This is a genomic window from Streptococcus sp. A23 (genome assembly GCF_043674155.1).
Classification (GTDB): domain Bacteria; phylum Bacillota; class Bacilli; order Lactobacillales; family Streptococcaceae; genus Streptococcus; species Streptococcus suis_V.
In genome coordinates, this window is sequence record NZ_JBIMJP010000002.1 from 115,343 (window position 1) to 168,199 (window position 52,857).

49 protein-coding genes and 1 pseudogene (1 of these 50 running past the window's edge) are annotated in these 52,857 nt (G+C 43.6%); 39 read left to right on the forward strand and 11 right to left on the reverse strand.

The features are described 5' to 3' along the window. Positions 1–940: the 3' portion of a C69 family dipeptidase gene (locus tag ACHBIE_RS02110; protein ID WP_105122812.1), read on the forward strand. Its footprint begins 677 nt before the window's first position; the window shows 940 of its 1,617 coding nt (coding positions 678–1,617); the start codon falls outside the window, past its left edge; its stop codon occupies positions 938–940. Positions 941–1,017: 77 nt separating this feature from the next. Here the strand turns inward: ACHBIE_RS02110 and ACHBIE_RS02115 are convergent, their stop codons facing one another. Genes ACHBIE_RS02115 through ACHBIE_RS02125 form a run of 3 tightly spaced genes read right to left on the reverse strand, consistent with a single transcriptional unit; the run spans position 1,018 to position 2,724 of the window. Further along, complete coding sequence (locus ACHBIE_RS02115; RefSeq protein WP_105122813.1) at positions 1,018–1,488, reverse strand: arginine repressor; 471 nt, start codon at positions 1,486–1,488, stop codon at positions 1,018–1,020. Between the two features lie 27 nt (positions 1,489–1,515). Beyond that, the gene (queA, locus tag ACHBIE_RS02120) at positions 1,516–2,544 is read right to left on the reverse strand and encodes a tRNA preQ1(34) S-adenosylmethionine ribosyltransferase-isomerase QueA (RefSeq protein ID WP_105122814.1); all 1,029 of its coding nucleotides are present in this window, start codon (positions 2,542–2,544) and stop codon (positions 1,516–1,518) included. Positions 2,545–2,553: 9 nt separating this feature from the next. Then, positions 2,554–2,724 carry a hypothetical protein gene (locus ACHBIE_RS02125; protein ID WP_162840655.1) on the reverse strand — a complete coding sequence of 57 codons (171 nt, stop codon included), beginning with the start codon at positions 2,722–2,724 and terminating at the stop codon, positions 2,554–2,556. Between the two features lie 131 nt (positions 2,725–2,855). Here ACHBIE_RS02125 and ACHBIE_RS02130 point away from each other — a divergent pair, with 131 nt between their 5' ends. After that, positions 2,856–3,560: a glucosamine-6-phosphate deaminase gene (locus ACHBIE_RS02130; protein WP_105122815.1), complete on the forward strand. Its 705-nt coding sequence runs from the start codon at positions 2,856–2,858 to the stop codon at positions 3,558–3,560. 37 nt (positions 3,561–3,597) lie between these two features. On the opposite strand, the gene ACHBIE_RS02135 is transcribed toward ACHBIE_RS02130, so the two are convergent. The 3 genes from ACHBIE_RS02135 to ACHBIE_RS02145 form a co-directional block, all read right to left on the reverse strand. Beyond that, positions 3,598–4,551, reverse strand: coding sequence for a low temperature requirement protein A (locus ACHBIE_RS02135; protein ID WP_238140731.1), 954 nt, complete (start codon positions 4,549–4,551; stop codon positions 3,598–3,600). 5 nt (positions 4,552–4,556) lie between these two features. Then, a complete protein-coding gene (locus ACHBIE_RS02140; RefSeq protein ID WP_238140732.1) occupies positions 4,557–4,703 on the reverse strand; it encodes a hypothetical protein in 147 nt (48 codons plus the stop codon). A 72-nt stretch (positions 4,704–4,775) separates the two neighbouring features. After that, positions 4,776–5,732, reverse strand: a complete 957-nt coding sequence (locus tag ACHBIE_RS02145) for a glutathione S-transferase family protein (RefSeq protein WP_105122816.1) — start codon at positions 5,730–5,732, stop codon at positions 4,776–4,778. 138 nt (positions 5,733–5,870) lie between these two features. Between ACHBIE_RS02145 and ACHBIE_RS02150 the strand changes: the two genes are divergently transcribed. Together ACHBIE_RS02150 and ACHBIE_RS02155 are read left to right on the forward strand one after the other, a co-directional pair. Then, on the forward strand, positions 5,871–6,587 hold the full coding sequence (locus ACHBIE_RS02150; protein WP_105122817.1) for a pseudouridine synthase: 717 nt from the start codon (positions 5,871–5,873) through the stop codon (positions 6,585–6,587). Positions 6,588–6,597: 10 nt separating this feature from the next. Further along, positions 6,598–7,083 carry a glutathione peroxidase gene (locus ACHBIE_RS02155; protein WP_105122818.1) on the forward strand — a complete coding sequence of 162 codons (486 nt, stop codon included), beginning with the start codon at positions 6,598–6,600 and terminating at the stop codon, positions 7,081–7,083. 22 nt (positions 7,084–7,105) lie between these two features. On the opposite strand, the gene ACHBIE_RS02160 is transcribed toward ACHBIE_RS02155, so the two are convergent. The 3 genes from ACHBIE_RS02160 to ACHBIE_RS02170 all read right to left on the reverse strand — a co-directional run bounded on the left by ACHBIE_RS02160 (position 7,106) and on the right by ACHBIE_RS02170 (position 9,149). Then, on the reverse strand, positions 7,106–8,551 hold the full coding sequence (locus ACHBIE_RS02160) for a UDP-N-acetylmuramoyl-L-alanyl-D-glutamate--L-lysine ligase (RefSeq protein ID WP_394732605.1): 1,446 nt from the start codon (positions 8,549–8,551) through the stop codon (positions 7,106–7,108). Positions 8,552–8,632: 81 nt separating this feature from the next. Further along, on the reverse strand, positions 8,633–8,884 hold the full coding sequence (locus ACHBIE_RS02165) for a hypothetical protein (protein WP_105122820.1): 252 nt from the start codon (positions 8,882–8,884) through the stop codon (positions 8,633–8,635). Between the two features lies 1 nt (position 8,885). Next, positions 8,886–9,149: a hypothetical protein gene (locus ACHBIE_RS02170; RefSeq protein WP_105122821.1), complete on the reverse strand. Its 264-nt coding sequence runs from the start codon at positions 9,147–9,149 to the stop codon at positions 8,886–8,888. A gap of 206 nt (positions 9,150–9,355) precedes the next feature. Here ACHBIE_RS02170 and ACHBIE_RS02175 point away from each other — a divergent pair, with 206 nt between their 5' ends. The 4 genes and pseudogenes from ACHBIE_RS02175 to ACHBIE_RS02190 all read left to right on the forward strand — a co-directional run. After that, positions 9,356–10,456, forward strand: a complete 1,101-nt coding sequence (locus ACHBIE_RS02175; RefSeq protein WP_105122822.1) for a cystathionine gamma-synthase — start codon at positions 9,356–9,358, stop codon at positions 10,454–10,456. Continuing rightward, on the forward strand, positions 10,449–11,612 hold the full coding sequence (locus ACHBIE_RS02180) for a MalY/PatB family protein (RefSeq protein WP_394732606.1): 1,164 nt from the start codon (positions 10,449–10,451) through the stop codon (positions 11,610–11,612). The genes ACHBIE_RS02175 and ACHBIE_RS02180 overlap by 8 nt, the downstream gene beginning before the upstream one ends. Before the next feature lie 51 nt (positions 11,613–11,663). Further along, a complete protein-coding gene (locus ACHBIE_RS02185; RefSeq protein ID WP_105122824.1) occupies positions 11,664–12,197 on the forward strand; it encodes a sugar O-acetyltransferase in 534 nt (177 codons plus the stop codon). Positions 12,198–12,267: 70 nt separating this feature from the next. After that, a pseudogene (locus tag ACHBIE_RS02190) lies at positions 12,268–13,173 on the forward strand (MalY/PatB family protein); the annotation flags it as partial. 159 nt (positions 13,174–13,332) lie between these two features. Here ACHBIE_RS02190 and ACHBIE_RS02195 read toward each other — a convergent pair. Further along, positions 13,333–14,169, reverse strand: coding sequence for an AraC family transcriptional regulator (locus ACHBIE_RS02195; RefSeq protein WP_394732607.1), 837 nt, complete (start codon positions 14,167–14,169; stop codon positions 13,333–13,335). Between the two features lie 111 nt (positions 14,170–14,280). On the opposite strand from ACHBIE_RS02195, the gene ACHBIE_RS02200 reads away from it, so the two are divergent. The 20 genes from ACHBIE_RS02200 (at position 14,281) to ACHBIE_RS02295 (ending at position 34,724) form a co-directional block, all read left to right on the forward strand. Further along, positions 14,281–16,449 carry an alpha-galactosidase gene (locus ACHBIE_RS02200; protein ID WP_394732608.1) on the forward strand — a complete coding sequence of 723 codons (2,169 nt, stop codon included), beginning with the start codon at positions 14,281–14,283 and terminating at the stop codon, positions 16,447–16,449. Between the two features lie 12 nt (positions 16,450–16,461). Then, complete coding sequence (locus ACHBIE_RS02205) at positions 16,462–17,694, forward strand: extracellular solute-binding protein (protein ID WP_105110530.1); 1,233 nt, start codon at positions 16,462–16,464, stop codon at positions 17,692–17,694. A gap of 154 nt (positions 17,695–17,848) precedes the next feature. Continuing rightward, a complete protein-coding gene (locus tag ACHBIE_RS02210) occupies positions 17,849–18,721 on the forward strand; it encodes a carbohydrate ABC transporter permease (protein ID WP_105110529.1) in 873 nt (290 codons plus the stop codon). A 12-nt stretch (positions 18,722–18,733) separates the two neighbouring features. Continuing rightward, positions 18,734–19,564, forward strand: a complete 831-nt coding sequence (locus ACHBIE_RS02215) for an ABC transporter permease subunit (protein ID WP_172066996.1) — start codon at positions 18,734–18,736, stop codon at positions 19,562–19,564. Positions 19,565–19,636: 72 nt separating this feature from the next. Next, on the forward strand, positions 19,637–21,085 hold the full coding sequence (gtfA, locus tag ACHBIE_RS02220; RefSeq protein WP_394732609.1) for a sucrose phosphorylase: 1,449 nt from the start codon (positions 19,637–19,639) through the stop codon (positions 21,083–21,085). A 61-nt stretch (positions 21,086–21,146) separates the two neighbouring features. Continuing rightward, on the forward strand, positions 21,147–22,754 hold the full coding sequence (locus tag ACHBIE_RS02225) for an alpha-glucosidase (protein WP_394732610.1): 1,608 nt from the start codon (positions 21,147–21,149) through the stop codon (positions 22,752–22,754). A gap of 112 nt (positions 22,755–22,866) precedes the next feature. Next, positions 22,867–23,496: a uracil phosphoribosyltransferase gene (gene upp / locus ACHBIE_RS02230; RefSeq protein WP_394732611.1), complete on the forward strand. Its 630-nt coding sequence runs from the start codon at positions 22,867–22,869 to the stop codon at positions 23,494–23,496. Positions 23,497–23,606: 110 nt separating this feature from the next. Further along, complete coding sequence (locus tag ACHBIE_RS02235) at positions 23,607–24,197, forward strand: ATP-dependent Clp protease proteolytic subunit (RefSeq protein WP_105110524.1); 591 nt, start codon at positions 23,607–23,609, stop codon at positions 24,195–24,197. Positions 24,198–24,281: 84 nt separating this feature from the next. Beyond that, a complete protein-coding gene (locus tag ACHBIE_RS02240) occupies positions 24,282–24,554 on the forward strand; it encodes a DUF2129 domain-containing protein (RefSeq protein WP_105110523.1) in 273 nt (90 codons plus the stop codon). A gap of 152 nt (positions 24,555–24,706) precedes the next feature. Beyond that, complete coding sequence (locus tag ACHBIE_RS02245; RefSeq protein WP_394732612.1) at positions 24,707–25,882, forward strand: ABC transporter substrate-binding protein; 1,176 nt, start codon at positions 24,707–24,709, stop codon at positions 25,880–25,882. 73 nt (positions 25,883–25,955) lie between these two features. After that, positions 25,956–26,825, forward strand: a complete 870-nt coding sequence (locus ACHBIE_RS02250) for a branched-chain amino acid ABC transporter permease (protein ID WP_105137216.1) — start codon at positions 25,956–25,958, stop codon at positions 26,823–26,825. Positions 26,826–26,829: 4 nt separating this feature from the next. Further along, entirely contained in the window at positions 26,830–27,801 is a 972-nt protein-coding gene (locus ACHBIE_RS02255; RefSeq protein WP_394732613.1) for a branched-chain amino acid ABC transporter permease, read from the forward strand. After that, positions 27,782–28,546, forward strand: a complete 765-nt coding sequence (locus tag ACHBIE_RS02260; protein ID WP_394732614.1) for an ABC transporter ATP-binding protein — start codon at positions 27,782–27,784, stop codon at positions 28,544–28,546. Before ACHBIE_RS02255 ends, ACHBIE_RS02260 begins: the two co-directional genes overlap by 20 nt. Beyond that, positions 28,546–29,256 carry an ABC transporter ATP-binding protein gene (locus ACHBIE_RS02265; protein ID WP_105122835.1) on the forward strand — a complete coding sequence of 237 codons (711 nt, stop codon included), beginning with the start codon at positions 28,546–28,548 and terminating at the stop codon, positions 29,254–29,256. The genes ACHBIE_RS02260 and ACHBIE_RS02265 overlap by 1 nt, the downstream gene beginning before the upstream one ends. A gap of 485 nt (positions 29,257–29,741) precedes the next feature. Continuing rightward, positions 29,742–30,434: an orotidine-5'-phosphate decarboxylase gene (pyrF, locus tag ACHBIE_RS02270; protein ID WP_172062625.1), complete on the forward strand. Its 693-nt coding sequence runs from the start codon at positions 29,742–29,744 to the stop codon at positions 30,432–30,434. A gap of 34 nt (positions 30,435–30,468) precedes the next feature. Further along, on the forward strand, positions 30,469–31,101 hold the full coding sequence (gene pyrE, locus ACHBIE_RS02275) for an orotate phosphoribosyltransferase (protein ID WP_394732615.1): 633 nt from the start codon (positions 30,469–30,471) through the stop codon (positions 31,099–31,101). A gap of 90 nt (positions 31,102–31,191) precedes the next feature. Beyond that, positions 31,192–32,112 (forward strand): glycosyltransferase family 2 protein, encoded by a 921-nt coding sequence (locus tag ACHBIE_RS02280; RefSeq protein ID WP_172073208.1) that lies wholly within the window; start codon positions 31,192–31,194, stop codon positions 32,110–32,112. 12 nt (positions 32,113–32,124) lie between these two features. Continuing rightward, positions 32,125–32,778: a uracil-DNA glycosylase gene (locus ACHBIE_RS02285; protein WP_172074501.1), complete on the forward strand. Its 654-nt coding sequence runs from the start codon at positions 32,125–32,127 to the stop codon at positions 32,776–32,778. Then, positions 32,775–33,437 carry a hypothetical protein gene (locus ACHBIE_RS02290; RefSeq protein ID WP_172095971.1) on the forward strand — a complete coding sequence of 221 codons (663 nt, stop codon included), beginning with the start codon at positions 32,775–32,777 and terminating at the stop codon, positions 33,435–33,437. The genes ACHBIE_RS02285 and ACHBIE_RS02290 overlap by 4 nt, the downstream gene beginning before the upstream one ends. A gap of 18 nt (positions 33,438–33,455) precedes the next feature. Next, entirely contained in the window at positions 33,456–34,724 is a 1,269-nt protein-coding gene (locus ACHBIE_RS02295) for a dihydroorotase (protein WP_394732616.1), read from the forward strand. A 138-nt stretch (positions 34,725–34,862) separates the two neighbouring features. Here the strand turns inward: ACHBIE_RS02295 and plsY are convergent, their stop codons facing one another. Beyond that, positions 34,863–35,504, reverse strand: a complete 642-nt coding sequence (plsY, locus tag ACHBIE_RS02300) for a glycerol-3-phosphate 1-O-acyltransferase PlsY (protein ID WP_105122842.1) — start codon at positions 35,502–35,504, stop codon at positions 34,863–34,865. A 139-nt stretch (positions 35,505–35,643) separates the two neighbouring features. Here plsY and parE point away from each other — a divergent pair, with 139 nt between their 5' ends. From parE to ACHBIE_RS02355, 11 genes are all read left to right on the forward strand, one after another. Further along, positions 35,644–37,587, forward strand: coding sequence for a DNA topoisomerase IV subunit B (parE, locus tag ACHBIE_RS02305; protein ID WP_394732617.1), 1,944 nt, complete (start codon positions 35,644–35,646; stop codon positions 37,585–37,587). A gap of 43 nt (positions 37,588–37,630) precedes the next feature. Then, on the forward strand, positions 37,631–38,053 hold the full coding sequence (locus ACHBIE_RS02310) for a DUF1232 domain-containing protein (protein ID WP_172073265.1): 423 nt from the start codon (positions 37,631–37,633) through the stop codon (positions 38,051–38,053). Positions 38,054–38,178: 125 nt separating this feature from the next. Beyond that, complete coding sequence (gene parC, locus ACHBIE_RS02315) at positions 38,179–40,632, forward strand: DNA topoisomerase IV subunit A (protein WP_394732618.1); 2,454 nt, start codon at positions 38,179–38,181, stop codon at positions 40,630–40,632. Between the two features lie 391 nt (positions 40,633–41,023). After that, complete coding sequence (locus tag ACHBIE_RS02320; protein ID WP_394732619.1) at positions 41,024–41,701, forward strand: helix-turn-helix transcriptional regulator; 678 nt, start codon at positions 41,024–41,026, stop codon at positions 41,699–41,701. A gap of 147 nt (positions 41,702–41,848) precedes the next feature. Beyond that, entirely contained in the window at positions 41,849–42,298 is a 450-nt protein-coding gene (locus ACHBIE_RS02325) for a pyridoxamine 5'-phosphate oxidase family protein (protein ID WP_105122846.1), read from the forward strand. Positions 42,299–42,364: 66 nt separating this feature from the next. Next, the gene (locus ACHBIE_RS02330) at positions 42,365–43,324 is read left to right on the forward strand and encodes a polysaccharide pyruvyl transferase family protein (protein WP_105122847.1); all 960 of its coding nucleotides are present in this window, start codon (positions 42,365–42,367) and stop codon (positions 43,322–43,324) included. A 121-nt stretch (positions 43,325–43,445) separates the two neighbouring features. Next, positions 43,446–44,315 carry a glycosyltransferase family 2 protein gene (locus ACHBIE_RS02335; RefSeq protein WP_394732620.1) on the forward strand — a complete coding sequence of 290 codons (870 nt, stop codon included), beginning with the start codon at positions 43,446–43,448 and terminating at the stop codon, positions 44,313–44,315. Beyond that, complete coding sequence (locus ACHBIE_RS02340; RefSeq protein ID WP_394732621.1) at positions 44,316–45,320, forward strand: sugar transferase; 1,005 nt, start codon at positions 44,316–44,318, stop codon at positions 45,318–45,320. Next, positions 45,317–47,068, forward strand: coding sequence for an SP_1767 family glycosyltransferase (locus ACHBIE_RS02345; RefSeq protein ID WP_394732622.1), 1,752 nt, complete (start codon positions 45,317–45,319; stop codon positions 47,066–47,068). The genes ACHBIE_RS02340 and ACHBIE_RS02345 overlap by 4 nt, the downstream gene beginning before the upstream one ends. 7 nt (positions 47,069–47,075) lie before the next feature. After that, entirely contained in the window at positions 47,076–47,954 is an 879-nt protein-coding gene (locus ACHBIE_RS02350; RefSeq protein WP_394732623.1) for a glycosyltransferase family 2 protein, read from the forward strand. Between the two features lie 467 nt (positions 47,955–48,421). Then, the coding region (locus ACHBIE_RS02355) for a DUF445 family protein (protein WP_394732628.1) at positions 48,422–52,857 on the forward strand (4,436 nt) is incomplete at its 3' end.

Sequence of the window (52,857 nt, forward strand, 5' to 3'; positions counted from 1 at the left end):
TTCTGACAATGTCAAAGGTTTGGCGGAAGAAGCAGGTACCTACAAGGAAGTGGACGGTCAGTTTCATATTGCCCAATCCTACAATCCACCGCTATCAGATGCCAACCGTTCGCGGTCATTTTCAGGCATCAAGTCATTGGACCCGGATTCCAAGGTGACCTACGAAGATGATTACTATGAATTATTGCACACGACGGATAAAAAATTGGGCTTGGAAGATGCTATGGCCTTGCAGCGAAACCGTTTTGAAGGCTTGGATTTGAAACCTCTGGACCAAATGGAATTGGACGGTAAGGGCAAGCCTGAGAATAAGAATGCTATCGATGGCTATGCCTATCCGATTTCTAATGAAAATGTCATGGAGGCCCATATCTTCCAGCTCAAGGATGAATTGCCTGTAGAAGTCGGTGGTGGAGTGATGTGGTTAGCCATGGGAAGTCCGCGCAATGCACCTTATCTACCGTATTTTGGTAATATCACAGACACCTATAAGGCCTATCAGGACACCAGCACAGAATACAGTGCGGATTCTTGGTACTGGGTAATTTCTCATATCAACGATATGGTGGCTCAATATCCAGATGAATTTGGTACGGAAGTCATTGACCAAGTCAAGAGTCTGGAAGCGGACTGGATCAAGGAACAGGATGTATTGAACCAGGAAATCATTTCCCTAGTAGCTGAAAATCCTGAAGAGGCAAGCAAGCACGCCACTGAAACCAGTATCAAGCGGGCGGAAACAACCTTTGCCCGTCTGAAAGAGATTGAGAAGGACTTGGAGGCGCGTGTCGCTACTCTAGAAGCAGAAGCAGCGCCTGAGAAAAAAGAAGAGACCAGTGAGGAAAAATCATCTTCTATGAATGTCCTTCCTTACGCCCTACTGGGCCTTGCTGCAGTTGCCAGCGCAGTTTATTTGTTCAAAAAGAAAAATACAAAATAATCTATTTTGAACTAGTCTGAAATAGGTATCTTATAAAAGAAACTCCTAGCTCACTTGGAACTAGGAGTTTTTGTCACTTACTTGGAAAAGAAGAAGGGTGGCGTGTAGTGCTTGAGCTCTTCAAAGCAGGCCAGCGCTGCTTCCTCGTCCTGACAGATAATCAGGCAAACATCGTCTCCGCAGACGGTTGCAATGATTTCAGGAATTTCCATGGCATCTAGGATAGAGCCAAAGGTTCCGGCCAGACCAGGTAGGGTCTTCAGAACCACCTGGTGTTGCACGGGTTTCAAAACGACCAGAGCGTCCTCCATATAGAGGCGGAGCCGCTTTTCCCACCGAGATGGCGCTATCGGATTGATGATATAGTGGGCGGAGTTTGCTTCATTGACCTTAACAAGATTGAGCTGTTTGATATCGCGCGACAGGGTGGACTGGGTGACCGTCACACCGTTGGTCTCTAGCAAATCTTGTAACTCCTGTTGGGTGTGGATTTTCTTTTCCAGGACCAGGGAGAGGATGAGTTGGTGCCGACTTTCAATCTTATTCATTGCAAACTCCTTTATACAGTGCAATCCTTATTGGATAAACATGGCATCGCCAAAACTGAAGAAGCGGTATTGGTGGTCTACGGCGTGTTTATAAGCTTCCAAGACAAATTCCCGGCCGGCAAAGGCAGATACCAGCATGACCAGGGTTGATTTGGGTAGGTGGAAGTTGGTAGAAAAGGCATCGACAATGCGGAACTGGTAGCCGGGCTTGATGAAAATATTGGTCCAGCCAGAGTCAGCTTCCAGTCGGCCGTCAAATTTATTGCCGATGGTTTCAAGGGTGCGAATCGAGGTGGTGCCGACAGCGACAATGCGTCCGCCAGCAGCCTTGACCTGGTTGAGTATCGTTGCAGCCTCGGCCGTCAAGGTATAGAATTCTGAGTGCATCTCATGCTCATCCAGATTATCAGCTGATACTGGTCTAAAGGTTCCCAATCCCACATGGAGGGTCAGATAGACTAGCTTGACACCCTTGGCCTCGATTTTTTGGAGCAATTCTTCTGTGAAATGGAGACCAGCTGTCGGTGCCGCCGCGGAGCCATTTTCCTTGGCATAGACGGTCTGGTAGCGGTCGCGGTCTTCTAGGGTCTCATGGATATAGGGCGGAAGTGGCATTTCTCCCAGGCTTTCTAAGACTTCTAGGAAAATGCCCTCGTAGGCAAATTCGACGATGCGACCACCGTGTTCCAATTCCTGGGTCACTGTTGCGGTCAATCTGCCGTCTCCAAAGGCGACAGTAGCACCGACCTTGAGCCGCTTAGCTGGCTTAGCAAGAACTTCCCACTGGTCACCCTGGGTATTTTTCAGGAGCAAAAATTCCACATGACCACCAGTCTCAGGCTTAAAGCCGTGGAGACGGGCCGGTAGGACACGGGTATTGTTCATAACCAGGGCATCGCCGGGATTGAGCTGGTCGATGATGTGGTCAAAATGGCTGTCCACCATGGTCTGTTTTTCCCTATCCAGGATGAGCAGGCGGGAGCTGTCCCGTTTTTCAAGAGGGACTTGAGCAATTAGCTCTTCGGGTAATTCAAAATCAAAATCTGTTGTTTTCATATCAACTCCTTACAAAAAAATAGCGTATAAAAAGTAGGCTAGAACTAAAAATGGTGATGCAATCAATAGTCCACCAATCCCATAGAGAATACGCTTGAGCAGGACTTGATTTTTCACAAAATACCCAATCAGACAGAGGATATTTCCCAGAAAAAATAGAATGAGTAAATCTTTTAACATACCTTCATTATAGCATTTTTAGGGGGAATAGGCTAGCAGGATGGGAATTGTAAGCAAGATGACTTGACAAAAATTGGTATATACCATATAATAAAATTAGGAAAACGGTCTATACCAAAAAGGAGGTTACCATGAAAGTTCATGTAGTCCAAAATCAAGCAGAAGGCGCAGCTTTGGCCTTCAATTTATTAAAAGAAAAATTAGCCGGCGGTGCCAAGGTCCTCGGTTTGGCAACAGGTTCCAGTCCTCTGGAATTTTACAAACTCATCCGCGAGAGCGACCTGGACTTTTCTGACCTGATCTCGGTCAATCTGGACGAATATGTCGGGCTAGGCGAGGAAAGTAATCAGTCCTATATCTATTTTATGAAGGAACAACTCTTCAATAGCAAACCCTTCAAGCAGTCCTACCTGCCAAATGGATTGGCTGAGGATGCGGCAGCTGAAACAGCCCGCTACAATCAAATTTTGGCAGACAAACCCATCGATTTTCAAATCCTGGGTATCGGTCGCAACGGCCACATCGGCTTCAATGAACCAGGGGCGCCCTTTGACGGTCAGACTCACTTGGTTGATTTGGCTCCTTCGACCATCGAGGCCAACAGTCGCTTCTTTGAGACCATTGAGGAAGTGCCAAAACAGGCTATTTCCATGGGGATTGCTAACATCATGGCGGCAAAAACCATTGTCCTCATGGCCTATGGACCTGAAAAAGCCGACGCCATCAAGGCAACAGTGGAAGGGCCAGTGACCACAGATGTCCCTGCCAGCGTCCTTCAGAACCACGAGGATGTAGTCCTCATCGTGGACCAGGCAGCAGCCAGTAAATTAGCATAACAGACAAAACCGACTACCATTTTTGGCAGTCGGTTTTTTAGGATTCAAGGTCAGCTTCTACACGATTGCGGTGGCGGAAAGAGATGACGAGCATCATAAATGAACTAGCAACCAGTATAGCGGCAATCAAGGTTAGATAGTGGTGGAAGGCTATCAGAAGAATGATGGTGCTGAATACCAGAATGGCATATTGAAGCCAAACCATTTTATTCAGTCGATAAAGGTCTTGGTTGTAGCGACTGGTCATTAGGATTCCTAGATAGTAGAGGAAGTAACCAATGAGTAGGAAAGGCAAACCCAAACTAGCGTGCTCACCCGGTAAAACCTCCACAGCAACTGTAAAAAAGTTGAGGCCTAAAACCAGTACCATATGGGCATAGAGTAAGGTGGCTACATTTGTCTTTTGATGGTGATTGATATTGAGATAGGTTTGCGAAATGTAAAACATAAAGGAGAACGCCATTGCCAAGAAGAAGAGAACACTAGTGAGCAGATGCGTCTGAATCGGATAATTCTTCAAAATCGCAATGACCGTTTCACCAAAGGTAATAATGGTAATCAACTGACACCGTTCAACGATGTGAGGAAAGTTCATAGCATCGTGACTGAGTTTGTCCTTGAAGAAATAGGAAATAATATACGGGAGATATAAAAGCAAGAGGCTCTTTTCATCATAGGTCCAGAAATTAAAGTAAATAGCTACCGAAGTCAAGAAAAATACCAGCACATAAATCCCAAATATATAGAGACTATTTTTTATATCTGCCGTAAAACCGATTTTCCGACCACGAAGGTAGTACTGCAAGCAAAGTATCGAATATGACAGGGTCAAAAAGATGGTAAATGGTAGGGCGGTCGCTTCAAAATCATGGCTAAAGGTTAGAGACAGTTGTCCCACCACAAACATGGACGCAATAATCGTGTTAATATCCAACAAATCCCGTTCACCATATTTGTTGAGGTAAATCGTCTCATTAATCCACAAGGTCATAATAATCAGGTTGGCAGTGATAAAAGTAGAATTTCCCTGAGACCGATATGGTCACCGTGCAAGAGTCCAGTCAGTGAAGAAGTGGCCAGGACAAAGACCAAATCATAAAATAATTCATAGTTGGATACGCGTTTTGCGATAATTTCAGACATGTCAATCTCCTTTTAAAAGAATCTGAACTATTATACCATACGAAAAGGGAGGATATCATCTCCCTTTATATCTTATAGTGTCCAGTCCAAATCAGGTCCGACAGGGACAATGCCTGTTGGATTGATGGTCTTGTGGCTACCGTAATAGTGCTGTTTGATATGGTTAAAGTCAACCGTTTCTGCGATACCAGCATGGTTGTAAATCCGCTTGGTATAATCCCACAAGTTTGGATAGTCCACCAAGGCCTTGATATTGCATTTGAAATGTCCAAAGTATACAGGGTCAAATCGCACCAAGGTGGTAAAGAGACGCAGGTCAGCCTCGGTTAATTGATTGCCAACTAGATAGTCCTTATCTACTAAATGTTCTTCCAATTTCTCCAAGGCAGCAAAGAGATTTTTGACTTCTTTTTCATAGACTGCTTGATTGGTTGAAAAGCCTGCCTTGTAAACGCCGTTGTTGATGTTTGGATAGACAAAGTCATTCATGGCATCAATCTCAGCCTGCAAGTCTGCTGGATAATAATCATCATGATTGCCCGTAATGTCATTGAAGGCAGTATTGAACATCCGCATAATCTCAGCAGACTCATTGCTGACGATGGTGTTGGATATTTTATCCCAAAGAACAGGCACTGTCACACGGCCAGTGTAATGCAGATCAGCCTTCAAATAGACCTGATAGAGATAGTCGCTGTTAAAGAGGGGATCCTTGATAACACCAGGTCCATCTTCAAAGGTCCAGCCATTTTCTAACATGAGTGGATGAACGACAGACAGGGAAATATGGTCTTCCAAGCCCTTCAATTTACGCATAATCAAGGTCCGACTAGCCCAAGGACAAGCCAGAGAAATATAGAGGTGGTAGCGACCAGACTCAGCCTTGAAACCAGCTTTTCCTGTCGGACCAGCCTGACCATCAGGTGTAATCCAGTTGCGAAATTGTGTGACTGTACGAACAAACTTGCCACCTGTAGACTTGGTATCATACCACTGATCTACCCATTTTCCATCTTGTAAAAGTCCCATGAATTTTCTCCCTTACTGAAAAAATGGGAAATCCAATAGGATGATTGGATTCCCTTTGTAAAAAAATATATCACTAACTAGTATTATAAACCTTTTTCAAAAAGAGTCAAGCTATATGATTTGTGATACAATAGTCCCATGAGATTAGACAAGTGTATGGAGGTGGCCAAGATTGGTTCCCGCAAGCAAGTAAAGAAATTATTCAAGGCCCAGCAGATATGGATTGACGATCAACCTGCTCATTCTCTCAGCCAGATTGTGGACCCAGCTCTGCAGGAAATTGTTATCCAAGGAAAACAGATAGCATTGGCAGGCGCTAGCTATTTTCTTCTTCACAAGCCGGCCGGAGTAGTATCAGCTGTGACGGATAGCCAGCATCAGACGGTCATCGACTGCATTCAGCCAGAGGATCGGGCGACTGGGCTATATCCAGTGGGGCGTTTGGATAGGGACACGGAAGGCCTGGTCCTCATCACCAACAATGGACCTCTAGGCTTTCGGATGCTTCATCCCAAGCACCATGTGGATAAGGTCTATTACGTGGAGGTCAACGGTCCCTTGGAACCAGATGCTCCAGCCTTTTTTGCCCAAGGTGTTCGCTTTTTGGATGGCACCCGCTGTCAACCTGCAGACTTGACCATTTTAGAGACTTCTATGGAACAGAGCAGAGTGACCATCAAGCTGTCCGAGGGCAAGTTTCATCAGGTCAAGAAAATGTTTTTATCCTATGGAGTCAAGGTGACTTATCTGCGACGGATCAGTTTTGGCGGCTTCGCTTTAGGAGATTTACCTCTGGGTCAATACAGAACCTTAACCCAAACAGAAATCCAACATTTACTGACCTATTTCGATTGAGGAGAAAAGTATGAATCTATACGATTTTTCAGTGAAGAAAATGGACGGCAGCCAGCAAGACCTGTCTGATTTTGCTGGTCAAGTCTTGCTGGTAGTCAATACGGCACCGGGATGTGGTCTGGCACCCCAGTATAAGGAATTGCAGGAATTGTACGAAAGCTACAAAGATGAAGGATTTGTGGTTCTGGATTTTCCCTGCAATCAGTTTGCTAATCAAGCTAGTGGAACGGACCGAGAAATTCACCAAGCCTGTAGTCTAAATTTTGGTACGACCTTCCCTCGTTTCGCAAAAATCAAGGTTAATGGTCCCGAGGCGGATCCGCTCTATCAATGGCTGAAAAAAGAAAAATCCAGCCTTTTGGGCAAGAGCATTGAATGGAATTTTACCAAATTTTTGATTGACAGACAGGGGCGGGTTGTTAAGCGCTATCTGCCGATAACTCCACCTAGCAAGTTGAAAAAGGACATCGAAAAATTGCTGAAAATAAGAGCCTAGGTCTTTCCCGGGCTCTTATTATTTATAGATATTTCCGTGCAACTTCCAAGTCGCCGTCGTAAGGAGCATGCTCTCCATTGACAATCTGGTAGGCATCGGCGCCTTTCCCTGCGATAATGACCGCATCTTGACCACCAGTCGTTTGGCTCATGGCTTTTGCAATGGCTTCTTCACGGTCCAAGATAAAGTCGCTGGGTCTAGTCATGTAGGAACGAATTTCTGCGGCAATGGCAGCAGGATCTTCTCGGTTAGGGTCGTCTGCTGTCAAGATGACTTCAATCTGCGGATAGTTGTTGAGGAGGAGACCGAAGTCCTTGCGGCGGCTTTCTCCCTTGTTACCAGGAGCTCCTAAAATTAAGATAACCTTGCCAGTCTGGTGTTCCAAGACGACATCGATTAACTTTTTCACGCTATCGCCGTTATGGGCGTAGTCCACGAAGACCTTGGCACCGTTTTGCTGGGTTAGGACTTCCATGCGGCCAGGGACATTGGTTTGGGCAATCCCTGTGTGAATATCTTCCAGACTTGCACCCAAGCGGAGACAGGCTAGACCGGCTGCGATGGCATTTTCTTGGTTGAAGCCACCGATCAGCTGGATGTCGTAATTGCCAGCTAATTTGCCGGTCACTGTGAAGTCAAAACCTGCTGACTGGCTAATTTGGTTTTCAGAAGTTGGTCCATAAAAGTCATGATCTTTGGAGCTGACTTGCTCTTTCACGACTTCAAAATGGTCCATTCCAGCATTGACAATGACTGCTCTGCTATTGTCCATCAAAAGTCGCTTATGGTAGAAGTAGTCCTCAAAAGTGGGGTGCTCAATGGGACCGATATGGTCGGGGCTGATGTTGAGAAAAACGCCGACATCAAAGGTCAGCCCGTAAACCCGCTTGACCAGATAGGCCTGGCTGGACACCTCCATAATCAAGTGGGTCATGCCGTTCTTGACCGCCTCCGCCATCATGGCAAAGAGGTCCAGGCTTTCAGGTGTGGTCAGGGCAGATTTGAAGAAGGTTTTACCGTCTAGCGTGGTGTTCATGGTCGAAAGCATGGCAGGCTTGTGGTTGATTTTAAGAATGTTAAAAGCAAAATAAGCCGCCGTTGTCTTACCCTTGGTGCCGGTGAAGGCCAGGAGTTTGAGCTGTTTCTGGGGATGACCATGAAATTCCATAGCAATCAGGCTCATGGCCTGCTTGATGTCATGGACGATGATAGCAGGAATGCCGACCGCATAGTCGATTTCAGACACGTAAAAAGCCAGCCCATCCTCGATAGCTTTTTCCAGAAATTCTTTCTTAAAGGCCAAACCCTTGGCAAAAAAGAGGGTCGTTGGGCTAACAGTCCGGCTGTCATAGCTGAGAGCGTCAAACTGGACATCCGTCCAAGTGTTATCAATCTGATTATTTTGTTTGATCTGGCGGAAGTTGTCATCCGCTTTTAAGATGTCTACTACACGTTCAATTTTTATCATGTTTCTATTGTAAACCTATCAGTGACATTTGACAAGTCAGGACAAGAAAACCCTCTGGGAAATGCACGAGAGGGCAAGTAACTAGGCAATGAATTCTAACCAGAATCCCAAGAAGACGATTCCGACACAAAGATAAATCAACCAATCCTTTTTCAGATTGCCCTTCTTGGAAAAGAAGGATTGGTAGAGAGTGAAAGGAATCAAAATCGGTTGTAAGTATATCCACCAGTTATATTCATTGTCCAAAATAGCTCCCAAACTATATAGTATCAAGCAAATGGCCATGTAAAAATCCAGGCTGCGGTAAAACTGTTTGTTAAACTGTTTGAACATCCTAGTAGCCCCTATATATCACGATAGCACCAAGCCACAGAAGTAGCAAGGCAATGACAAGCCAAATGGTTCTGGTTTTCGAAAAGCGATGCTTGGGCTTGAAAAAGGCCCGATAAGCATGAATGAGCAGAGTCAGAGATAAAAACAGATTTAAAGGCAGGTACTGACTTTCCGGGTAACTAAGCCAGATATGTCCAATCTGAATCATCCAGAAAATCAACCAGTAAAACTCCGAATAGCGATAAAAATCTTTTTGGAATGTCATAGGAACCTCCTTTGAAAGCTCTTTCACAAGTATAGTATATCAATTCTTAAGGATGTTGTCCAGGATTTTTATGTAAATGTTCACAGGGTGTTATAGCTAAAAACTATAAGAAAGCTCTAGTTTTTCCTATAGGAAATCTTCGGTTTCTTTCTCAAAAATAAGCCAATTTCTGCTAGACTAGTAGATATAGAAACGAGGTAGAGAAGATGACAGAATTAAAAATAGATACGATTTTGGCCCGGACGGGCATAAATAGTGACGAGAAGTCGGGAGCCCTCATATCGCCTATCCACCTTTCGACTACCTACCAGCATCCGGAGTTCGGCCAGTCCACAGGTTTTGATTATACCCGCACCAAAAATCCGACCCGTGCTAGTTTGGAAAAAACTCTGGCAGCGATTGAGAAGGCGGACTATGCCCTGGTGACCAGCTCAGGAATGGCGGCTCTGGTCTTGCTTTTCAACGGCTTTCCAGTCGGCAGTCGAATTGTGGCAGCGCGTGATCTCTACGGCGGTTCTTTCCGCTGGTTTAACGAGCAGGAGAGCCTGGGGCGTTTCAGCTTTACCTATGCCAATAGCGAGGAGGATCTACTAGAGGCCATTGACGACCAGACCGACTACGTTTTCCTTGAGACACCGACCAACCCGCTCATGGTGGAGTTTGACATTGCTAAGGTTTCGGCTGTCGCCCATGCCAAAGGTGCCAAGGTCATTGTCGATAATACCTTTTACAGTCCGATTTATCAAAATCCTCTGACGCTGGGTGCTGACGTGGTCCTGCATTCTGCGACCAAGTATCTGTCTGGTCACAATGATGTCTTGGCTGGAGTTCTCATGACCAATGACCAGGCTATTTACGACAAGCTCTTCTATGACCAAAATACGACTGGTCCAACCCTGTCGCCGCTGGATGCCTACCTGCTCATGCGTGGTCTCAAAACCCTGTCGATCCGCATGGAACGTGCGACTCAGAATGCTCAGAAGATTGTGGCTTATTTGGAGAATAGCCCAGCAGTTAAGCAGGTTTACTATACCGGCAAGGGTGGCATGATTTCTGTTAAGGTTGCAGATGAGGCGACCATTCCCCACATTCTCAACAGCCTTGAGATTTTTACCTTTGCGGAAAGTTTGGGTGGGGTGGAAAGTTTGATTACCTATCCAGCGACCCAGACCCATGCTGATATTCCAGCAGAAACCCGTCATTCCTATGGTCTGACAGACGATTTACTCCGTCTATCTATTGGAATTGAGGATGCGGATGATTTGATTGCTGATTTGAAACAAGCCTTGGAGGGATCAGATGACTAGCTATGATTTTACCAGCCGGCCCAACCGATTGGGCCAACATGCAGAAAAATGGCGTAAGGTGGAAGAGGATGCAGACCTCTTGCCACTGTGGATTGCGGACATGGATTTTGAGCCTTTACCAGAAATCCGCCAAGCTATCCGTGACTATGCTGACCAGCACATTTTTGGCTATCCCTATGCCAGCGAGGGGCTTTATCAGTCCATTATTGATTGGGAAAGAAACCAGCATGGCTACGAGATTGAGCGCGATAGCATTCTCTTGGTCGAAGGAGTTGTACCAGCTTTGACCATTGCCGTTCAGGCCTTTACCAAGGAAGGGGACGCAGTCCTCATCAATACACCTGCCTATCCTCCCTTTGCGCGGACTATCAAGCTCAACAACCGCCACTTGGTGACTAATTCTCTTGTCAAGTCAGACGGAATTTTTACCATTGACTTGAAAAAATTAGAAAAAGACATCCTCGAAAATGAGGTCAAGATTTATATTTTTTGTAATCCACACAACCCCGGTGGCCGTGTGTGGACCAAGGAAGAAGTGGCTGCTGTTGGCCAGCTCTGCCAGAAACATGGCGTCCTTCTGGTTTCAGATGAAATCCACCAGGATTTAGCCCTCTTTGGCAATCAGCACCAGTCCTTCAATACAGTTGATGACCGATTCAAGGAATTTTCGATTGTCCTATCGTCTGCGACTAAGACTTTCAATATTGCAGGCACCAAAAATAGCTTTGCCATTATTGAAAATCCAGAACTGCGGAAGATTTTTGCCAAACATCAATTGGCCAATAACCAGCATGAAATTCCTGCTATCGGCTTGATTACCACCGAAACAGCCTTCCGTTACGGAGCCGATTGGTTGGCAGAATTGAAAAAAGTCATCGAAACAAATGTTGATTTTACAGTGGATTATCTGGAAACCCATACCAGGATTCAGGTCATGAAACCACAGGGGACTTATTTAATTTGGCTAGATTTTTCAGCTTACGGCCTGAGTCAGGCTGACCTTATGGAAAAATTAGAAAAAGAGGCTAAAGTCCTCCTCAATAATGGTCTGGTCTTCGGCAGCGACGGTAAGCAGCATGCACGATTAAATGTCGCAGCACCTTTTGATACCATCAAAGAAGCCAGCGAGCGGATTGCAAGGGTTTTTGGGAAGTGAGGCTAGTCTAGCTTGAACGATAAAAGAGAAGAAAAGACAGAAAAAGAAAAGATGCTGGCGGGGCAGATGTACAATGCAGCAGATAGTGAATTGGTAGCCTTGCGGCAGCAGGCCAGAGTTTACCGCCAGGCCTTTAATGCTGCAGAGTTGGACAGCTCCAAACGAACAGAAATTGCCAAGCAGTGGCTGGGAACAACGGGGGAGCGGATTTACATCGAATCACCCCTGACCTTGGACTATGGTTGCAATATCCACGTCGGAGAAGATTTTTATGCCAATTTCAACTGGACTGTTTTGGATACTTGCCCTGTGACCATCGGAAAGAATGCTATGTTGGGACCAAATGTTCAGTTTTACACAGCCCTTCATCCGCTCAAGGCAGAGGAACGCATTGCTGGACCTGAATATGGAGCGCCGATTGAGATTGGCGATAATGTCTGGATTGGTGGGGGTGCTATTATCCTGGCTGGCGTGACCTTGGGTGACAACGTCGTGGTCGGAGCGGGTTCTGTCGTGACCAAATCTTTCGGAGACAATGTCGTACTGGCTGGCAATCCGGCCCGTGTTATTAAGACCATTGACTAGATAAAAAGTATTTTCAACTACAGTGATGACCATCTTCTAAAATGAAAAAATGATTTCTATCTGGTTTTGGCAAGCTCTAGTTTTAGTAGAAGGTGTAGTTCCGGCTCTATCCATCGCAGTTCAAGCTTTTACAGCTGAGGGGGATGCAATCATGATCAATACTCCAGTATATCCCCCTTTTGCCCGTAATATTCGACTCAATCATCGACGGTTGCTTAGTCAGCCTCTTCGTGTAGAAAATGACCAATTTACTCTTGATTTTCAGGCTTTGGAGCAAAAGATTGTTGAAGAGGGTGTCAAACTCTACATCTTCTGCAATCCCCACAATCCAGGTGGCAGAGTTTGGAGTCATCAGGAACTACAAGAGCTCGGTGCTATCTGTCAGAAGCATGGAGTCATCTTAGTCTCTGATGAAATCCATCAGGACCTAACCTTTTTTGGACATGAGCACCATTCCTTCAATACGGTTTCCTCTAACCATAAGGAATTTTCGGTCATTTTGTCTTCTGCAACCAAGACTTTTAATATAGCGGGAACAAAAAACAGTTTTGCCATTATTGAAAATCCTCAGTTGCGTAAAGTTTTTACCAAGAGACAATTGGTCAATAACCAACATGAAATCCCTAGCCTAGGCTTGATTACCACGGAAGTTGCCTACCGACACGGAAAATCTTGGTTGGCCGCCTTAAAACCAGTTTTGGAAGAAAATATCTTGTTGGTCCAAGAAGAATTGAGTAAAAACACACTCATAAAGGTCCTAAAGCCACAAGGAACCTACTTGATTTGGCTGGATTTTTCAGCCTATGAACTTAGCCATCAAGAGCTAGCAGAGAAATTGCTGGAAGAAGCACAACTGCATTTGAATGATGGATTGACCTTTGGAAAAGAAGGGGAAAAGCATTTCCGATTGAATGCAGCAACACCACAATTTGTCATCAAGGAAGCCTGCCGACGACTGGTGGAGGTGTTTGGGTAACTAAGAAATATAGAAAAAATTCAATGAAGTCCGAGCATTTTATGGCCAAACAAATAATAACAGAAATATTTTTGGTGTGAATGCCAGTTTAGTCCATGGATGAAAATTTGTTTCTCAATTTTCCAGATTGCGATAAAAATAGAAAAAGGAAGAGCTAGGCTATTCCTTTTTTTGTTGTTTTCGATAGTCAGTAGGACTCATGTGAAAGTAATTCTTAAAGGCTGTGCTGAAGGTCAGGGGGTCATAGTAGCCGACAGAATTAGCAATCTCCGTAATGGTTCGTTCGGGATCTTCTAAGAGTTGGCAGCTTCGATTCATCTTTACCTGAAGAATGTAGTCTTTGATGGCGTAACCAGTTTCTTGTTTGAAGATTTTATAGAGATAACTTCGACTTAGAGCGAGCTGATCTGCAATTTCTGCCACCTTAATCGGCAGAGCGTAGTGACTGTGAATCAGCTTAATAGCATGGTGAACATAGCTTTTGGCAAGAGTACCGGCCTCTTTCAGTTGTTGATTGGGAAATTCTGCAACAAGGTAGGCAAGTAATTGATGAAGATGGCCGACCAGGATGTGCTCTGCCACCATTGGTAAGGGGTGTTTGTCTGTTTTGGTAATGTCTATCATTTTTTGTAAAATGGGGGACTGGAGGCTGGAATGCAGATAAAATTTTTCCAATAAGCGGCTATGTTCAAGAATTGACTCAGCTTTTGACCCGCTAAAACCAACCCAAATATAAGTCCAGGGGTCTTGTCCATCTGCTTGGTAGAAGATGGCCTTGTTTTTAGGGAGGATAAACAAGTCGCCCGCAGCCAATTCAGTCGTTTCTCCGAGAATGCTAATTTTCCCCTTGCCCTCTGTGATAAAATGGAGGACATAATTATCTCGTATAGTTGGCCCAAAAGAATAGTTTTTATCACATTGTTCCGCACCGTAATGGTCGATATTTAGGTCAAAGTTATGGCTGTCTAGTTCATTGTAGCTATTTAGAATATTCATAAGCTCTTCTCCTTAGGAAACATTATACCATATTCTAACAACAAAACCCTATTTTGTAAAACGCTTACATTTGTTAGAATAATTCATGTAATACAGATAGGAGCTGACAGTATGATTCAATACATAGAAGAACATGGCCTATTTCACATGAAAACAAGAGAATTTTCCTACGTGATAGAGGTGCTAGAAACAGGCGATCTAGTTCATCGTTATTTTGGGAAAAAAATCGAAAAATTTAGCGATGGAAACAAAATAACATATTTGGACCGAGCCTTCTCGCCTAGTCCAATTACTGGAAATCGGACCTACTCACTGGACACCTTGTCCTTGGAATATTCCAGCAATGGGCTAGGAGACTTTCGGACAGCCTCTATTGATGTGCGAAATGAAATCGGCATTGCCTTGGATTTGAAGTACAAGCAACACCGGATTTATCAAGGCAAGCCCTTGCTAGATGGTTTACCAGCTAGCTTTGCTTCTGAAGAGGAAGTGGAGAGTTTAGAAATTGACCTCTATGATGCTGTAGCAGATGTGACAGTGACCTTGCAGTATGCGGTTTTCGAAGAAAGTAACTATCTTGCACGCTCGGCTCGTATCCAAGCAGGTCGCTATCCCTCTAAGTTGGAAAAAGCCTTGTCCTTCACCTTGGATATGCCCCATAAGGACTTTGTCATCCATAGTTTGACAGGTCGCTATGCTTATGAAAAAGAGTGGACGAAAACGCCGATTACGAGTGGTACCTACTCTATTGGAAGCATTCGAGGGGCTTCAAGTCACTCGCGGACTCCTTTCTTAGCCTTGGCGGCTCCATCTGCTACAGAAGATAGTGGCGAAGTTTATACCGCCCAACTAGTCTATAGTGGAAACTTCACTGGTTTTGTGGAGACAACTGCTTTGGAAACAGTCCGTTGGGGCATGGGAATCAATGATACTAGCTTTAGCTGGAATTTGGCTTCCGGAGAAAGTTTTCAGACACCTGAAGTCCTCCTGTCCTTTACGGATAAAGGTTTTACAGGTATGACTCAGGATAGTCATGGCTTCATCAAAAAGCACTTGATTCGTTCTCAATTTGTCAATCGAGAACGGCCAATTCTCATCAATAACTGGGAAGGAACCTACTTTGATTTTACAGAAGAGAAGATTCTTTCCATGGCTAGATTGGCCAGTCAGTCAGGCATTGAATTATTTGTACTTGATGATGGCTGGTTTGGAAAACGGAACAATGACGAGTCTTCCTTGGGAGATTGGATTGTCAATAAAGACAAGCTTCCGAACGGTTTAGCAGGTCTAGCAGATTCGATTCGGGCCTTGGGTATGAAATTTGGTCTTTGGTTTGAGCCAGAGATGATTTCTATAGACAGTGACCTCTATCGCCAACATCCAGATTGGGCTATTCATATTGACGGACGTGAGCCAATTTACAGTCGAGAGCAGTTGGTAATGGATTTGTCCAAACCAGAAGTTTGTGACTACATTATCCAAGCTGTATCCGATGTACTGAAATCTGCCAAAATCGATTATGTCAAGTGGGATATGAATCGTAATATCACCAGTATGTCTCAAGAATTCGCTAACGCTGATTCTTACGAATTCCATCATCGCTATATGTTGGGGCTGTACCGAGTATTAGAAACTCTGACCAGTCGCTTCCCAGATATTCTCTTTGAATCCTGTTCAGGAGGTGGCGGTCGAAATGATTTGGGTCTTCTCTATTATATGCCACAGGCTTGGGCGAGTGACAATACAGACGCGATTGGACGCCTCTCAATTCAGGAAGGAACGACCTTGCTCTACCCAACCTCTTCAATGGGTGCCCATGTGTCCGCAGTTCCAAATCACCAAGTCGGTCGAATTACATCCTTGAAAACCCGAGGAAATGTGGCTATGATGGGCGGAGCCTTTGGTTACGAGTTAGATGTTACCCAACTGTCACCGGAAGAATTAGCAACTCTTTCTGAACAGGTTGAAACCTTTAAGCAGATTCGCTCAACAGTCCAGTTTGGTGACCTCTATCGTTTGAAAAAAACGGCAAATACCTGGGCAGCCAACTATGTTGATGCAGATAAGAGCCAAGCTGTTTTCACCTTCGTAAAAATACTAGCTCAACCAGAAGCTCCTCTGTTGCAGGTGAGATTGAAGGGGCTGGACCCAGAAGCCTGCTATCACTGTCCACAGTTGGAAGCGAGTTTCTATGGAGATGAGCTCATGAACATCGGCTTAACCATGCCCCATGTTCAAGAAGATTATTTTAGTATACAATATATTTTTAACAAAATCTAGGAGGATTTTATTATGAAAATGAGAAGATTTCTCAAATGTGCGTCGGTTTGTGCTTTTGCAAGCTTCCTTGTAGCCTGCGGAAATTCTAGCAGCAGCGACAAGGTAGAAATTGAATTTTTCTCGCAAAAGCCTGAAATGCAAGCAACCTTGCAGGAAATTATTGATGACTTTGAGAAAGAGAATCCAGATATTGAAGTTAAGTTTTCAAATGTGCCAGACGCAGGAACTGTTTTGAAAACACGGATGGCCAATGATGAAGCACCAGATGTTATCAATATCTACCCTCAAAATGCAGATTTCAAAGAGTATGCAGCAGATGGCCGTTTCCTTGAAATTGGTGATGATGCAGGTCTTAGTCATTTGAAAGATGGGGCAGTAACACCTTATCTTGTAAATGATACAAACTACACTCTTCCATTGACTGCCAATGCCTATGGTATCTACTACAACAAAGATAAATTTGAAGAACTTGGTTTGGAAGTACCAACTACCTATGCAGAATTTGTTGCTTTGGTAGACAAAGTTAAGGCTGATGGCAGTGTGGCACCATTTGCCCTTTCTCTAAATGATGCCTGGTCGCTCAATGGTTACCACCAATTAGCTTGGGTAACAGTTGCAGGTGGGTTTGACGGTGCAGAGGATATTTTGATTCGCAGTGCCAAGGGTGCTATCCAAGATGATGCAACAACTAAGGAAGTCTTGGAGCGTTTAGAACTCTTGACTGACAATGGTCAAAAAGGTTTCACAGGAGCACTTTACGCCGACGCGGTTGCTTCATTTGCAGCAGGAGAAGCCCTCATGATGCCACAAGGAACTTGGGCTGCTACAGCAATCAATCAGCAAGAGCCTGAATTTGAATACGGCATGTTTACCTTCCCAGGAGATGAAAAAGGTGGTGATTACACGATCGGTGCGGCAGACCTAGCCCTATCTGTATCAGCTGAATCAGAGCATCCAGAAGAGTCTAAGAAGTTCTTAGAATACCTCTCACGTCCAACAGTCATTCAGAAATACTATGACGTGGACGGATCACCAACCTCAGTTGAAGGAGTCGACACTGAAGGCAAGTTTGAAGAAACTGCTGGAGTTACACAATATGCCTTCACAGACAAGCATGTCGTATGGTTGCAAAGTGAGTGGGATTCAGAAGATGAGTTTTGGAATATCACTGTTGAAATGGTGAAAAAACCAGATTCAGCAGAACTTGTTAAGAAACTTAATGCCTTCTTTGATCCGATGAAATAATCAGCATGATAAACAACTAAGGGATTAGGGTCTGGGTTTCCCAAACCTGTCCCCCCTATAGTTGTTTAACCTCAGTTTGAAAGAGAGGCCCCTAACTTTTTTTCGAACTGATATTAAACAACTATACTTGATGAATTTAGTAAAGGAGTTCTTTATGAATCAAAAAGGATTTGTTGCAAAATATTGGCCATATTTATTTGTAGCTTTGCCAATAGCTCTTCAGTTAATCTTTTTCTTCTATCCCTTGATAACAGGGGTGTTCTACAGTTTAACAGACTGGAATGGTTTATCCAGTAGTTACGATGTGATTGGGATTCAAAACTACATTGATATTTTGAAGGACCCTGACTTCTATACCAGTATCACCTTTACCATCATCTTTACCATCGGTCTAGTCATTGGGGAGATTGTGATTGGTATTTGGTTGGCAACTCTGCTCAATCGGAAAATCAAAGCAGTTGGCTTTTTCCGGACCTGGTATTTCTTCCCAGCAGTTTTGTCAACGGTAACCTTGGGTCTCATCTTTGTTCAACTTTTTAACTACGGTTTTACACAGATTGGCGAAATTCTCCAAATCGACTGGTTAATGGAAAACCTATTGGTACAAGAGAATACTGTTATTCCGTCCGTCCTCTTTGTCGCTCTTTGGCAGGGTCTGGCGATGCCGGTTATCATTTTCCTATCTGGTCTGCAAAGTATTCCAGATGATGTGAAGGAAGCAGCAGCTATCGACGGTGCGACACGCTCCCAGCAGTTCTTCAACATTGAATTGCCTTTCCTCTTACCATCTATCAGTATGGTCTTTATCCTAGCGATGAAATCTGGCTTGACAGCCTTTGACCTCATTTTCGCTTTAACTAGCGGTGGTCCAGATGGTAAGACAGAGTCACTGGGTTTGCTGGTTTATAACTACGCTTTTGTTGACAATAAGTTCTCGTATGCCAATGCTCTGGCAGTTGTTCTCTTCATCTTTATCATTGTGATTTCCTTGATTCAGATGCGGATTTCTAAGAAATTTGAAGTATAAGGAGGTATGTTTATGAATAAGACCAAACAAAGCAATTGGTGGGTATATCTCGTTCTATTTAGCGGCATTCTCTTTATGTTTATTCCGCTACTGGTGACGGTGATTAGTTCCTTCAAGCCAACTAAAGAAATTACAGGTAACTTCTTTGGCTTACCTGAAAATTTCACACTAGACAACTATAGTCGCTTGTTTGAAGATGGAGTTGTTCAATATTTTGGGAATTCTGCTCTAATTACCATTGCTGCAGTAGGTTTGATTATTCTGGTTATTCCAATGGCAGCCTTTGCAGTAGCCCGTCAAATGAAGCGGCAAACAGCTTTCAACTTTATCTACTTTTTCTTGATTATCGGAATTTTTGTTCCCTTCCAAGTGATTATGCTTCCTATGACCAAGTTGATGTCTAGTCTCGGTTTGAACAATATTTTGGGGTTGATTATTCTTTATCTGACCTATGCAGTGCCGCAGGCCCTCTTCCTCTATGTTGGCTATATCAAGACAATTGTTCCTGAAGAGATGGACGAGGCAGCAGCAATTGATGGCTGTGATAAGTTTACAATGTATTGGAGAATTATTTTTCCGCTGATGAAGCCCATGCACGCTACGATTTTAATCATCAATGCCCTCTGGATCTGGAATGACTTTCTCTTGCCGCTCTTGGTCCTCAACCGTGACCAAGAAATGTGGACTTTGCCCCTCTTCCAGTATAACTATCAAGGAATGTATTTCAGTGATTATGGACCGTCATTTGCGTCCTATGTAGTAGGGATTATCCCAATTCTACTGGTTTATCTCGTTTTCCAAAAGCATATCATTTCAGGTATGACAAGCGGATCTGTTAAATAAAGCTCGAAAGGTTGAGGCAACTCAACCTTTTGCCAAAAATCAATAAGAAAAGGCTTTCAAAAGGAGAAGAAAATGAAAGTAAAAAATCAAGCAATGTTAATCACCTATTCAGACAGTCTTGGAAAAAATCTGAAAGACTTGAAGCAGGTCTTGGAAGGTCCCTTGAAAGATGTGGTCGGTGGTGTCCACATTCTTCCCTTCTTTCCATCATCGGGTGACCGCGGGTTTGCACCCATGGACTATACCAAGGTTGATGAAGCTTTTGGAGATTGGAGCGACATTGAGGCACTCAGTAAGGATTACTACCTCATGTTTGATTTCATGATCAACCATATTTCAGCCAAGTCGCCTTATTTCCTTGACTTCCTAGAAAAGAAAGATGAGTCTGTCTATGCAGATTTATTTATCCGCTACAAGAACTTTTGGCCAAACGGTGAGCCGACTCAGGAAGATGTAGACCTGATTTATAAACGGAAGCCACGTGCTCCCTATCGCCTTGCCAAGTTTGCTGATGGTAGTGAGGAAAAAGTTTGGTGTACCTTTGATGAGCAACAGATTGACCTCGATGTGACAACGGAAACAACTCGTCGCTTTATCAAAGAAAATCTGGAACAGCTGGCGGACCACGGAGCTTCCATTATTCGCTTGGATGCCTTTGCCTACGCTAATAAGAAAATTGGAACCAACTGTTTCTTCGTTGAGCCAGATATTTGGGACATGCTTCATTTTCCGCGTCAGCTATTGGCACCAAAAGGAGTGGAAATTCTACCAGAAATCCATGAGCATTACACCATTCAGCAAAAAATCGCCGAGCAAGACTACTATGTCTATGACTTTGCCCTACCGATGTTGGTCCTTCATGCTCTTTATTCAGGCAATGTCAACCGTCTTGTTCACTGGATGGAAATCTGCCCTCGCAAGCAATTTACAACCTTGGACACGCACGATGGTATCGGAGTGGTCGATGTCAAGGACTTGCTGACAGATGAGGAAACAGAGGCCACAAGAGAAGCCCTCTATGCCCAAGGAGCAAATGTCAAGAAGATTTATAGCACAGAGGCCTACAACAATTTGGATATCTACCAGATCAATTGTACCTACTATTCAGCTTTAGGAAATGATGATCAAGCCTATCTCTTGGCACGTGTGCTTCAATGTTTTGCACCAGGTATTCCGCAGATTTACTACGTTGGCTTGTTGGCAGGAGAAAATGATATCGAATTACTCGAATCAACCAAAGAAGGTCGCAACATCAACCGTCACTATTATGATTTGGAAGAAATTGAGCGAGAAGTTCAACGCCCAGTTGTGCAGTCCTTGTTCAATCTGCTCAAATTCCGTAATACCAGCGCAGCATTTGATGGAGAGTTTGCTGTGGAGATGGCAGATACCAATACAATTCATATCAGCTGGACCAATACCGATGCCAATACAGTGGCAGAATTAAGAGCTAATCTGAAAGATAAAACATTTGAAATTATTGAAACGGTTGATGGTCAATATCAAGAAATTAATCTATAGAATTTGAAATAGAGGTTGGGATAGCTTTCCTAGCCTTTGTTTCCTTTGGAAAGGAAGAAACATGGAAAAATCAAATTGGTGGAAAAAATCGGTTATTTATCAGGTATATCCGAGGAGTTTTCAGGATTCGAATGGAGATGGCATTGGAGACATTAAAGGAATTACCAGCCGGTTGGATTATTTGCAAACATTGGGGATAGAGGCTATCTGGCTCAGTCCAGTCTATCAGTCGCCTATGGACGATAACGGCTATGATATCAGTGATTATCAAGCCATTGCGGCGGAATTTGGGACTATGGAAGACATGGAGGAGCTGATAGAAGAAGGGCAGAAGCGAAATATTAAGATTGTGATGGACTTGGTCCTCAACCATACCTCTGATGAACATTTTTGGTTTCAAGAGGCCTTGAAAGGTCCAGAAAATCCCTATTATGATTACTATGTATGGGAGGACAAACCCAATGAATTAAAATCCACCTTCTCAGGCTCTGCTTGGGAATATGTTCCACATTTGGACAAGTATTACTTGCATCAGTTTTCGGTCAAACAACCAGACTTGAACTGGAAGAATCCTGCTGTCAAGGAAGAAATTTGGCAGATGATTAACTTCTGGATTGACAAGGGAGTTGGAGGTTTCCGTCTCGATGTAATTGATTTGATTGGGAAAGAACCTGAGAACTTGATTACCGCGGACGGACCAAATCTTCATCCCTTGATTCAAGAATTAAACCAACAAACATTTGGTACCTATGACCTTGTAACCGTTGGAGAAACCTGGAGTGCCAATCCAGAAAATGCTCAGTTATATTCACATCCTGATCGAAACGAATTTTCCATGATTTTCCAATTTGAGCACGTTTGTCTGGACCAGCTAGCAGGTAAAGAAAAATGGGATTTGGCACCACTTGAACCAGCCAAGCTACACCAGGTTTTGTCAAAATGGCAGACAGAATTAGTAGGAAAAGGTTGGAATTCGCTCTTTTGGAACAACCATGATTTGCCACGAGCCATTTCCCGTTTTGGTGATGACAGTCCTGAATTCAGGGAACTAAGCGGAAAAATGCTAGCTATTTATCTGCATTTCATGTCGGGTACGCCTTATATTTACCAAGGGGAAGAAATCGGCATGGTCAACACACCGATTGCTAGGATTGAAGAAGCGGATGATATTGAAACACGTCGAATGTATGCAGAGCGTTTAGAACAGGGGTATTCGGAAGAGGAACTATTGGCTTCCATAAATGCTAAGGGACGGGACAATGCCCGCAGACCGATGCAGTGGTCTGGCAAAGCTGGGGCAGGTTTTACCGAGGGCGAGCCCTGGTTGTCTTTTAGCCCAACTTATACAGCTATCAATGTGGAAGAAGCCCTGGAAAATAAAAATTCTCTCTTCTATACCTACCAACGATTGATTGCCTTGAGAAAGCTTTATCCCTGCATGGCAGAAGGGAACTATGAGACTTTAGATACAGGTAATCCCTTGGTATTAGCTTATCGTAAATTTGATGATGTAGATGAGTTTGTGGTCTTGGTCAACTTTAGCAATCAAGCTCAGGAATACCGTCTTGAAGAACAATTAGGAGAAACTATCCTTTTTCACAACTATTCAACGGAATCAGAAGATACCTCTCAACTGCGACCTTATGAAGCTCTAGTCTATAAAAAGTAAAATTCCTATTATATTTCCAAGCATTTTTCCTGAAATTTTGGTAGAATATAGTGACATGAAACTTCACAGTCTCTAATGTCCGCAATAAACATCAAAGAGAGGTTTTATCATCATGGGGAAATTCCAAGTTATTTCACACCCACTTATCCAGCACAAATTGTCTATCCTTCGTCGGACGACAACTTCTACAAAAGATTTCCGTGAGCTGGTTAATGAAATTGCCATGCTAATGGGCTACGAAGTCTTGCGTGACTTGCCATTGGAAGATGTAGAAATCGAAACACCGATTACAAAGACGGTTCAAAAGCAGATTGCAGGTAAAAAATTGGCAATCGTTCCAATCCTGCGTGCCGGTATTGGTATGGTGGACGGCTTGCTCAGCCTAGTACCAGCAGCCAAAGTTGGTCACATCGGTATGTACCGTGATGAAGAGACACTCCAACCCGTTGAATATTTGGTGAAATTACCAGAGGATATCGACCAACGCCACATCCTTGTTGTGGACCCAATGCTTGCAACAGGTGGTTCAGCTATTCTTGCTGTTGATTCGTTGAAAAAACGTGGTGCATCCAATATCAAATTTGTGGCCCTCGTATCAGCTCCAGAAGGTGTAAAGGCTCTTCAAGAAGCTCATGCAGATATCGACATCTACACAGCTGCCCTGGATGAAAAACTCAACGAAAAAGGCTATATCGTCCCTGGTCTGGGAGATGCAGGTGACCGCCTCTTCGGTACAAAATAAGTAGAAAAAGAAATCAGCTCGGCTGGTTTCTTTTTCTGTGTTAAATATTTGACCAATTTTGACTATTGGTATATAATAGGCACATATCTATCTCGAAAAGGAGTATTCTTATGATTCCAGTAGTTATTGAACAAACCAGTCGTGGTGAGCGTTCTTATGATATTTATTCCCGTTTGCTCAAGGACCGTATCGTCATGTTGACAGGACCGGTGGAGGACAATATGGCTAATTCTATCATTGCCCAATTGCTCTTCCTTGATGCGCAAGATCCGACTAAAGACATTTATCTCTATGTCAATACCCCAGGTGGATCTGTGTCAGCAGGTCTTGCTATCGTGGATACCATGAACTTTATCAAGGCAGACGTCCAGACAATTGTTATGGGAACAGCAGCATCTATGGGAACCATCATTGCATCTAGTGGTGCCAAGGGCAAACGTTTCATGTTGCCAAATGCCGAGTACATGATCCACCAACCAATGGGTGGAACTGGCGGCGGTACACAACAAACCGACATGGCAATTGCTGCAGAACACTTGCTTAAAACCCGTAATAAATTAGAAAAAATCTTGGCTGACAATTCAGGTAAAACAGTCAAGCAAATCCACAAGGATGCGGAGCGTGATTACTGGATGACCGCTGAAGAAACCTTGGCATACGGCTTCATTGACCAAATCATGGATAACAGCAAAACTAAATAAAATAAGGAAAGGGCTGGATTTGGTCCTTTTCATTTTCCCTGGAAAAGGGTATAATTATAGATAGAAATGTCTGAGGAGAAGTCCATGTTTGAGAAAAAAGAACGCACCAGCCTAACTGTTTATTTGCATTATAATCGGGATTCCAGAAAACTCAACCACTACGGTGACATGATTTACCATTCAAAGCGCCTGCGTTATGTTATATTATATGTTAATGCAGAAAAAGCTGAGGAAGTCATGAGCAAGCTCAAAAAAGAGAAGTTTGTCAAAAAAGTAGTTCCTTCCTACATCAAGGAACTGGATCAGAATTTTGTTGGCAATCTATGGCGGGACGAGCAAAATCCCGTTACTTTGTAATTAGAGAAGGAGTAGGTTTAAATGAGCCTGCTTTTCTTTTTGTTGGAGCTGTAAAAATTTTAAAAAATTTTTATCATTTTTGTTGACAATTTTCTGATAATTCTGTATATTAGATACATCGTAAAAATTTAAGAAAGTTTTAAGGTATTTTCATGAAAAAAAGAAAATTTGCAGTAGCAATCGCTACATTTGCTTCAGCGGCTCTCCTTGCTGCCTGTGGCGCAGCTCCAACAAGCACTTCATCAGCAGCTGGTAACGAAGCTGGTGACACGATTAAATTGGGTTACAACTTGGAATTATCAGGTGCTGTAGCAGCATACGGACAAGCTGAGAAAAACGGTGCTGACCTTGCTGTTGAGGAAATCAATGCAGCTGGCGGTGTCGACGGTAAACAAATCGAAGTTGTTTCAAAAGACAACAAATCTGACAACGCTGAAGCAGCGACTGTTACAACCAACCTTGCAACAGAAGAAAAAGTTCTTGCGATGATTGGTCCTGCAACATCAGGTGCTGTAGCTGCGGCAACTCCAGGTGCGACACAAGCAGGCGTTCCATTGATTACACCTTCTGGTACACAGGACGATTTGACAGCTAAAGATGGTAAGGTTGAAGAATATGTCTTCCGTTCAACTTTCCAAGATAGCTTCCAGGGTCAAGTCTTGGCTACATTTGCGACAAAGACACTTGATGCTAAGAAAGTTGTTCTTTACTCAGACAACTCAAGTGACTACGCAAAAGGTATCGCTAAAGCCTTCAAAGAAGCTTACAAGGGTGAAATCGTTGTTGAAGAAACTTACCAATCAGGCGATAAGGACTTCCAGGCTGCTTTGACAAAATTGAAAGATCAAGATTTTGATGCAATCATCATCCCAGGTTACTACACTGAAGCTGGTTTGATTACAAAACAAGCGCGTGAAATGGGTATCGACAAGCCAATCCTTGGTCCTGACGGATTTGCGGATGCTAAATTCATCGAAGGTGCTGGCAGCAAGAATGCGACAAATGTTTACTACGTATCTGGTTACTCTACTAAAGTAGCACTTTCTGACAAGGCAACAAGCTTCGTTGATGCTTATAAGAAGAAGTTCGGTGAAGAGCCAAATATGTTTGCAGCCCTTGCTTACGATGCAGTCTACATGGCAGCTGATGCAGCAGAAGGCGCAAAAACTTCAAAAGATGTAGCAACAAACCTTGCTGGCTTGAAAGACTTTGAAGGTGTAACTGGTCCAATCTCAATCGATGAAAACCACAACCCTATCAAATCTGCTATCATGGTTAAATTGGAAAACGGTGCAGAAGCTTCAGCAGAAGCAGTAAGCGCTGAATAAGCTAAAAAATGCAATCTGGGGAGGCTTGGACCTCTCCAGATATTATTTATGTTATAGAAAGTTTGGTGACTATATGCTCCAGCAATTGGTGAATGGTCTTATCTTGGGAAGTGTCTATGCCTTGATTGCCTTGGGTTATACCATGGTTTACGGCATTATCAAGTTGATTAACTTTGCCCACGGTGACCTTTATATGATGGGGGCCTTTATTGGTTATTATCTGATTAATGCCTTCCAGCTAAATTTCTTTGTTGCGCTTGTTTTGACCATGGTATTAACAGCAGCCTTGGGTGTGCTGATTGAATTCTTGGCCTACCGTCCATTGCGCAACTCAACTAAGATTGCGGCCTTGATTACGGCTATCGGTGTGTCCTTCTTCCTTGAATACGGTATGGTTTATCTCTTTGGTGCCAATACACGTGCCTTCCCTCAAGCTCTTGAGACGGTTAAATTCAACCTTGGTCCGATTACTGTGACCAATGTTCAGTTGACGATTTTGGGTGTCTCTGTTTTCCTCATGTTGGCTCTGCAATTTATCGTCCAAAAAACCAAAATGGGTAAGGCCATGCGTGCTGTTTCTGTAGACAGTGACGCGGCTCAGCTCATGGGAATTAACGTCAACTCGACCATTAGTTTTACCTTTGCTCTTGGGTCTGCTCTTGCAGGTGCGGCAGGGGTCTTGATTGGTCTTTACTATAACTCTGTGGAACCTCTGATGGGGATGGCGCCAGGTCTTAAGGCCTTTGTAGCGGCCGTTCTCGGTGGTATTGGTATTATTCCAGGTGCGGCTCTCGGTGGCTTTATCATCGGTCTCTTGGAAACCCTGGCGGTAACTGTCGGTCTTTCCAGCTACCGTGATGCAGTTGTATATGGTATCTTGATTGTCATCCTCTTGGTGCGTCCAGCAGGTATTTTAGGTAAAAATGTGAAGGAGAAGGTGTAAGTTTATGAAACAAAATATCAAACCAATTTTAACCTGGCTTGCTCTTGTCCTTGTTATCTTTGTAGTTCTTTCTACCTTGATTGGCTCTGGTGTCCTGGGGCTTTACTATATACAGATTTTGATGGGGATTGGAATTTCTATCATCATGGCTTTGGGAACCAACCTTGTTCTCGGTTTTTCAGGTCAGTTTTCGCTGGGTCAGGCTGGTTTTATGGCAATTGGTGCCTATGCGACAGCTATTTTGACCAAGGCTAATCCTACCTATGCAGGCTTTTATCTGTCTATTCTTGTGGGCTGTCTTGTAGCTGCCCTGGTAGCCCTGGTGGTCGGTATCCCAACTCTTCGTCTAAAGGGTGACTACTTAGCTATTGCAACCCTTGGTGTGGCTGAGATTATCCGTATTGCCATTATCAATGGTGGTGACTTGACCAACGGTGCTGCTGGTTTAACAGGCATCTTGCCGTATACAACTTGGACAGTTGTCTTTCTATTTGTAGTAGTGTTGACGGCTCTGATTCTCAACTTCTTACGGAGCTCATTTGGCCGTCAGGTTATCGCTGTGCGTGAAAATGAAATCGCTGCGGAGTCCATGGGTGTTAATACAACCAAAGTCAAGGTAACAGTCTTTGTTATCGCGGCTATCCTATCAAGTATCGCAGGTTCTCTCTACGTTGGTTATATCGGTACGGTTGTTCCTAAAGACTTTACTATCATGCGTTCGATTGATTACTTGATTATCGCAGTGCTTGGTGGCTTGGGTTCTATGACAGGTACGATTTTGGCGGCCCTTGTTCTTGGTTTCCTCAATATGTTCCTGCAAAATTTCTCAGACCTTCGGATGATTATTTACTCATTGGCTCTTATTTTGGTCATGGTTTTCCGTCCAGGTGGTCTGCTCGGTACATGGGAATTAACCTTCTCATCATTCTTTAAGAAAAAAGCGAAGGAGGGCAAAGATGGCACTTCTGGAAATTAGAAATTTGACCAAGCACTTCGGTGGTTTGACTGCTGTTGGCGACGTTACCATGGAGCTCAATGAAGGTGAGTTGGTCGGCTTGATTGGTCCTAACGGTGCTGGTAAGACAACCCTCTTCAACCTTTTGACCGGTGTTTACGAGCCGAGCGAGGGAACTGTGACGCTTGACGGTCACTTGCTTAATGATAAGGCACCTTACAAGATTGCATCTCTTGGCCTCTCACGTACCTTCCAAAATATTCGTCTGTTCAAGGATATGACGGTTTTGGAAAATGTATTGGTTGGATTTGCCAATCATCACAAACCGCATCTCTTGGCTTCCTTCCTGCGCTTGCCTAAGTATTACCAGAGCGAGGCGGATTTGAAGGCTAAGGCTATGGAACTCTTGGCAATTTTTGATTTAGACAAGGATGCAGACTCGCTGGCGAAAAACTTGCCTTATGGTCAGCAACGTCGCCTGGAAATCGTTCGTGCCCTTGCGACAGAACCGAAAATTTTGTTCTTGGATGAGCCAGCGGCTGGTATGAACCCACAGGAAACGGCAGAATTGACCGAACTCATCCGCCGTATTCAAAAGGAATTTGGTATTACCATTATCCTGATTGAGCACGATATGAGCCTGGTTATGAAAGTGACTGAGCGGATCTATGTGCTGGAGTACGGCCGTTTGATTGCCCATGGAACGCCTGAAGAAATCCGGACCAACAAACGTGTAATTGAAGCATACCTTGGAGGTGAAGCATAATGGCCATGTTAGAAGTAAAAAATCTTTCCGTCAACTACGGTGCGATTGAAGCCGTCAAGGATGTGAGCTTTGAAGTCAATGAGGGCGAAGTTGTGACCCTTATAGGCGCCAATGGTGCAGGCAAGACCTCTATTCTCCGCACCATCTCAGGCTTGGTTCGTCCGTCTGCTGGAAGCATTTCTTTCCTCGGAAATGAGATCCAAAAAGTTCCAGCTCGTAAAATCGTGGCAGATGGTTTGTCTCAAGTACCAGAAGGTCGTCACGTTTTTGCAGGATTGACGGTTATGGAAAACTTAGAAATGGGTGCCTTCCTTCGTAACAACCGTGAGGAAAATCAGGCAAATCTGAAAAAGATTTTTGACCGTTTCCCACGCTTAGAAGAACGTAAGAACCAAGATGCAGCCACTCTTTCAGGTGGTGAGCAGCAGATGTTGGCAATGGGGCGTGCCCTCATGAGCCAGCCAAAACTCTTGCTTCTTGACGAACCTTCAATGGGATTAGCGCCAATCTTTATCCAAGAAATCTTTGACATTATCCAAGATATCCAAAAACAAGGGACAACAGTCCTCTTGATTGAACAAAACGCCAACAAGGCCCTCGCAATCGCAGACCGTGGCTACGTCCTAGAAACAGGAAAAGTTGTCCTCTCTGGAACAGGAAAAGAACTACTTGCATCAGATGAAGTCAGAAAAGCGTATCTGGGTGGTTGATATGCCATAATAATGCTACAAGGCTTTCATTCAGCTGTATCACGGAGTTGCTACTTCTGAAATCCAATACGAAAGGAGCGTAGCACTCTAATTTAATACTTAGCGAGCAATCAGTAAATCTGGTTGCTTTTCTTGCTTTCAAGCTGTAAATCAAAAATATGGCAGTCTATTATTGACTTGTGATTGTTTCATGAGTGTTTTCATTTTTGTAATCCAGTTTGTACCTCACAATCAAATTTAGCTCTCTAAAACAAGATCACTTTCCATCCTCAAGTTCATCTTTTGTCCTTATTTGTAGCAGAAATTCTCAAAACTGTTGACAGAAATCAAATAAAATAGTAGTATAGAGTCAAATAGAACCTTTAACTGAGTCCAGAGAGGCTGGAAAGGTATCATGGTAAGCATCTTAGAAGTCGAATTTCTAAGCTCATTTCGTGAACCCTGTCCAGAGTTGGCAGGGTTTTTCTGTGTACAGAAAGGATACTATGAAAGAAAAACGTCCCATTATTGCCTTGGATTTCGCAAGTAGTCAAGAAGTCGTTGATTTTTTGACTCATTTCCCAAGTCAGGAAAAACTCTATCTCAAGGTTGGAATGGAGCTCTACTATGCGGAAGGTCCGGCTATTATCAAAGACCTGAAAGACCGCGGGCACAGCATTTTCCTAGACCTGAAACTTCATGATATTCCCAATACAGTCCAATCGGCTATGTCGGTGTTGGCCAAGCTGGGTGTTGATATGACCAATGTTCATGCAGCTGGGGGCGTAGAGATGATGCAATCGGCTAGAAAGGGACTGGGACCTGGACCAATCTTGATCGCTGTGACCCAGCTGACCTCGACTTCGGAAGAGCAGATGCAGGCGGATCAGAATATCCAGACTAGCCTGGTGGATGCAGTGGTCCACTACGCCAAAAAGGCTCAGGAAGCAGAACTGGACGGTGTCGTTTGCTCGGCTCAGGAGGTCGATTTGATCAAGCAGGCCACTGGTGCGGCCTTTGCCTGTCTGACACCAGGAATTCGACCAGCTGGTAGCGAAGTGGGTGATCAAAAACGGGTTGTTACTCCAGCACAGGCGGCCAGCATTGGCAGTGACTATATCGTGGTCGGGCGTCCCATCACGCAGGCGGCCAATCCTTATGAAGCATACCTGGCTATCAAAGAAGAATGGAATATCTAAATAAACAATATTACTAATCTAAAGGAGAATTATCATGACACTAGCAACAGAAATTGCATCACATTTGTTGGACATCAAGGCGGTTCATTTGCGACCAGAAAAGCCTTTTACTTGGGCGTCTGGCATCAAGTCACCTATTTATACGGATAATCGTATCACGCTTTCTTATCTGGATACCCGCAACCTGATTGAGGATGGTTTTGTTCAACGAATTGAAGAGGAGTTTCCAGAAGTAGAAGTGATTGCAGGTACGGCGACGGCTGGCATTCCGCACGGAGCCATTATTGCAGACCGCATGAATCTGCCATTTGCTTACATCCGTAGCAAACCAAAAGAGCATGGGGCTGGTAATCAACTGGAAGGTCGCATTGTCAAGGGGCAGAAAATGGTTATCATCGAGGATCTGATTTCGACAGGTGGTTCTGTCTTGGATGCAGTGGCAGCGGCTCAACGTGAAGGAGCAGAGGTACTTGGTGTGGCAGCCATTTTCACCTACCAATTGCCTGTGGCAGACCGGAATTTTGACAACACTGGTGTCAAAATGGTGACGCTCAGCAATTATTCTGAACTTATAAAAGTCGCAAAAGTGCAGGGCTACATCAATGCGGATGGCTTGACTCTCTTGAAAAAATTCCGCCAGAATCCTGAAACTTGGTTGGAGGACTAGTTTTCACAGCAAAATCGCCTGATTTCTGGGAACATGGCCCTGAAAATGGTATAATGTTGGGGAAACAATTGACCGTATGAGGAGAAGTGTATGATTTCAGTAATCGTTCCTTGTTTCAATGAGGAAGAGGCGATTCCCTATTTTTACGACGCCATGGAAGTGGTCCGTCGGAAGATGAGGGAGCAATTTGAGTATATTTTTGTCAATGATGGGTCCAAGGATGGGACGCTCAAGGTTCTTCGGCAGTTGGCTGCTGAGGGCAATGGTGTCCGCTACATTTCCTTTTCCAGAAATTTTGGCAAGGAGGCCGCTCTTTATGCCGGCCTGCAGGCTGCGCAGGGTGAATTGGTGACCGTCATGGATGTGGATTTGCAGGATCCACCAGAAATGCTCACCCAGATGAAGTCCATCTTGGATGCTAATCCAGAACTGGACTGTGTTGGCACCCGTCGTGTCAGCCGTGATGGCGAGCCGCCTATTCGGAGCTTCTTTGCAAAGCTTTTCTACAAGCTGATGAACAAGATTAGCCAGGTAGAAGTGGTGGACGGGGCCCGCGATTTCCGTCTCATGCGCCGACACATGGTAGATGCTATCCTGTCTGTTTCAGAGTACAATCGTTTTTCAAAAGGAATTTTTGCCTGGGTTGGTTTTGAGACAGAATACCTGCCTTATGAAAATGTTGAGCGGGTGGCTGGTGAAACCAGCTGGTCCTTCTGGAAGTTGCTGTCCTACTCGATTGAAGGGATTATCAATTTTTCAGATACGCCGCTGAATATTGCATCCTATACTGGTTTCTTCACTTTCCTCCTGTCCTTGGTTTTGATGGTTGTCGTTGTCTTTAAGACTCTGGTCTTCGGGGATCCGACAATCGGTTGGCCGTCAACTATCTGTATCATCCTCTTTTTAGGTGGCTTGCAGTTGATGACCATTGGTATTTTAGGTAAGTATTTGGCCAAGGTTTTCTTGGAAACCAAGCATCGACCGGTTTATATCATCAAAGAGAAGAAGTAAGAGGTAGTCAGCATGGAGCATTCTGCTTGGCATGATCGGATAAAGGCCTTGTTGCCGGAGCATTATTTTGGCAACATCAATCAGTTTTTGGACCAGGTTTATTCTGACGGAACTGTTTATCCACCCAGGGAAAAGGTATTTGCAGCCTTGGAAAAGACGGCTTTAGAAAATGTAAAAGTGGTCATTTTGGGGCAGGATCCCTATCACGGACCTGGACAAGCACAAGGGCTATCCTTTTCAGTCCCAGATAGCATTCCAGCTCCGCCATCTCTCCAAAATATCCTAAAAGAGTTGGCTGAAGATGTCGGTGTCAAACAAGGTCATGATTTAACCAGCTGGGCTGAACAGGGCGTTCTATTACTCAATGCTTGTTTGACAGTGCCGGCCGGTCAGGCCAATGGACATGCTGGACAAATCTGGGAGCCCTTTACGGATGCGGTAATCAAGGTGGTCAATAGTCTGGACCAACCAGTTGTCTACATTCTTTGGGGAGTTTATGCCCGGAAGAAGAAGGTTCTTATTAACAATCCTAAACATTTGATTATAGAGTCGGCCCATCCAAGTCCGCTTTCAGCCTACCGAGGCTTCTTTGGAAGTAAGCCTTTTTCACAGGCTAATGCCTTTTTGAAACAGAATGGGAAGGAAGAGATTGATTGGCGAAGATGAAGTTAATTGAAGGAATGAAAATGACCGATTTTGAAAGAGATATATCATTCTTTGAGGCTTTGGATGAAAAGAACTTTAGCCTAGCTCACCAGCTTTATGAAGAAGGAGTTGCAAGGCTGGATGATGCCCATATTTCAGGCCATTTTTGGTTACGAAATCAACGGATTTATTTGGCGATTGCCGAGAAGGAAATGGACTTGGCAAAAGAGTTGGCTCAGGCTAATCTTGTTTTGGCGCGAGAACATAGCCAGGCTGAGGAATTTTTTCTGAGAGAATTGCAGCCAGTGGCCTTGCGCCAGGTGGCAGATGTAGAGCGAGAAGCAGGCAATTATCAGCAAGCTTTGGAGTTTCTTGAAGAGGAAGCAACTTTACTATCTGAATACAATGAGTCTCAACTTGTTGGTAATGCTTATGAGCAAGCCTATTTGCATTTTCTAATGGGAGATATGGAGTTGGCAGAGCAAGAGATGCGAAAAGTACTCAAGGAGGCAGCTCGTATTGAGTTTCCCTATATAGAAGCTAGTGCCAATCGTGTCTTGGGAGAAATCACCAAAGAGCGCAGCTATTTTGAACGAGCTAAGGAACTTTACTTAGAAGTAGATGACCAGATCAGTGCTCAAGAAGTGGAGCAATTGGTTGAAGCTGTGGCTAAACAGTAGCATTTAAAAGGAGTTATCATGCTGTTAATTAAGAATGGTCGTGTCATAGACCCGGAGTCTGGACTGGACGCAGTCGCTGATATTTTGATAGAGAACAAGAAAATCATCAAGATTGCTGAGCAGATTGAGGTAGATGCGGAGCAGGTGCTTGATGCTAGTGGCTTGGTTGTTGCGCCTGGCCTGGTGGATGTCCATGTTCATTTCCGTGAGCCTGGTCAGACCCACAAGGAAGATATTCATACAGGGGCTCTGGCGGCAGCAGCGGGTGGTTTTACCTCGGTTGTCATGATGGCTAATACCAATCCGACCATTTCGACAGTGGACACCTTGAAAGAGGTGCTGCAATCGGCCAGCAAGGAAAACATTCATATTTACAGTGTGGGAACCATTACCAATCAATTTAATGGCCAAGATTTGACGGATTTTGAAGGGCTCCTAGCTGCGGGTGCTGTAGCTCTTTCTGATGACGGCATTCCATTGACAAATGCTGGAGTGGTGCGAAAAGCTATGCAGGAGGCTAAGAAATTGGAGTGCCTGCTCAGCCTCCACGAAGAAGATCCAGATTTGAATGGTATTCTAGGTTTGAACGAGCAAGTCGCTGCCAAGCATTTTCACGTCTGCGGCGCGACTGGTGTGGCTGAATACAGCATGATTGCTCGTGACGTCATGATTGCCTATGAAACGGGTGCCCGTGTTCATATCCAGCATCTGTCCAAAGCTGAGTCTGTCAAGGTGGTCGAATTTGCACAAGGTATGGGTGCGCGTGTGACCGCAGAAGTAGCCCCTCAGCATTTTTCTCGGACAGAAGATTTGTTGTTGACCAAGGGGGCAAATGCCAAGATGAACCCGCCTCTTCGTTTGGAAAGCGATCGTTTGGCAGTCATAGAAGGGCTAAAATCAGGTGTCATTTCAGTTATTGCGACCGACCATGCACCTCATCATGCGGATGAAAAAAATGTAGAGGACTTGACGCAAGCACCGTCTGGCATGACTGGACTGGAGACCTCTCTATCACTTGGTTTGACGCATTTGGTGGAAGAAGGGCATCTGACACTCCAAGAATTATTGGAGAAAATGACCATCAATCCTGCCAAACTTTATGGCTTGGATGCAGGTTATCTGGCTGAAAATGGACCGGCCGACCTAGTGATTTTTGATCCTACAGTCAATCGTCAAGTATCAGCAACCTTTGCCTCTAAATCCGCCAATTCTCCCTTTGTCGGTGATTGGCTCATGGGCCAAGTTCGTTATACCATTGCGGATGGACAGGTTGTATTTGAAAAATAAGTGTTTTGAAGGAGCTGGTTGGCTCCTTATTTTTAAGAACTTTTTATCAAAGTTAGCAGTTTTAGGGTTTTGAATCTTACAAAAAAGCTGCTTTATTTCTCTTTCATGATATAAAAAAACGCCTCTCGGCGCTTGAAATTATTTCTTCTTTTGCTTTGTAATATTTAATCCAAAGGGAACGAGATTTTCTTCCTGTTTCAAAATGCGTTGGATATTGTCCTTGTGTCGGATAATGACAAAGCTACCCAGAAATAGGATAATCACGGTGAACAACCAGTCATAGCTATTGACCAAGAAACCAAGGGCTGGGAAAATCAGAGCTCCAAGCATTGCCAGGGCTGCTGCCAAGACACTTGAAAAGGAAACCATGGAGGTCAGGTAGAGAGAGGTCGCGAAAATAAAGACCAGATAGAGGCAGAAGAGGGGCGCAACACCCAGCAACATGCCAGCCGATGTGGCCACAGCCTTACCTCCCTTGAAATTGGCAAAAATCGGGAAGGTATGTCCCAGAACAGCTATCAAGCCAAATAGGATAGGTGAAGGGCTATTTACATGAAAGAAAACAGGCAGGAGGGCCGCTAGGGTACCTTTGAGAAAGTCGATGGCAAAGACCGCCATTCCAGCTTTCTTACCCAGGATACGGAAGGTATTGGTCGTCCCAGTATTGCCCGAACCATGTTCTCGGATGTTGATGTTGAAAAAGGCTTGTCCAATCCAGAGACCTGACGGAATCGAGCCCAGTAAATAAGCTAATATTAGAAGTAAAATTGTCTGTAACATACTTAGATTATAGCATAGTTGTCCGGCTTTTTCATCAAATAGTCAAGTTTGCCCTGTTCCAGCCGAAATAGCAGAAATTTTTTGCAAAAATGCTTAAAAACTTGTAAGATAGTAAAGACGATATGTATGGAGGTCAGTTTTGGCTAAGAAAGAGATTAACATAAATAACTATAATGACGATGCCATTCAGGTACTGGAAGGGTTGGATGCTGTTCGCAAGCGCCCTGGTATGTATATCGGCTCGACAGATGGGAACGGTCTGCACCACATGGTCTGGGAGATTGTCGATAACGCTGTCGATGAAGCGCTGTCTGGTTTCGGTGACCGAATTGACGTGACCATTAACAAGGACGGCAGTCTGTCCGTTTCCGACCGTGGTCGTGGTATGCCCGTTGGTATGCACGCTACCGGCAAGCCAACAGTCGAAGTCATCTTCACCGTTCTCCACGCAGGAGGTAAGTTCGGTCAAGGTGGCTACAAGACCTCAGGTGGTCTCCACGGGGTTGGTTCTTCGGTGGTCAATGCCCTGTCCAGCTGGTTGGAAGTTGAGATTACCCGTGACGGTGCTGTTTACAAGCAACGATTTGAGCAGGGCGGAAAGCCAGTCACGACCCTAGAGAAGATTGGTACCGCTCCAAAATCAAAAACAGGTACAAAAGTGACCTTTATGCCTGATGATACCATTTTCTCAACGACTGATTTCAAGTTCAACACCATTGCCGAACGCCTGAAAGAATCAGCCTTCTTGCTCAAACAAGTCACCATGACCCTGACGGATGAGCGAACAGGTGAGCAAGAGGAGTACCACTATGAAAATGGCGTTCAGGACTTTGTATCCTACCTTAACGAAGACAAGGAAACTTTGACACCAGTCCTCTATTTTGAAGGAGAAGATGCAGGTTTCCAGGTCCAAGTTGCCATGCAGTACAACGATGGTTATTCAGATAACATTCTCTCCTTCGTTAACAACGTTCGGACCAAGGACGGCGGTACCCACGAAACAGGTCTCAAACTAGCCATTACCAAGGCCATGAACGACTATGCTCGTAAGACCAACTTGCTCAAGGAAAAGGACAAGAACTTGGAAGGCTCTGACTACCGTGAAGGACTGTCTGCGGTCCTTTCTATCCTTGTCCCAGAAGAGCATTTGCAGTTTGAAGGTCAGACAAAGGATAAGCTGGGGAGCCCGCTGGCTCGTCCAATTGTAGACGGAATTGTCTCAGAAAAGTTGACGTATTTCCTCTTGGAAAATGGTGAACTGGCTTCAAATTTGGTTCGCAAGGCTATTAAGGCCCGCGATGCGCGCGAGGCCGCCCGTAAAGCCCGTGATGAAAGCCGAAATGGCAAGAAAAACAAGAAGGACAAGGGCCTTTTATCAGGGAAACTCACCCCAGCCCAGTCCAAAAATCCAGCAAAAAATGAACTCTATCTGGTCGAGGGAGATTCGGCTGGAGGCTCTGCCAAACAGGGCCGTGACCGCAAGTTCCAAGCCATTCTACCCTTGCGTGGTAAGGTTATCAATACCGCCAAGGCAAAAATGGCGGACATCCTCAAAAACGAAGAAATCAACACCATGATTTATACCATCGGTGCAGGTGTTGGCTCAGACTTTACGCTGGAAGATGTCAACTATGACAAGATTATTATCATGACCGATGCAGATACGGATGGTGCCCACATTCAGACCCTCTTGCTGACTTTCTTCTATCGCTATATGCGACCCTTGGTGGAAGCTGGTCGGGTTTACATCGCCCTTCCGCCACTTTACAAGATGTCAAAAGGCAAGGGCAAAACAGAAAAGATAGCTTATGCTTGGTCTGATGGGGAATTAGAAGATCTCCGCAAGGATTTTGGCAAGGGCTTTATCCTCCAACGCTACAAGGGTCTTGGTGAGATGAATGCCGATCAGCTCTGGGAAACAACCATGAACCCTGAAACCCGTACTCTTATCCGTGTCACCATTGAAGACCTGGCCCGTGCTGAACGCCGTGTATCTGTCCTTATGGGCGACAAGGTCGAGCCACGCCGGAAATGGATTGAGGATAATGTTAGGTTTACGCTAGAAGAAAACACAGTATTTTGATGAACAGTTTTTCTCTTATGACAAAGAAAGTATGGAAGACAAGATGAAAAAAAGATTTTCTAAAAAACAGGCAATCGAGGAAATTCAAAAGAGATACCAGAAAGCTGAGTCACTATTGAAAGATGATTCCAAAATGGAACCCTTCTTGGAAAAAATAGAAAAGAAAATTAAATGGATTCCCTTTTTAGCTCAGGAATTTAAAAATATTCCCATCATGATAAGTATGGTTCGAAGCTATTTGAAACGAGATTATACCAAGATTCCTAAGAGGACTATTCTCGCAATTGTTTCGGCTTTAATCTACTTTCTCTCGCCTGTAGATGTAGTTCCAGACTGGATTCCATTCTTTGGTCAAATGGATGATGCGCTGGTTATAGCAACTTGCTGGAACTGGGTTAATAAAGACATTGAAGATTATCGGGCATGGAAGAAGCTGCGCTCGGCAGAAAATATAGACAAACCCTAAACGAGATGATGTTCCCATTGAGCAACGCTTTGAAAAAAGAAGATATAGATATTAATATGCTGTTATAAGTATAATTAGCAGTAAACTTTTTAACAAAAAATAAGAAAATAAGAAAAAGGAATATTATGAGTAATATTCAAAACATGTCCCTTGAGGACATTATGGGAGAGCGTTTTGGTCGCTACTCCAAATACATTATTCAGGAGCGGGCTCTGCCGGACATTCGTGACGGTCTGAAACCTGTTCAGCGCCGTATCCTCTACTCTATGAACAAGGATGGCAACACTTTTGACAAGGGCTACCGCAAGTCTGCCAAGTCAGTCGGGAATATCATGGGGAATTTCCACCCACACGGTGATTACTCTATTTATGATGCCATGGTCCGTATGAGTCAGGACTGGAAAAACCGCGAGATTTTGGTGGAGATGCACGGGAACAACGGTTCCATGGACGGTGATCCGCCTGCGGCGATGCGTTACACCGAGGCTCGTCTGTCGGAAATGGCAGGTTATTTGCTAGCCGATATCGAGAAAAAGACGGTACCATTTGCCTGGAACTTTGACGATACGGAAAAAGAACCCACTGTGCTACCAGCTGCCTTCCCTAATCTCTTGGTCAATGGAGCGACAGGAATTTCAGCTGGGTACGCGACGGACATCCCGCCGCATAATCTAGCGGAGGTCATTGATGCTGTTGTCTACATGATTGATCATCCGACAGCTAAATTAGAAAAGCTAATGGAGTTCTTGCCTGGACCAGACTTCCCAACAGGTGCCATTATCCAAGGGGCTGACGAAATCAAGAAAGCCTATGAAACTGGTAAGGGTCGTGTCGTTGTCCGTAGCCGTTGTGAAATCGAGCAACTCAAGGCTGGCAAGAAACAGATTGTCATTACCGAGATTCCTTACGAGGTCAACAAGGCTGTTCTGGTCAAGAAGATTGATGATGTCCGTGTCAACAACAAGGTTCCTGGTATTGCCGAGGTGCGTGATGAGTCAGACCGTACAGGTCTGCGGATTGCCATCGAGCTGAAAAAAGACAGCGATGAGCAGACCATTCTCAACTACCTCTACAAGTACACCGACCTGCAAATCAATTACAACTTTAACATGGTGGCGATTGACAATTTCACACCGCGTCAGGTCGGATTGCAGAAGATTCTGTCCAGCTACATAGCCCACCGCCGTGAGATTATCATTGCCCGGTCTAAGTTTGACAAGGAAAAGGCAGAAAAACGCCTCCATATCGTAGAAGGTTTGATCCGTGTCATTTCCATTTTGGACGAGGTTATTGCTCTTATCCGTGCTTCTGAGAACAAGGCTGACGCCAAGGAAAACTTGAAAATCAGCTATGATTTTAGTGAGGAACAGGCTGAGGCAATCGTGACCTTGCAACTCTACCGTTTGACAAACACCGATATTGTGACCTTGGAGAATGAAGAAGCGGCTCTACGCGAGCAGATTCAGACCTTGGCAGCCATTATCGGCGATGAGCGGACCATGTTCAATCTTATGAAGAAGGAACTGCGTGAGGTCAAAAAGCAATTTGGGAATCCTCGTTTGAGTGAATTGCAAGAACAGGCAGAAGCGATTGAAATCGACACCGCCAGCTTGATTGTCGAAGAAGAAACTTTTGTTAGCGTGACCAAGGCAGGTTACATCAAACGGACAAGTCCGCGTTCTTTCGGTGCTTCAACGGTTGAAGAAGTGGGCAAACGAGAGGATGACCAGCTGATTTTCTTGCAGAATGCCAAGACAACCCAGCACCTCTTGCTCTTTACCAATCTTGGAAATGTCATCTACCGGCCTGTCCATGAACTGACAGATATTCGCTGGAAGGACATTGGTGAACACCTGAGCCAGACTCTCATGAACTTTGATACCAATGAAGAGATTATCTTCGCTGAATTGGTAGAGAATTTTGATGAGGGAACTTATTTCGCGGTGACCAAATACGGTCAAATCAAGCGTGTGGAGCGGAAGGAGTTTACTCCGTGGCGGACTTACAAGTCCAAGTCAACCAAGTATGCCAAACTTAAAGATGCGGATGATGTGGTTATTACCATATCGCCTGTAGTCTTGGATGACATCATGCTCATGACAGAAAAGGGCTACGCTCTGCGATTTAACATCGAAGAAGTTCCAATCATCGGCGCCAAGGCGGCTGGTGTCAAGGCGGTCAACCTCAAGGACGAAGATGTGGTGGCTGCGGCCTTTATCAGCAACACCAGCTCCGTCTATCTCCTGACCCAGCGTGGTAGTCTTAAACGAATGGCGACGGAGGAAATCCCTGTGACCAGTCGTGCCAAGCGTGGTTTGCAGGTCCTTCGCGAACTCAAGGCTAAGCCTCACCGTGTCTTTGCGGCAGGGCCTGTTTTGACGGATCAGGGTGATTTTGACCTCTTTAGCACAGCTAGCGAGGAAGAAACAAGTAGCCAGATTTTACAGGTGACATCGAAAGCGGCTAAGGTTTACGAAGTCGATGTGACCCAGCTTAGCCTGTCTGAACGCACCAGCAACGGCAGCTTTATCTCGGAAACCATTTCTGATGAGGAAGTGTTATCGGCCTGGGTGAAATAGGAGAAGCCAGTGAAGAAGAAATACCTTGTACTCCTGATTCTGATAGTAGTCATGGTTTTGACATTGCTTGCTATGAATCTCTTTCCTGCTTTTGAGGAATGGCTTCACCAGCTGAGTGGTTGGTACTAAATTCTGTGAAAGTGTGAATCACCAGAAACTGTAATGAACAAAAGAAAGCGTGCCACTTAGAAGACCATTTTGGTCTTCTCTTTTTATATATTAAATAGAAACCTTGGTAAATCATGCTTTGTATATGGTTTTTATGCAATGAATAAGTTTGAGCTAGAGAGTCTATATATAAATAGTGGAAAGAAATAGAAAAAAACTTGTCAGAAAACAGAATATTTTGTATAATATAGTTACTTTATAAAGAAACTTATTGAGGTGAAGGATGTTTTCAGGGGAGCGTTTGCGAGCGATTCGTTTGGTCAATGAGATGACGCAGGAAAATCTAGGGAAGCTGGTTGGTGTTGGGAAGGTGACGATTTCTAAGTGGGAATCGGAGACGACAGTTCCCAATACCAAACATTTGCGAGCATTGGAAGAAACATTTTTGGTGGAAATGGGATATTTTGATGCAGATTTTGAGCTCTTGTCTGTCTACCATCAGTTGACTAGTGGTCATCAAGGTAAGGTGAAGCGTTACTCACAGCGTTTGTTGGAGGAGCAGCACCAGTCTCTACAGTTTGTGGCCTATCAGGTTCGGACCAATATTTTGCTGTCTGCGGGTCCTGGAGAGGTCCTAGAGGATGAGTTTGAGACAGAAACAGTCTATTTTGATAGTGAGATGGACCATGACGTGGCGACTTGGATTAAGGGTAATTCCATGGAGCCCATGTTCCAATCAGGCGAGGTGGCGCTTATCAAGGAGACTGGTTTTGATTATGACGGCGGTATCTATGCTATTATCTGGTTTGGCCATACCTATATCAAGCGTGTGTATCGGGAGGAGGAAGGTTTTCGTCTCGTGTCCATCAATCCAGACCATCCGGATAAGTTTGCCTTCTATGAAGACAAGCCTAAGATAGTAGGAAAGGTTGTTGGTCATTTTATGCCTTTGGCAGTTTAGGGACTATGTAAAGACAACTCAGCTAAAGAGTGGGCCTCAGGGCTAGAGGGATGGGAAATATTCGGAAGGGTTTTTTGTGTGTTTACCTTAACTTTCCGGATGGAATTTGCTATAATTTAGGTAGAATGTAAGTCTAGGAGGCTACTTATGGAAGTCAAAGATGTCATGGAAATTTTGGAAGGTATGAAGCTAGGGATTTTTGCGACGGTCGATGCAGATGGCAATCCTCATGCGCGGCCTATCCATATCACAGCTGCCAATGAAGATGGTATTTTCTTTATGACAGGTTCGGAAACGCATTTCTATCAGCAACTGATGGGGGATGAGCGTGTGGCGCTAACCGCCCTGTCAGAAGAAGACTACTTGATTCAGGTCATTCGTATAGAAGGGAAGGCACATCCGGCTAGTCAAGAACTCTTGGAGAAGGTTTTTGCGGATAATCCCTATGTCCAACATGTTTACAAGGATGAGGAAAGTCGCAAGACCATGCAGATTTTCCAAGTCTATGAGGGAGATGGTTTTTATCATAGTCTGACTCAGGGGCATAAGTATGTCTTTAAAATCAATAATGGGGTAGGTCAAGCTCGAACAATCTAAGCTACGAGCTTCGCATTCCTACTATATTGTGCTATACTAGAACCAAATAAGAAAGTAGGAGATGTCATGACCAAATATGCCCTTTTTTCGTATACCACTGGTAATATTGGAGATGAGATTCAGTCGGTAGCGACGAGTCGTTTTTTACCACAGATAGATTACTATGTGAACAGGGATTATTTAAATGAGTTCCAGTATGATGGTGAGGAATCAATCAAGCTTATCATGAATGGCTGGTATTCCCACCGCCCGGAAAATTTTCCATTAAAAAATGAAAAAATCGATCCTTTATTGATATCGATGTTTATCGATGATCTGGTGCAAGAGCAATTTTCTACAGAAGAAAATAGAGCATTTTTCAAAAAATATGGTCCAGTTGGTGCGAGGAGTGGAGCTACCAAAGACTTCCTTGAATCGATCGGTGTAGACTCGTACTGGTCTGGTTGCTTGACATTAACCATTCAACCAGAAAAGAATGTGAAAAAGCAGGATTTTGTCTTAGCGATTGATTTGCCAAATGCTGTTTATGATAAGTTGGCAAGAGAATCTATTTATCCTGTTATTCGGATGAGTGCAGATATCAACCACCAGTACATGAGCCCTTCTCAACGGATGAAAGTGGCTCAGTACTACCTCTATCTCTATCAATCAGCACGTTTTGTCGTCACCACTCGTCTGCATGGAACCTTGCCATGTTTGGCGCTTGGAACACCTGTTTTGAATATTCAGGAACAAGGATTTGAAGAAGGGCGTTTTGCTGGTTTGCGTGAGTTGGCCAATCACATGACGATTGAGGAGTTTTTGGCAGGAGCTTGTGATGTGAACCAGCCTCTGCAAAATCCACAAAAGTATCTGGACATTCGGAAGGAACTAGAGGAACGCTGCCAAGCCTTCACAGGTTTTAAGAGCGAAGCTGGATACCTCAATGGGCAGGCAGTTACAGATTTTTTGATGGATCCAGAGTTGGTTCAAGCTATGGTGACAGGGCTATGGTCAGCTCACCAGTATTATGGAATCTATCGTTAAAAAAGGGGAAGATCCCCTTTTTGTTTATAGAAAAATAACAGACTATTTTTGCATTTCTAGTCTAGGCATGCTATGATAATGGTAATATATAAAGAGGGAATGAGGCATATAAGTGGAAAAAGTGAGTGTAATTGTACCTGTTTACAATGGGGAAAAACATCTTCGTCAGTGTGTCGAAAGTATTATTGCACAGGATTATAAAAATCTAGAGATCTTATTGATCAATGATGGTTCGACAGATGGGTCAGCTCTCTTGTGCGAGCAGTTGCGTAAGCAAGATTCACGGGTTCGAGTGGTTCACAAGAGGAAGAATGAGGGCCTAGGTGCTGCACGTAATACATCGCTTGAAGTGGCGACAGGAGAGTATATCGTCTTTGTAGATGCAGATGATTGGATAGATCCCAATCATATTTCTGATTTGCATGAACTACTTACTCGTACAGGAAGTGATGTGGCCATTTCCAACTTTACTCAGTATTACGAGGAGACTGGGCAGTTCAATTTACACATTGGGACAGATGATTATTACGAGGCTGTATATAGCCCAAAAGAGTGGTTTGCTTTCCAATATGGTGTTGGCCACAATATTTCCCTCTGTTTCACAGTACCTTGGAGCAAAATGTATAAAAAGTCTTTGTTTGAATACATCCTCTATCCGACAGATGGTTTTGGGGAGGACGACCGGACAACTTGGAAAACATACTTGGCAGCGAATCGCATCGCCTATATGCATCGCTCTAGTCTGATTTATCGTGTCAATGCGGGGTCGATGACCCAGACAGCCGATCAGGCGACAATATTTTCAACGGAGCCAGTGGCAGAACGCCTTGAGGTGCTGGGTTTGCTTGGTTTTGATTTGTCACGGGAAATTGCCGCCTACAAATGGCGTTCGCAGATAAATCGGGATAGCAAACTGCGTAATGGGGATGTAGTAGCTTATAAGAACCTGGAATTCCGCAAGCGGATGATAGATAAATACGGAAACAACTAAATGAGAGTCTATATTACAAATTTAAACGGTCAAGCAGCATCTTCAACGGCGCAGCTTGGACAAAATATGGTGACAGATATTGCGATTGGGCTTGGCTATCGTGAACTGGGGGTCTATGCTTATAATATGGAGGCAGATAGTCCGTCTGAACTCAGTAAACGCTTGGATGGGATTGTGGCTGGCTTGCGGCATGGAGATGTTGTCATCTTCCAAACGCCGACTTGGAATACAACGAATTTTGATGAGCGCTTGATGGCAAAGTTGAAGGCCTATCAAATCAAAATTGTGATTTTTATCCACGATGTTGTTCCTTTAATGTTTGCGGGGAATTACTACTTGATGGACCGGACCATTGCCTATTATAATCTAGCAGATGTCATTGTGGCTCCGAGTCAAAAGATGATTGATGTCTTGCGTGAACATGGTTTGACTGTGAAAAAGACACTAGTTCAGGGGATGTGGGATCATCCGACCAATGCTCCGCAATTACCAGCTTATTACAAGCCCTTAATTCACTTTCCGGGCTCACCAGAGCGTTTTAGTTTCATGAAAAGTTGGAACTATCCTGTTCAGGTTCATCTTTATTGTCGCCAAGAGGTGGAGTTGCCAACCATGGTAAAACGCCTGCCTTATCGCCCAGATGAACAGCTCTTGTTAGAGATGTCGCAAGGCGGATTTGGCTTGGTCTGGATGGATGATCATGACAAGGGGTATCAAACCCTCTATTGTCCGTATAAATTAGGTGCTTTTGTAGCAGCGGGCATCCCTGTGATTGTTCAGAGAGGAATTGCCAATCAGGAAATCATTGAGGCGAATGAACTTGGTTTGGTTGTGGACAGTCTGGATGAAGCGGTTGAAAAAATTCAAGCTATGACGCCAGCTGACTATCAGGGATTTGTGGCTAGAGTAAGGGCCTTTAATCCCTTGGTTCGACAAGGGTATTTTACGAAAAAATTATTGGTCAATGCTGTCTTTAGTGCCATATGTGATGGGGGAGAAGGATGAGAAAATTAGAAGAAATTCGTGTTTTGCCGATTTTGGATAGCCTTGCTTATATCAAGGAACACCAGTCCTCTGTTGTGCGGTTTGGAGATGGAGAAATTGACGTGATTCAGGGGTCTAGCATCCCCTATCAACCATATGATTCAGCATTAGCGGCAGCCTTAAAAGCTATTTTAACCATTCCAAGTTCTCCGGAATTAGTGGTGTGTTTGCCAGATGTCTTTCAAGGATTGGAACGGTATAATTCAAATGCTCAACAATTTTGGAAGAGTCATTTTGAGCGCTATGGTCAATTTTATGCCCACGAGTGTCAATCTGATTGGTACGGTTCAACCTTCATTTCACGTCCCTATATTGACTTGGTGGATAAGGAACCTGCGGCAGCCTATTTTGCAGCCATTAAGGACTTATGGCGGGGTCGAGATATTTTGATTGTCGAAGGTGAGACCAGTCGATCAGGAGTTGGTAATGATCTGTTTGCTGGAGCAGAATCTGTTTCTCGAATCGTTTGTCCATCAAAGAATGCTTTTGCTAAATACGATGACATTTTAGAAGCGATTCTAGAGCATGCAGATGATAAGCTGGTCCTTCTGATGTTGGGGCCAACAGCCAAGGTCTTGGGAGTTGATTTGATGAAGAGAGGTCATCAGGCAATTGATTTGGGCCACATCGATTCTGAGTATGAATGGTTCCAAATGAAAGCGACTTCCAAGGTGAAACTTGACCACAAGCACACTGCTGAGCATAATTTTGATACAGATATTCAGTTTACAGATGATGCGGACTACCTTCTTTCCGTAAAGGCTTGGGTGGGTGTTGCGCCGCAAACTCTACAGGAGGTTTCGGTGAAAGAAGAGCATAAAATGCAATCAGAATCTACTTTGATTAGTATTATTGTCCCTGTTTATAATGTGAAGCCATACTTAAAACGTTGTATAGATTCCTTATTGAAACAAACCTATCCTCATTTTGAATTGATTTTAATTAATGATGGTTCGACAGACGGAAGTGCCTTCGTTTTGGAAGAATATGCCAAAAAAGATGAGCGGATCCGAGTTATTCATCAGGAAAACGCAGGAGTATCTGCTGCTCGAAACAAGGGAATCGATAATGCAAAAGGGGAATATATTACCTTTGTTGACTCGGATGATTTTGTGGAAGATTTCTATCTAAAACATCTGTATGATGGAGCGATAGAGTCAGGATCGGACATTGCTGCCACAAATTTCACCTCTTTCAACGAGGAACGGCAGTCTTTCCTTTTTTATCATAACGAAGGAAATTACTTCCAAACAGTCTATTCTGTCCAGGAGTGGTTGGATCTAGAAGGAGATATGAAGAACAATATGCATCTAGCTTTCACCTTCTCTCCTTTGAAACTATTTAAAAGGTCCTTGTTTGGGGATATTCGCTATCCGGTAGGGCGTCTTAGAGAAGATGATGCAACGATTTATAAGTTGTATTTGAAAGCTAACCAGATTCATTTCACCAATGAAGGTCCTTATTACTATTCTCAACGGCCGGAAGGTCTATCTCGATCTGCTATGTTGCAGGATATTACGACCATGATTAGTAATGCCGAGGAGCGTATTGCTCTGCTAGTGACGATGGGCTATAATCCGGCAGCCCAGATAGATTCCTATGTAGCTCGCTTGAAAAAATGTCAAGCAGATGCTCTCTATGCAGGTCAGATTGAGCTCTATCGGGCTATTAGTGCTAAGTTAGATTTGATGAATCGATTTAGAAAGTAGAAATAGGATGGAAAAAGTATCAGTCATTGTCCCTGTATTCAATGCGGGTATCTATTTGAAACAGTGTTTGGATAGTATTTTAGATCAAACCTATCAAAACATTGAATTAATATTGGTGAACGATGGATCTACAGATGGTAGTGCCGGTGTTTGTGAAGCTTATCGTCAAAAAGATAGCCGAGTTAAATTGGTGAATAAGGCAATCGGAGGAGGAGGGGTCGGAGCAGCACGAAATACAGCCCTGCCTCTAGTTAGTGGTGAGTATGTTTTATTTGTTGATAATGATGATTGGTTGGAACCGAATCACATTGAATATCTCTATCAGTCGTTGAAAGAGACGGATGCTGATATTGCTGTTGTTAACTTTACACAATTTATGGAAGAGACGAGTTCATTTGCTTTCCATTTACAAGCTCAAGATTACTTTAGACAGGTTTATAGTCCGCAAGAATGGTTTAATAAAGAGTATGAAGGCCGATTTGCGATTAGTCAATGCTTTACAGTTCCGTGGTGCAAACTCTATAAATCCTCCCTATTGGAAGGCATTGTTTATCCAGAAGATGAAAAAGTTGAGGACGACTATACAACCTGGAAAATTTATCTGAATGCTGATCGCATTGTCTTTTCAAATACGAGTTTATATTACCATCGAAAAAGACAAACAAGTGTTACTAAAACGGTCGAAATCTCTTCTGTCTTTCCTCTAAAAAGTATTGAAGAACGAATTACAGTTTTGTCATTAATTGGTTTTGATATTGCGCCGGAATTAAGAGCCTATAGATGGCGATTGAATCTACACAAGGATTTTTATTTGAAAGCTGGTAGGATGCAAGACTATCAAAAATGTATGCAAAAGATTTCAATTTTAGAAAAATGGAAAAGGTGAGAGTAATCTTATCTTTTCTTTTCATTACCAGCCTATGACAGAGAGTTTGAGTCTCTCCGTATAGGAATCTGCCTTTGAGTCCGTCTCCGAGTCACTATCCAACTCTATCCAGCAATCCCTCTCCTTGATCGGAGGAATGCTGTTATTTGGACTACTCAAAAAGAAAAACAAAAAGAAGAGCAAGAATAATCATGAAACCAGTTGTACTCAACTGGTTTCATGATTTTATTGATATAAAAGTGAAAAATAAGGAAAATATACGAAAGAAATCTATTTTGAAAACTATTTTTTAACAATATATTAAGCTCGAAAATAATAAAAAAAAAAGTTTTCATTTAAGCAAAATTATTGACATTAGTATAACTCATTGGTAGAATGGAGTGATTATTTAGCGGACTATTGCTGATTGGGATATTTTTAGGGCACTAAATAATAAATCAACATCAGGAGGATTTCTTTGAATGAAAATGCAAAGAAAAGATGACTTTACCGAAGTATCTCGAAAAAGTCGTGTAAAAATGCATAAATCCGGTAAGCACTGGGTGAGGACAGTCATGTCGCAAATCGGTTTGATGCGTATTGGAGGCAAGTCTTCGGCAAGTTCAGGCGAGGTCAACCTTGCCACTGTAAAACGTTCAATGACTGCAAGCCAATTGTTACGCGGATTAGCAGCAGTGGGAGCTGTTGTGGGGGGGAATGTCGCGGTTGAAACCGTTATGGCTTCTGAAGTTGTCGCGACATCAGAGACAAGTACTTCAACCTTGGCAGAAGCAGATACTGTCGTGTTAACGACAGTTGTCGACTCAGATTCGGTTTCAGTAAGCTCCTCAGAATCAACATCGATTTCCGAATCAGCGAGTCAATCTGAGTCAACCTCAGCATCGGGATCGACATCGATTTCGGAGTCCGAATCGCTCAGTTCATCAGAGTCCGTATCTAACTCAGAAAGTCAGTCGGCTTCAGAGTCGCTCTCTGTCTCAGAATCAACTTCTGTATCACATTCGGAATCAGAGTCCGAATCGACTACGACATCGAGTTCGACAAAGTCTGAAACCAGCACAAGCGAATCAGCAGCAAGTGAAACAGGTTCCGAAACCAGCACAAGCGAATCAGCAGCAAGTGAAACAGGTTCCGAAACCAGTGCGAGCGAAACGGGCGCTACAACTGTAGAAGAAAAGCAAACTTTAGAGCAAGTTATTTCGGAAGCAGAGGTTTTAGTACAAATAGCAAGTAACCAATCTGCACCTAGTCAAGCTTTGCTGACTGCGATTGAGACCAGTCGTGACCAGATTTTGTTGGCTCACACCATCTTAGGAGATGCGGATGCAACTGTGGCTGACCTTGCTACCATTATCAGCAGTTTGCAAGCAAGCAATCAAGCAATAGGTCTTTTGTTGTTGGAAAATGATGAAGATGGCATGATTACGTTTGCTCTTGACACAGCAACGACTGCAACAGTGACTAAAGTTGGTGAAGGTTATGGTGTTTTAGTTGACACGCTTTCAACAGCGTCACCATCAATGGATGATGCTAATGGGGCTAAAATTTCAGATCCAACAAATAACACAAGCTTCAGACCTTCTTCAGAAGCGGAACGCTTTACCTTTAACTATTCAAAATTCAACTGGTTTGGTGATCAGCTGACGGATCAAACTATCAAAGATAACTACTATTTCCGTTATTCTTTAGATTATGATACAACAACAACGACAACTTATGTCGAGTTAGTTAATAAGACTAATAAAACAGTTGTTGAAAGCCATACTTTAGAAAAAGGCCAAACAGCAACTTTTACTTATTTCCAAAACTACTCAGGTGCTAATAACCTGCCTCTAACTGTTACTTACGGTGACAGTACCTCATCAAGTACAACGGCAGGAGAGCTCCAATTACAGTATGACGGTGGAACGCTCACTAATACCTTGGTTCCAACCTATCAAGAATATACAACATACTATAAAACAACTGATGGTAAAACAATAGCAACCTATACTATTAAAGGTATTGGTGGTCAAATGGCTACGCCATCTGCTAAACGTGATTTTGTAGGCTATGACTATGCAAGTACAACCGGTGGTACTCCAATACGCCTTTATTCTCCAGGAACGATTTATAATGATGGTGCGATTTCAACATTGTATGTTAAACGTCTAGCAGAAGTAGTAGATGAGAATGGTAGCCTTGTTAAGACTATTTGGATAAAAGATCCGACTTACACTGGAACAGTTGATTATAACTCGGCTGACACAACAGGCTTTACCAAAGTCATGGAAACGTCTGTTATGGCTCCCGGAACAGCGAATACAAGTCTTGTTGTTCCTGTGACAGGTTTTATCTCAGCTGAAGAATCTGCTTTGGCTACTGCAAATGCTCAAGCTGGTAAAACTGATAATGATATCTACTCTGTTATCTATGAAGATAACTATCAAACCATCCGTATCGGTTTTGACGGTTATGCCAAGGCGGCGAAAAGTTATCCTGTAAGTATGTTAGTGCAGGTTATCCTGAAACCAGGTCACCCAGATTATCAAACATTTACAGGGACATTAAACCCAAACTCTAAAGGGACATCGGTAAGCTTAGTCAACGGTTTGAATTCAACTACAGTTAACGAAACAACACACTGGTATACAGTTGATACGTCCGAGTCAGAGTCATTATCAAACTCAAATTCACATTCATTGTCTGAGTCTGAGTCAACTTCTAACTCAGAATCAACATCAAATTCAGAATCTATCTCAAACTCTGAGTCACTGTCAAATTCTGAATCTACATCAAATTCAGAATCACTTTCAAATTCGATTTCAGAATCAGTAAGAGAATCCGTCTCCGAGTCTATTTCAGAATCAGTAAGAGAATCTGTCTCTGAGTCTATTTCCGAATCAGTAAAAGAGTCCGTTTCTGAATCTATCTCAGAATCAGTTTCTGAGTCAGTCTCTGAATCAATTTCAGAATCAGTCAGCGAATCAATTTCTGAGTCAGTTTCTGAATCAATTTCAGAATCTGTATCAGAGTCCATCTCAGAATCAGTCTCAGAATCAGTCTCAGAATCAATCTCAGAATCAGTCTCTGAGTCAATCTCAGAATCAATCTCAGAATCAGTCTCTGAGTCAATTTCTGAGTCAATCTCAGAATCAGTCTCTGAGTCAATTTCAGAATCCGTCTCTGAGTCAATTTCTGAGTCAGTATCAGAATCCATCTCTGAATCCGTATCAGAATCAGTTTCTGAGTCAGTATCAGAATCAATCAGCGAATCAGTATCAGAGTCAGTATCTGAGTCAGTGTCAGAATCAATCTCAGAATCCGTATCTGAATCTATCTCAGAGTCAGTAAGTGAATCAATTTCTGAGTCAGTCTCAGAATCAATCTCTGAATCAGTCTCTGAGTCAATCTCAGAATCCGTCTCAGAATCAATCTCAGAATCAGTCTCTGAGTCAATTTCTGAGTCAATCTCAGAATCAGTCTCTGAGTCAGTATCAGAATCAGTCTCAGAGTCAATTTCAGAATCAGTCTCAGAATCAATCTCTGAGTCAATCTCAGAATCAGTGTCTGAGTCAGTCTCAGAATCAGTCTCTGAGTCAATCTCAGAATCCGTATCTGAGTCAGTCTCAGAATCAATCTCTGAGTCAGTCTCAGAGTCAATTTCTGAGTCAGTATCAGAATCAATCTCCGAATCAGTCTCAGAATCCATTTCAGAATCAGTTAGTGAGTCCGTCTCAGAATCGATTTCTGAATCCGTTAGCGAATCAGTTTCGGAATCAATCTCTGAGTCAGTATCAGAATCCGTATCTGAGTCAGTATCAGAATCAATCTCAGAATCAGTGTCTGAGTCAATTTCTGAGTCCGTCTCTGAGTCAGTATCAGAATCAATTTCAGAATCCGTGTCTGAATCAGTTTCAGAATCAGTTTCTGAATCAATCTCTGAATCAGTGTCTGAATCCGTTTCTGAGTCAATCTCTGAGTCCGTTTCTGAATCAATCTCCGAGTCTGTATCAGAATCAATCTCTGAGTCAATCTCCGAGTCAGTATCAGAATCAATTTCTGAATCAGTATCAGAGTCAGTATCAGAATCAATTTCTGAATCAGTATCAGAGTCAATCTCAGAGTCCGTTTCTGAATCAATCTCAGAATCTGTATCTGAGTCAATCTCTGAGTCCGTTTCTGAATCAATCTCAGAATCTGTATCTGAGTCAATCTCTGAGTCCGTTTCTGAATCAATCTCTGAGTCAGTATCTGAATCAATTTCTGAGTCAGTATCAGAGTCAGTATCTGAATCAGTTTCAGAGTCAATCTCTGAGTCCGTTTCTGAATCAGTATCAGAGTCAGTCAGCGAATCTGTGTCTGAGTCAATTTCAGAGTCAGTTTCTGAATCAATCTCTGAGTCAGTTTCTGAGTCAGTATCAGAATCAATTTCTGAATCAGTTTCAGAATCAATTTCTGAATCAGTTTCTGAATCAATTTCTGAATCCGTTTCAGAGTCAGTTTCTGAATCAGTTTCAGAATCTATCTCAGAATCAGTAAGTGAATCAGTTTCAGAATCAATTTCTGAATCAGTAAGCGAGTCAGTATCTGAATCAGTATCAGAGTCAATCTCTGAGTCAGTATCAGAATCAATTTCTGAATCAGTATCAGAGTCAATCTCTGAGTCAGTATCAGAATCAATTTCTGAGTCAGTATCAGAATCTGTATCTGAATCAGTAAGCGAGTCAGTTTCAGAATCAGTTTCTGAGTCAGTATCAGAGTCAATCTCTGAGTCCGTTTCAGAGTCAGTTTCTGAATCAGTATCAGAGTCAGTCTCTGAATCCGTATCAGAATCAATCTCAGAATCAGTGTCTGAATCCATTTCAGAATCCATTTCTGAATCAATCTCTGAGTCAGTCTCTGAATCCGTTTCAGAGTCCGT

Coding starts and splice junctions, on each gene's coding strand:
- ACHBIE_RS02115 (WP_105122813.1), bottom strand. CDS start 1,488: ATGAATAAGATTGAAAGTCGGCACCAACTCATCCTCTCCCTGGTCCTG.
- queA (WP_105122814.1), bottom strand. CDS start 2,544: ATGAAAACAACAGATTTTGATTTTGAATTACCCGAAGAGCTAATTGCT.
- ACHBIE_RS02125 (WP_162840655.1), bottom strand. CDS start 2,724: ATGTTAAAAGATTTACTCATTCTATTTTTTCTGGGAAATATCCTCTGT.
- ACHBIE_RS02130 (WP_105122815.1), top strand. CDS start 2,856: ATGAAAGTTCATGTAGTCCAAAATCAAGCAGAAGGCGCAGCTTTGGCC.
- ACHBIE_RS02135 (WP_238140731.1), bottom strand. CDS start 4,551: ATGACCTTGTGGATTAATGAGACGATTTACCTCAACAAATATGGTGAA.
- ACHBIE_RS02140 (WP_238140732.1), bottom strand. CDS start 4,703: ATGTCTGAAATTATCGCAAAACGCGTATCCAACTATGAATTATTTTAT.
- ACHBIE_RS02145 (WP_105122816.1), bottom strand. CDS start 5,732: ATGGGACTTTTACAAGATGGAAAATGGGTAGATCAGTGGTATGATACC.
- ACHBIE_RS02150 (WP_105122817.1), top strand. CDS start 5,871: ATGAGATTAGACAAGTGTATGGAGGTGGCCAAGATTGGTTCCCGCAAG.
- ACHBIE_RS02155 (WP_105122818.1), top strand. CDS start 6,598: ATGAATCTATACGATTTTTCAGTGAAGAAAATGGACGGCAGCCAGCAA.
- ACHBIE_RS02160 (WP_394732605.1), bottom strand. CDS start 8,551: ATGATAAAAATTGAACGTGTAGTAGACATCTTAAAAGCGGATGACAAC.
- ACHBIE_RS02165 (WP_105122820.1), bottom strand. CDS start 8,884: ATGTTCAAACAGTTTAACAAACAGTTTTACCGCAGCCTGGATTTTTAC.
- ACHBIE_RS02170 (WP_105122821.1), bottom strand. CDS start 9,149: ATGACATTCCAAAAAGATTTTTATCGCTATTCGGAGTTTTACTGGTTG.
- ACHBIE_RS02175 (WP_105122822.1), top strand. CDS start 9,356: ATGACAGAATTAAAAATAGATACGATTTTGGCCCGGACGGGCATAAAT.
- ACHBIE_RS02180 (WP_394732606.1), top strand. CDS start 10,449: ATGACTAGCTATGATTTTACCAGCCGGCCCAACCGATTGGGCCAACAT.
- ACHBIE_RS02185 (WP_105122824.1), top strand. CDS start 11,664: ATGCTGGCGGGGCAGATGTACAATGCAGCAGATAGTGAATTGGTAGCC.
- ACHBIE_RS02195 (WP_394732607.1), bottom strand. CDS start 14,169: ATGAATATTCTAAATAGCTACAATGAACTAGACAGCCATAACTTTGAC.
- ACHBIE_RS02200 (WP_394732608.1), top strand. CDS start 14,281: ATGATTCAATACATAGAAGAACATGGCCTATTTCACATGAAAACAAGA.
- ACHBIE_RS02205 (WP_105110530.1), top strand. CDS start 16,462: ATGAAAATGAGAAGATTTCTCAAATGTGCGTCGGTTTGTGCTTTTGCA.
- ACHBIE_RS02210 (WP_105110529.1), top strand. CDS start 17,849: ATGAATCAAAAAGGATTTGTTGCAAAATATTGGCCATATTTATTTGTA.
- ACHBIE_RS02215 (WP_172066996.1), top strand. CDS start 18,734: ATGAATAAGACCAAACAAAGCAATTGGTGGGTATATCTCGTTCTATTT.
- gtfA (WP_394732609.1), top strand. CDS start 19,637: ATGAAAGTAAAAAATCAAGCAATGTTAATCACCTATTCAGACAGTCTT.
- ACHBIE_RS02225 (WP_394732610.1), top strand. CDS start 21,147: ATGGAAAAATCAAATTGGTGGAAAAAATCGGTTATTTATCAGGTATAT.
- upp (WP_394732611.1), top strand. CDS start 22,867: ATGGGGAAATTCCAAGTTATTTCACACCCACTTATCCAGCACAAATTG.
- ACHBIE_RS02235 (WP_105110524.1), top strand. CDS start 23,607: ATGATTCCAGTAGTTATTGAACAAACCAGTCGTGGTGAGCGTTCTTAT.
- ACHBIE_RS02240 (WP_105110523.1), top strand. CDS start 24,282: ATGTTTGAGAAAAAAGAACGCACCAGCCTAACTGTTTATTTGCATTAT.
- ACHBIE_RS02245 (WP_394732612.1), top strand. CDS start 24,707: ATGAAAAAAAGAAAATTTGCAGTAGCAATCGCTACATTTGCTTCAGCG.
- ACHBIE_RS02250 (WP_105137216.1), top strand. CDS start 25,956: ATGCTCCAGCAATTGGTGAATGGTCTTATCTTGGGAAGTGTCTATGCC.
- ACHBIE_RS02255 (WP_394732613.1), top strand. CDS start 26,830: ATGAAACAAAATATCAAACCAATTTTAACCTGGCTTGCTCTTGTCCTT.
- ACHBIE_RS02260 (WP_394732614.1), top strand. CDS start 27,782: ATGGCACTTCTGGAAATTAGAAATTTGACCAAGCACTTCGGTGGTTTG.
- ACHBIE_RS02265 (WP_105122835.1), top strand. CDS start 28,546: ATGGCCATGTTAGAAGTAAAAAATCTTTCCGTCAACTACGGTGCGATT.
- pyrF (WP_172062625.1), top strand. CDS start 29,742: ATGAAAGAAAAACGTCCCATTATTGCCTTGGATTTCGCAAGTAGTCAA.
- pyrE (WP_394732615.1), top strand. CDS start 30,469: ATGACACTAGCAACAGAAATTGCATCACATTTGTTGGACATCAAGGCG.
- ACHBIE_RS02280 (WP_172073208.1), top strand. CDS start 31,192: ATGATTTCAGTAATCGTTCCTTGTTTCAATGAGGAAGAGGCGATTCCC.
- ACHBIE_RS02285 (WP_172074501.1), top strand. CDS start 32,125: ATGGAGCATTCTGCTTGGCATGATCGGATAAAGGCCTTGTTGCCGGAG.
- ACHBIE_RS02290 (WP_172095971.1), top strand. CDS start 32,775: ATGAAGTTAATTGAAGGAATGAAAATGACCGATTTTGAAAGAGATATA.
- ACHBIE_RS02295 (WP_394732616.1), top strand. CDS start 33,456: ATGCTGTTAATTAAGAATGGTCGTGTCATAGACCCGGAGTCTGGACTG.
- plsY (WP_105122842.1), bottom strand. CDS start 35,504: ATGTTACAGACAATTTTACTTCTAATATTAGCTTATTTACTGGGCTCG.
- ACHBIE_RS02310 (WP_172073265.1), top strand. CDS start 37,631: ATGAAAAAAAGATTTTCTAAAAAACAGGCAATCGAGGAAATTCAAAAG.
- parC (WP_394732618.1), top strand. CDS start 38,179: ATGAGTAATATTCAAAACATGTCCCTTGAGGACATTATGGGAGAGCGT.
- ACHBIE_RS02320 (WP_394732619.1), top strand. CDS start 41,024: ATGTTTTCAGGGGAGCGTTTGCGAGCGATTCGTTTGGTCAATGAGATG.
- ACHBIE_RS02325 (WP_105122846.1), top strand. CDS start 41,849: ATGGAAGTCAAAGATGTCATGGAAATTTTGGAAGGTATGAAGCTAGGG.
- ACHBIE_RS02330 (WP_105122847.1), top strand. CDS start 42,365: ATGACCAAATATGCCCTTTTTTCGTATACCACTGGTAATATTGGAGAT.
- ACHBIE_RS02340 (WP_394732621.1), top strand. CDS start 44,316: ATGAGAGTCTATATTACAAATTTAAACGGTCAAGCAGCATCTTCAACG.
- ACHBIE_RS02345 (WP_394732622.1), top strand. CDS start 45,317: ATGAGAAAATTAGAAGAAATTCGTGTTTTGCCGATTTTGGATAGCCTT.
- ACHBIE_RS02350 (WP_394732623.1), top strand. CDS start 47,076: ATGGAAAAAGTATCAGTCATTGTCCCTGTATTCAATGCGGGTATCTAT.